This window comes from Streptomyces sp. NBC_01317 (assembly GCF_035961655.1).
In the GTDB taxonomy this organism is placed as follows: domain Bacteria; phylum Actinomycetota; class Actinomycetes; order Streptomycetales; family Streptomycetaceae; genus Streptomyces.
This window is the reverse complement of record NZ_CP108393.1, coordinates 512,713-569,407: the sequence shown is the minus strand read 5'-3', so window position 1 is coordinate 569,407 and position 56,695 is coordinate 512,713. Positions and strand designations below refer to the sequence as shown.

At 71.4% G+C, this 56,695-nt stretch carries 54 protein-coding genes and 1 pseudogene (2 of these 55 running past the window's edge); 16 read left to right on the top strand and 39 right to left on the bottom strand.

The features are described from left to right. Window positions 1-222, bottom strand: the start of a protein-coding gene (locus tag OG349_RS02415; RefSeq protein WP_442806358.1) for a TetR/AcrR family transcriptional regulator. It extends 375 nt beyond the left edge of the window; only the first 222 of its 597 coding nucleotides appear in the window; its start codon is at window positions 220-222; the stop codon falls past the left edge of the window. Between the two features lie 162 nt (window positions 223-384). Here OG349_RS02415 and OG349_RS02410 point away from each other — a divergent pair, with 162 nt between their 5' ends. Beyond that, window positions 385-2,085, top strand: a complete 1,701-nt coding sequence (locus OG349_RS02410; RefSeq protein WP_327232978.1) for an FAD-dependent monooxygenase — start codon at window positions 385-387, stop codon at window positions 2,083-2,085. On the opposite strand, the gene OG349_RS02405 is transcribed toward OG349_RS02410, so the two are convergent. The 10 genes from OG349_RS02405 to OG349_RS02360 form a co-directional block, all read right to left on the bottom strand. Beyond that, entirely contained in the window at window positions 1,989-2,540 is a 552-nt protein-coding gene (locus OG349_RS02405) for a phosphatase PAP2 family protein (RefSeq protein ID WP_327232977.1), read from the bottom strand. The genes OG349_RS02410 and OG349_RS02405 overlap by 97 nt on opposite strands. Window positions 2,541-2,597: 57 nt before the next feature. After that, entirely contained in the window at window positions 2,598-2,963 is a 366-nt protein-coding gene (locus OG349_RS02400) for an ATP-binding protein (protein ID WP_327232976.1), read from the bottom strand. Between the two features lie 220 nt (window positions 2,964-3,183). After that, the gene (locus tag OG349_RS02395; RefSeq protein WP_327232975.1) at window positions 3,184-3,588 is read right to left on the bottom strand and encodes a response regulator; all 405 of its coding nucleotides are present in this window, start codon (window positions 3,586-3,588) and stop codon (window positions 3,184-3,186) included. Beyond that, the gene (locus tag OG349_RS02390; RefSeq protein ID WP_327232974.1) at window positions 3,585-4,775 is read right to left on the bottom strand and encodes a PAS domain-containing sensor histidine kinase; all 1,191 of its coding nucleotides are present in this window, start codon (window positions 4,773-4,775) and stop codon (window positions 3,585-3,587) included. The genes OG349_RS02395 and OG349_RS02390 overlap by 4 nt, the downstream gene beginning before the upstream one ends. Then, window positions 4,772-5,422 (bottom strand): response regulator transcription factor, encoded by a 651-nt coding sequence (locus OG349_RS02385; protein WP_327232973.1) that lies wholly within the window; start codon window positions 5,420-5,422, stop codon window positions 4,772-4,774. Before OG349_RS02385 ends, OG349_RS02390 begins: the two co-directional genes overlap by 4 nt. Before the next feature lie 71 nt (window positions 5,423-5,493). Further along, window positions 5,494-5,856, bottom strand: coding sequence for an STAS domain-containing protein (locus tag OG349_RS02380; protein WP_327232972.1), 363 nt, complete (start codon window positions 5,854-5,856; stop codon window positions 5,494-5,496). A gap of 146 nt (window positions 5,857-6,002) precedes the next feature. Beyond that, window positions 6,003-8,255, bottom strand: a complete 2,253-nt coding sequence (gene tkt / locus OG349_RS02375; protein ID WP_327232971.1) for a transketolase — start codon at window positions 8,253-8,255, stop codon at window positions 6,003-6,005. Between the two features lie 188 nt (window positions 8,256-8,443). After that, complete coding sequence (locus OG349_RS02370; RefSeq protein ID WP_327232970.1) at window positions 8,444-9,937, bottom strand: serine/threonine-protein kinase; 1,494 nt, start codon at window positions 9,935-9,937, stop codon at window positions 8,444-8,446. Window positions 9,938-10,102: 165 nt separating this feature from the next. Then, entirely contained in the window at window positions 10,103-10,531 is a 429-nt protein-coding gene (locus OG349_RS02365) for an ATP-binding protein (protein ID WP_327232969.1), read from the bottom strand. A gap of 114 nt (window positions 10,532-10,645) precedes the next feature. Continuing rightward, a complete protein-coding gene (locus OG349_RS02360) occupies window positions 10,646-11,626 on the bottom strand; it encodes a quinone oxidoreductase family protein (RefSeq protein ID WP_327232968.1) in 981 nt (326 codons plus the stop codon). 98 nt (window positions 11,627-11,724) lie between these two features. Between OG349_RS02360 and OG349_RS02355 the strand changes: the two genes are divergently transcribed. From OG349_RS02355 to OG349_RS02345, 3 genes are all read left to right on the top strand, one after another. After that, complete coding sequence (locus OG349_RS02355; RefSeq protein WP_327232967.1) at window positions 11,725-12,414, top strand: TetR family transcriptional regulator; 690 nt, start codon at window positions 11,725-11,727, stop codon at window positions 12,412-12,414. Between the two features lie 67 nt (window positions 12,415-12,481). Continuing rightward, window positions 12,482-13,315, top strand: coding sequence for an NAD(P)H-binding protein (locus OG349_RS02350; RefSeq protein ID WP_327232966.1), 834 nt, complete (start codon window positions 12,482-12,484; stop codon window positions 13,313-13,315). A 210-nt stretch (window positions 13,316-13,525) separates the two neighbouring features. Then, window positions 13,526-14,683 (top strand): lactonase family protein, encoded by a 1,158-nt coding sequence (locus tag OG349_RS02345; RefSeq protein WP_327232965.1) that lies wholly within the window; start codon window positions 13,526-13,528, stop codon window positions 14,681-14,683. 15 nt (window positions 14,684-14,698) lie between these two features. On the opposite strand, the gene OG349_RS02340 is transcribed toward OG349_RS02345, so the two are convergent. Beyond that, window positions 14,699-16,357 (bottom strand): sensor histidine kinase, encoded by a 1,659-nt coding sequence (locus OG349_RS02340; protein ID WP_327232964.1) that lies wholly within the window; start codon window positions 16,355-16,357, stop codon window positions 14,699-14,701. 129 nt (window positions 16,358-16,486) lie between these two features. Between OG349_RS02340 and OG349_RS02335 the strand changes: the two genes are divergently transcribed. Continuing rightward, on the top strand, window positions 16,487-17,314 hold the full coding sequence (locus OG349_RS02335) for a response regulator (protein ID WP_327232963.1): 828 nt from the start codon (window positions 16,487-16,489) through the stop codon (window positions 17,312-17,314). A gap of 46 nt (window positions 17,315-17,360) precedes the next feature. On the opposite strand, the gene OG349_RS02330 is transcribed toward OG349_RS02335, so the two are convergent. Continuing rightward, window positions 17,361-17,825 (bottom strand): hypothetical protein, encoded by a 465-nt coding sequence (locus OG349_RS02330; RefSeq protein WP_327232962.1) that lies wholly within the window; start codon window positions 17,823-17,825, stop codon window positions 17,361-17,363. Window positions 17,826-17,930: 105 nt separating this feature from the next. Here OG349_RS02330 and OG349_RS02325 point away from each other — a divergent pair, with 105 nt between their 5' ends. Together OG349_RS02325 and OG349_RS02320 are read left to right on the top strand one after the other, a co-directional pair. Continuing rightward, on the top strand, window positions 17,931-18,629 hold the full coding sequence (locus tag OG349_RS02325; protein WP_327232961.1) for a hypothetical protein: 699 nt from the start codon (window positions 17,931-17,933) through the stop codon (window positions 18,627-18,629). Window positions 18,630-18,644: 15 nt separating this feature from the next. Continuing rightward, window positions 18,645-19,385 carry a DUF1775 domain-containing protein gene (locus OG349_RS02320; protein WP_327232960.1) on the top strand — a complete coding sequence of 247 codons (741 nt, stop codon included), beginning with the start codon at window positions 18,645-18,647 and terminating at the stop codon, window positions 19,383-19,385. Window positions 19,386-19,450: 65 nt separating this feature from the next. Here OG349_RS02320 and OG349_RS02315 read toward each other — a convergent pair whose 3' ends face one another. From OG349_RS02315 to OG349_RS02305, 3 genes are all read right to left on the bottom strand, one after another. Beyond that, window positions 19,451-20,725, bottom strand: coding sequence for an MFS transporter (locus OG349_RS02315; protein ID WP_327232959.1), 1,275 nt, complete (start codon window positions 20,723-20,725; stop codon window positions 19,451-19,453). After that, window positions 20,722-21,855 (bottom strand): PLP-dependent cysteine synthase family protein, encoded by a 1,134-nt coding sequence (locus OG349_RS02310; protein ID WP_327232958.1) that lies wholly within the window; start codon window positions 21,853-21,855, stop codon window positions 20,722-20,724. The genes OG349_RS02315 and OG349_RS02310 overlap by 4 nt, the downstream gene beginning before the upstream one ends. A gap of 155 nt (window positions 21,856-22,010) precedes the next feature. Beyond that, on the bottom strand, window positions 22,011-22,412 hold the full coding sequence (locus OG349_RS02305) for a hypothetical protein (RefSeq protein WP_327232957.1): 402 nt from the start codon (window positions 22,410-22,412) through the stop codon (window positions 22,011-22,013). A gap of 196 nt (window positions 22,413-22,608) precedes the next feature. Between OG349_RS02305 and OG349_RS02300 the strand changes: the two genes are divergently transcribed. Further along, window positions 22,609-24,111, top strand: coding sequence for a phosphoesterase (locus OG349_RS02300; protein WP_327232956.1), 1,503 nt, complete (start codon window positions 22,609-22,611; stop codon window positions 24,109-24,111). A 63-nt stretch (window positions 24,112-24,174) separates the two neighbouring features. Here the strand turns inward: OG349_RS02300 and OG349_RS02295 are convergent, their stop codons facing one another. The 10 genes from OG349_RS02295 to OG349_RS02250 all read right to left on the bottom strand — a co-directional run bounded on the left by OG349_RS02295 (window position 24,175) and on the right by OG349_RS02250 (window position 34,814). Beyond that, entirely contained in the window at window positions 24,175-24,483 is a 309-nt protein-coding gene (locus OG349_RS02295) for a hypothetical protein (protein ID WP_327232955.1), read from the bottom strand. Then, complete coding sequence (locus OG349_RS02290; protein ID WP_327232954.1) at window positions 24,480-25,190, bottom strand: NUDIX domain-containing protein; 711 nt, start codon at window positions 25,188-25,190, stop codon at window positions 24,480-24,482. The genes OG349_RS02295 and OG349_RS02290 overlap by 4 nt, the downstream gene beginning before the upstream one ends. A 176-nt stretch (window positions 25,191-25,366) precedes the next feature. Continuing rightward, the gene (locus OG349_RS02285) at window positions 25,367-26,854 is read right to left on the bottom strand and encodes an MFS transporter (RefSeq protein WP_327232953.1); all 1,488 of its coding nucleotides are present in this window, start codon (window positions 26,852-26,854) and stop codon (window positions 25,367-25,369) included. Then, complete coding sequence (locus tag OG349_RS02280; RefSeq protein ID WP_327232952.1) at window positions 26,847-27,293, bottom strand: MarR family winged helix-turn-helix transcriptional regulator; 447 nt, start codon at window positions 27,291-27,293, stop codon at window positions 26,847-26,849. The genes OG349_RS02285 and OG349_RS02280 overlap by 8 nt, the downstream gene beginning before the upstream one ends. A gap of 213 nt (window positions 27,294-27,506) precedes the next feature. Beyond that, entirely contained in the window at window positions 27,507-27,860 is a 354-nt protein-coding gene (locus tag OG349_RS02275) for a PRC-barrel domain containing protein (protein ID WP_327232951.1), read from the bottom strand. A 190-nt stretch (window positions 27,861-28,050) separates the two neighbouring features. Continuing rightward, complete coding sequence (locus OG349_RS02270; protein ID WP_327232950.1) at window positions 28,051-29,040, bottom strand: amidohydrolase family protein; 990 nt, start codon at window positions 29,038-29,040, stop codon at window positions 28,051-28,053. Continuing rightward, window positions 29,037-31,070 carry an acetoacetate--CoA ligase gene (locus OG349_RS02265; protein WP_327232949.1) on the bottom strand — a complete coding sequence of 678 codons (2,034 nt, stop codon included), beginning with the start codon at window positions 31,068-31,070 and terminating at the stop codon, window positions 29,037-29,039. The genes OG349_RS02270 and OG349_RS02265 overlap by 4 nt, the downstream gene beginning before the upstream one ends. Next, entirely contained in the window at window positions 31,067-32,743 is a 1,677-nt protein-coding gene (gene mhpA / locus OG349_RS02260; protein ID WP_327232948.1) for a bifunctional 3-(3-hydroxy-phenyl)propionate/3-hydroxycinnamic acid hydroxylase MhpA, read from the bottom strand. The genes OG349_RS02265 and mhpA overlap by 4 nt, the downstream gene beginning before the upstream one ends. Then, window positions 32,740-33,678, bottom strand: coding sequence for a fumarylacetoacetate hydrolase family protein (locus tag OG349_RS02255; protein WP_327232947.1), 939 nt, complete (start codon window positions 33,676-33,678; stop codon window positions 32,740-32,742). The genes mhpA and OG349_RS02255 overlap by 4 nt, the downstream gene beginning before the upstream one ends. Then, on the bottom strand, window positions 33,675-34,814 hold the full coding sequence (locus OG349_RS02250) for a VOC family protein (protein WP_327232946.1): 1,140 nt from the start codon (window positions 34,812-34,814) through the stop codon (window positions 33,675-33,677). Before OG349_RS02250 ends, OG349_RS02255 begins: the two co-directional genes overlap by 4 nt. Before the next feature lie 201 nt (window positions 34,815-35,015). On the opposite strand from OG349_RS02250, the gene OG349_RS02245 reads away from it, so the two are divergent. Next, entirely contained in the window at window positions 35,016-35,336 is a 321-nt protein-coding gene (locus OG349_RS02245) for a hypothetical protein (protein WP_327238412.1), read from the top strand. 53 nt (window positions 35,337-35,389) lie between these two features. On the opposite strand, the gene OG349_RS34760 is transcribed toward OG349_RS02245, so the two are convergent. The 6 genes and pseudogenes from OG349_RS34760 to OG349_RS02225 form a co-directional block, all read right to left on the bottom strand. Further along, window positions 35,390-35,656, bottom strand: a complete 267-nt coding sequence (locus OG349_RS34760) for a winged helix-turn-helix transcriptional regulator (protein ID WP_442806185.1) — start codon at window positions 35,654-35,656, stop codon at window positions 35,390-35,392. Next, window positions 35,605-35,739: pseudogene (locus OG349_RS34755) on the bottom strand (winged helix-turn-helix transcriptional regulator); the annotation flags it as partial. The gene OG349_RS34760 and the pseudogene OG349_RS34755, both read right to left, overlap by 52 nt. Window positions 35,740-35,921: 182 nt before the next feature. Continuing rightward, the gene (locus tag OG349_RS02240; protein WP_327232945.1) at window positions 35,922-36,767 is read right to left on the bottom strand and encodes an inositol monophosphatase family protein; all 846 of its coding nucleotides are present in this window, start codon (window positions 36,765-36,767) and stop codon (window positions 35,922-35,924) included. Window positions 36,768-36,929: 162 nt separating this feature from the next. After that, window positions 36,930-37,058 (bottom strand): hypothetical protein, encoded by a 129-nt coding sequence (locus OG349_RS02235; RefSeq protein ID WP_327232944.1) that lies wholly within the window; start codon window positions 37,056-37,058, stop codon window positions 36,930-36,932. Window positions 37,059-37,126: 68 nt separating this feature from the next. Further along, window positions 37,127-38,107, bottom strand: coding sequence for an alpha/beta hydrolase (locus tag OG349_RS02230; RefSeq protein ID WP_327232943.1), 981 nt, complete (start codon window positions 38,105-38,107; stop codon window positions 37,127-37,129). Window positions 38,108-38,158: 51 nt separating this feature from the next. Continuing rightward, on the bottom strand, window positions 38,159-38,476 hold the full coding sequence (locus OG349_RS02225) for a putative quinol monooxygenase (RefSeq protein WP_327232942.1): 318 nt from the start codon (window positions 38,474-38,476) through the stop codon (window positions 38,159-38,161). Window positions 38,477-38,629: 153 nt separating this feature from the next. Here OG349_RS02225 and OG349_RS02220 point away from each other — a divergent pair, with 153 nt between their 5' ends. Continuing rightward, window positions 38,630-39,535 (top strand): AraC family transcriptional regulator, encoded by a 906-nt coding sequence (locus OG349_RS02220; RefSeq protein WP_327232941.1) that lies wholly within the window; start codon window positions 38,630-38,632, stop codon window positions 39,533-39,535. Between the two features lie 56 nt (window positions 39,536-39,591). Here OG349_RS02220 and OG349_RS02215 read toward each other — a convergent pair whose 3' ends face one another. The 5 genes from OG349_RS02215 to OG349_RS02195 all read right to left on the bottom strand — a co-directional run bounded on the left by OG349_RS02215 (window position 39,592) and on the right by OG349_RS02195 (window position 45,898). Then, complete coding sequence (locus OG349_RS02215; protein WP_327232940.1) at window positions 39,592-41,016, bottom strand: L-fucose/L-arabinose isomerase family protein; 1,425 nt, start codon at window positions 41,014-41,016, stop codon at window positions 39,592-39,594. Window positions 41,017-41,109: 93 nt separating this feature from the next. Then, a complete protein-coding gene (gene rhaS, locus OG349_RS02210) occupies window positions 41,110-42,201 on the bottom strand; it encodes a rhamnose ABC transporter substrate-binding protein (RefSeq protein WP_327232939.1) in 1,092 nt (363 codons plus the stop codon). Between the two features lie 43 nt (window positions 42,202-42,244). Further along, window positions 42,245-43,333: an ABC transporter permease gene (locus OG349_RS02205; protein WP_327232938.1), complete on the bottom strand. Its 1,089-nt coding sequence runs from the start codon at window positions 43,331-43,333 to the stop codon at window positions 42,245-42,247. After that, window positions 43,317-44,366: an ABC transporter permease gene (locus tag OG349_RS02200; protein ID WP_327232937.1), complete on the bottom strand. Its 1,050-nt coding sequence runs from the start codon at window positions 44,364-44,366 to the stop codon at window positions 43,317-43,319. The genes OG349_RS02205 and OG349_RS02200 overlap by 17 nt, the downstream gene beginning before the upstream one ends. Further along, the gene (locus tag OG349_RS02195) at window positions 44,363-45,898 is read right to left on the bottom strand and encodes a sugar ABC transporter ATP-binding protein (RefSeq protein WP_327232936.1); all 1,536 of its coding nucleotides are present in this window, start codon (window positions 45,896-45,898) and stop codon (window positions 44,363-44,365) included. The genes OG349_RS02200 and OG349_RS02195 overlap by 4 nt, the downstream gene beginning before the upstream one ends. 248 nt (window positions 45,899-46,146) lie before the next feature. Here OG349_RS02195 and rhaI point away from each other — a divergent pair, with 248 nt between their 5' ends. The 4 genes from rhaI to OG349_RS02175 are packed head-to-tail and all read left to right on the top strand — an operon-like array spanning window position 46,147 to window position 52,030. Further along, entirely contained in the window at window positions 46,147-47,316 is a 1,170-nt protein-coding gene (gene rhaI, locus OG349_RS02190; RefSeq protein ID WP_327232935.1) for an L-rhamnose isomerase, read from the top strand. A 58-nt stretch (window positions 47,317-47,374) separates the two neighbouring features. After that, entirely contained in the window at window positions 47,375-49,426 is a 2,052-nt protein-coding gene (locus OG349_RS02185; RefSeq protein ID WP_327238411.1) for a bifunctional aldolase/short-chain dehydrogenase, read from the top strand. A gap of 21 nt (window positions 49,427-49,447) precedes the next feature. Next, on the top strand, window positions 49,448-50,959 hold the full coding sequence (locus tag OG349_RS02180; protein ID WP_327232934.1) for a rhamnulokinase: 1,512 nt from the start codon (window positions 49,448-49,450) through the stop codon (window positions 50,957-50,959). A 48-nt stretch (window positions 50,960-51,007) separates the two neighbouring features. Continuing rightward, window positions 51,008-52,030, top strand: coding sequence for a LacI family DNA-binding transcriptional regulator (locus OG349_RS02175; RefSeq protein ID WP_327232933.1), 1,023 nt, complete (start codon window positions 51,008-51,010; stop codon window positions 52,028-52,030). Window positions 52,031-52,083: 53 nt separating this feature from the next. Here OG349_RS02175 and OG349_RS02170 read toward each other — a convergent pair whose 3' ends face one another. Then, window positions 52,084-54,423, bottom strand: coding sequence for a SpoIIE family protein phosphatase (locus OG349_RS02170; protein WP_327232932.1), 2,340 nt, complete (start codon window positions 54,421-54,423; stop codon window positions 52,084-52,086). Window positions 54,424-54,771: 348 nt separating this feature from the next. Continuing rightward, window positions 54,772-55,419: a nitroreductase family protein gene (locus OG349_RS02165; RefSeq protein ID WP_327232931.1), complete on the bottom strand. Its 648-nt coding sequence runs from the start codon at window positions 55,417-55,419 to the stop codon at window positions 54,772-54,774. 159 nt (window positions 55,420-55,578) lie between these two features. On the opposite strand from OG349_RS02165, the gene OG349_RS02160 reads away from it, so the two are divergent. Beyond that, the gene (locus tag OG349_RS02160) at window positions 55,579-56,073 is read left to right on the top strand and encodes a MarR family winged helix-turn-helix transcriptional regulator (RefSeq protein WP_327232930.1); all 495 of its coding nucleotides are present in this window, start codon (window positions 55,579-55,581) and stop codon (window positions 56,071-56,073) included. 133 nt (window positions 56,074-56,206) lie between these two features. Continuing rightward, window positions 56,207-56,695: the 5' portion of a ferredoxin reductase family protein gene (locus OG349_RS02155; protein ID WP_327238410.1), read on the top strand. Its footprint extends 879 nt past the window's final position; the window shows 489 of its 1,368 coding nt (coding positions 1-489); the start codon lies at window positions 56,207-56,209; the stop codon falls past the right edge of the window.

The window sequence follows — 56,695 nt, the reverse complement described above, 5'->3', positions numbered from 1 at the left end:
CGCGAACACGTTCTCCATCATGGTGCGGCAGGCCTCGCGCCACTCGGTCGCGGCGGGCCCCGGCTCGATGTCGATCATGCCGAACAGCCGGTCGGTCACCTGGGCGACGACCTCCGCCCGATTGTCGAAATGCCGGTACAGCGTCGCCGTACCGGAGCCCAGGCGCTTCGCGAGCGTGCGCATCGACAGGGCCTCGGCGCCCTCCTCGTCGACGATCCGCATCGCCGCGGCGACGATCCGGTCCGGCGGGACCGGGGGGCGGCCCGGAGAGCGCCGCGCGGGGGGCTCGCTCCGTCGCGGTTGCTCAGGTGGTGTCTGCACCCGGGAAGTATGCCTGCGACTTGACACCATGCACATAGTGGCAACAGTGTAGCCATTATGAATGTGAACGACGACCCTGCCGTCGACGTCCTGATCGTCGGAGCCGGCCCGACCGGCACCGCTCTGGCGATCGATCTCGCACGCCGTGGCCACTCCCTCCGCGTCATCGACAAGTCACCGCACGCCTTCGACGGTTCGCGGGCCAAGGGAATTCAGCCGCGTTCCCTCGAAGTACTCGAAGATCTCGGGGCACTTGACGACATCCTGGCGGGCGGCAGCGGCTTTCCGCTGCTGGGTGTTCATCTGGGGCCGGTGACCGTGCCCTGGCGCATGGTGCGCAACGCGCGGGCCGGCGTGGACGTTCCGTACCCGAGCACCTGGCTGATCCCCCAGTTCCGTACCGACCGCGCGCTGCGCGCGCGCCTGGAAAGCCTGGGCCGCCGCGTGGAGTTCGGGACGGAGCTGGTCGAGTTGGTGCAGGGCCCCGGCGCGGTGACGGCCGATGTGGCGGGGCCCGACGGGATCGAGCGGATCGTCGCCCGCTATGTCGTGGGTGCCGACGGCGGTTCCAGCCGGGTCCGCAAGCAATTGGCCGTCGAATTCGCCGGGGCGACGGGCGAGCAGGACCGGATGCTCCTCGTGGACGCCGCCACCTCAGGTTTGTCCCGTGACCGGTGGCACGTCTGGCCCGGGGCCGGCGGCAGATTTGTGGGTGCCTGCCCCCTCCCGTACAGCGACCTGTTCCAGTGGATGATCCGGCCGGCGCAGGACGAGGAACCCCCGGGCACCGAGGCGCGGATCAATGAGCGCGTCCGCTCGCACACCGGGAACCGGCGCATCGCGCTCACCGGCATCCGGTGGACCTCGGTCTTCCGGCCCAACATCCGCCTGGCGGAGAGCTACCGGCGGGGACGCGTCTTCCTCGCCGGAGACGCCGCTCACGTACACACCCCGGCCGGCGCCCAAGGGCTGAACACCGGCCTCCAGGACGCGTACAACCTCGGCTGGAAGCTGTCACAGGTCCTGGCGGGGGCCGACGACGCGCTGTTGGACAGTTACGAGGCCGAGCGGCTGCCCCTCGCGGAGAGTGTGCTGAACCTGTCGACCAAGAAGTACGAGGGCATCGCCAAGCTCGACCCTTCGAGCATCCGCCGGGGCAAGGACGAGCAGCAGCTCGCCCTGACCTACCACGGCGGCCCGCTCGCCGCCCGCGCCCACAGCGACGCGACGAAGAAGCTGCGGGTGGGAGACCGCGCTCCGGACTCCCGTCTGGCGGGTCGTGACGGACGTCCGGTCAGACTCTTCGACCTCTACCAAGGCCCGCACTTCACCGCGCCGGCGTACGGCAGCCGTGCCGGCGAGGCCCTCGACCGCCTCGAATGGCCCGAAGTCGGGGCCCCGTTGACTCGTATCGTCTTCGGTAAAGATGCCGGGCACGCCAAAGACGCCGAGCACGCCCACCACCGCCTGACCGACCCGCGCCGGACGACCCGGCGCGTCTATGGACTGACCGAGGACACCCTGCTCGTCATCCGTCCCGACGGATACATCGGCCACAATCGCTCACGTCTCCGCAGGGGACTTCCTGTCCGGCACCCGAAGGGCCGTCCTGACCATGACGCCCGCCGTATGAGGGAAGAGCAAGGTCACCTGAGCGAAGAGGAAGGTCACCGCCACCGCTCCGTGGCCTGCTGTTTGGCGGTGAGGACCAGGGCCGTCGCCGCCAGGCCGATCACGGTTCCGGCGGCGATGTCCGTCGGATAGTGGGCTCCGCTGTGGACCCGCCCCACCGCCACCGCGAGCGCCGGAGGCGCGCAGACGGCTCCGGCACGCGGCCATACCACGGTGACGGTCGCCGCGAAGGCGATGGCCGCCGCGGTGTGACCCGAGGGGAAGGAGGAACTGGTCGGCCGTTCCTCCACCTCCGCGTTCGGGATCCATTCCTTGGGCGGGCGGCGCCGCTCGACCAGCTGCTTGCCGACCGTGTTGGACAGCGCCTCCGCCAGGCCCATCGCGGCCAGCCCCGCCCCTGCCGCGTTACGGCCCCGCTGCCCGCCCGCCGTCGCCATGACCGCCGCCGCCGCCCACCACAGCGCGGTGTGTTCGGCCGCGTTCTGCGCCGCCGGCAGGACCGTCCGTATCCACGGGTGGTCCCATGCCGCGATCCGCCGGGTCAGCCGGTGGTCGTGCCGCCGCAGCACGGCGAGGATCCTGCTCATGTCCGTGTCCCTCCCCGCGATGAGGTGCCTGTCTGGATCGGTCGCCGCCTTCGCGGGTCAGTGAGGTCCGTCCGTCAGGGCGAGACGGACCTTGATCCTCTTGCCGACGGGTTCGCGCCGGACGTCGAATCCCTCACACAGGGCCAGCACTATTTCGATGCCGTGCTGTCCGATACGCCCCGGCTCGGCCGCCCGCGCGATCGGCAGAGCGGATTCGCTGTCCCATACGGTGATCTCCACGGCGTCGGAAAGGAGCTGGAGGTCCAGCAGGCACGGGCCGGGCGCGTACTTGCGGGCGTTGGTGACCAGTTCGCTCACCACCAGCTGGGTGTCACCGAGCAGCCGCGACGACACCGGGACGCCGTACTCGCCCTGGATCCCGGTCAGGAACTCGCGGGTGAAGCGGCGCGCCTCCGCGATCATTCCCGGCTCCCCGTCGAAGGCGGCACCGCGCCGGGACGCCCGCGTCACAGCTCTGTGGCCGTCTGCGGTGTCGTGAAGCCCTTGAACCCCGTCAACCCCGTGCATGTGATCTCCCCCTGGGCCGGCCGGTCCGTACCGGCGCGTCGCTGTGATCTCCTGGCCCTTTACCCCCATTCGGCCGTGCCAGTCGGCCGCGCGGTCCTCCGGTCCCGGACGGCCTTCAACGAGCGTTGTCGGAGACCCCTCTCGCGCGACGCAGCGCGCCGAGGAACTCACGGTTGGTGACACCTTTGAGGACGTACGCGGCGACTCCGGCGCGCATCATTCCTTCGACCGAGCTCTTGTCGCCGTACGCGGAGAACGCCACGACACGGCTGTCCGGCGAGCACCGCGCGATCTCCCGGGCGACGTTCGGACCGCCGCCGGGGAAGCGGACATCCAGGACGACGACGTCCGGTTCATGACGCAGGGCGAGTTGAATCGCCTGCTCCGCGTCCGACGCCGTGCCCACGACGCGCAGATCGGGCTGGGCGTCCACGACTTCGCACAGGATGTCCAGCAACATGTCGTTGTCGTCGCAGAGGAGCACGCTCAGCGGACCGCCGGCCGGGCGAACCGCTGTCACTGCGGCCCGTCCGCGGGGTCAGCGCGGTGCGTCAGGTCAGCGGGGTCCGCGGGGTCATCAGGGCCGTCAGGCTCCAGCGACTCCGCAGGGGCCGCCGATTCCGCCGCCGCGTCAGCGGCCGGCGGGCTCGGCACCCAGAACTCCACCGTCGTCCCGACCCCCGGTTCGCTGCCCATCGACCACCACCCCCCGGCCGTCTCCGCCCTCTCCCGCATCTCGATGATCCCGAAATGATCGCGACCGGCGTTCCCCGCCATGGGCTTCCCGTTGCCGTCGTCGGCGACGCTGGTCAGGATGCCCCCGCCGGACGACTCGACCCGGACGGCGATGGTCTTCGCGTGCGCGTGCTTGTACACGTTCAGCAGCGCCTCCTGGGCGATACGGAAGATGGTGACGGCCGTCTCGGGCCCGGGTTCCCGGTCGAGCCGGTGCTCGAACGAGGGCGTCATCTTCCAGGAGTCCGTCACTTCGGCCAGGTGGTTGGAGAGCGCTTCGACCAGCCCGCTGCGGTCGATCCCCGGCGGATGCAGACGGAAGGTCAGGTTACGGAGCCGGCTGATGGCGCCCCGTACCGACCGGTCGAGACGTTCCAGCTCCGGGACGTACGCCTCCGGTATCCGCTCCGTCAGCAACTGGAGCCGCATGCCCACGGCGACCATGGCCTGGACGGAGTCGTCGTGCACGTCCCAGGCGATGCGGCGGCGTTCCGTCTCCTGGGCCTGGACGAGGTGGTCGAACAACCGCCGCCGTTCGCTGAGCGCGTTCTGCGCGGCCCGCCGTTCCGACATGTCGCGGGTCACTTTGCCGAAACCGGCCAGCCTGCCCTTGTCGTCCCACAACGCGGTGATGACCACGTTCGCCCAGAACCGGGAGCCGTCCTTACGGATGCGCCAGCCCTCGTCCTCGAGTCTGCCGTCGGCGACGGCGGTCTCCAGCTCCCACTGCGGCTTGCCCGCCACCTTGTCCTCGGTCGGGTAGAAGACCGAGAAGTGGTTCCCCACGATCTCCGCGGCGGAGTATCCCTTGATCCGTTCCGCCCCCGCGTTCCAGCTGATCACATAGCCCTGGGGATCGAGCATGAAGATGCCATAGTCGAGCACCCCTTGTACGAGCAGCGTGAACGCCGCGTCCGCCAGCGGAGCCGCCTGCTTCCGGGGCAGTTCCTGCGGCGGGGGGAACGGGGTCACGTGAGGAGCCCTTCGCGGCGCGCGATCGTGACGGCCTCCAGCTGGGACCGCGCCCCCAGCTTCTCCAGAACGCGCTGGACGTGATTGCGTCCCGTGTTGAGAGCGACCCCCAGCCGGGTGCTGATGTCCGAGGTCGTGCACCCCTCGCCCAGCAGGTCGAGGGTCTCCCGCTCGCGCGGGGTCAGGGTGGCGCCGAGCACGGGCGTCCTGCCGCTCAACCGCTCCAGTACGGTGCCCAGCAGCTCCTGGCTGAACACCACCTCGCCGGACGCCACGCGCCGTACCGCGTCCTCCAGCTCGCCCAGGCCGCTGCTCTTCAGCATCAGACCGGCCCCGCCCGCCGCCGCCACCCGCGCTGCCACCGACGCGCTGCCCTCGCCCGTCAGGACGAGGACCCGTACGCCCGGAACGAGCGCCTCCAGACCGGCGATGGCGGAGATGCCGTCGCCGTCCGGCAGCCGCCGGTCCAGCAGGACGACATCCGGTTGGTGCCTCTCGGCATCGGCCAGCGCCGCCGCCAGCGACGCCGAACGCCCCACGATCTCCAGACCGGGGGAGCGCTCCAGGGCCAGCCCTATCGCCTCGGCCACCATGTCGTGGTCCTCCACCAACAGGACACGGACCGGTCGGCCGGACGCTGCGAGCATGGGCGTGTCCTTGCTGGTGGAGGTTCGTACGATCGGGGCAGTGGGGGCCGCGCCCCGGCGCCCGGCGGTTCTCATTCGCTGCGGGCCAGGACCGAGTCCGCCCGCACGCGCCCCTCGGCCAGGATGTCGCCGGCCCCGACCAGGGAGATCAGGCGCGCCAACTGCGCGCCGATGCCCGCCACGACCAGATCCGCGCCGGCCAGCAGGACACACAGCCGCGTTTCCAGCAGGACGCTGAGCCCGGAGCAGTCGCAGAAACCGACCCCGCTCAGATCGAGGCGCAGACTCGTCGGCCGCTCCGCCATGCAGGCCGCCACCGCTTCCCGTACCTGAGGAGCGGTGGTGTGATCGAGCTCGCCGGCGAGAGTGACCCGCGCGTCGCCCGCTCGCGTGGCGGCATGCGAAGCCACGAAGGCCGTCACCTGTCGCATCATGACCTCTGCTTAGTGCGTGGACACCAGTTGTCGACTAGTGAATCTGCACTAGATGGGGAAGTCAACCACATGCCGACTCCCGCCCTGAGCCAATGCCCGGCGGCTCAGGGCGGGAGAGGGTACCGATCGCGGCGCGGGCGTCCGGATCAGGACGCCAGGTCGCCGGTGCTTCCCCCGGACGGCGCGGCGGTCCGCTGATGTCCACCGGGGTACGGCGGGGCCGCCGCGTCCCGGATGCTGGCGTGCGCGGCGGCGGCGACCGCCTCGGGGGTGATGCCGAACTCGCTGTACAGGCGCTCGTAGTCGGCCGACGCCCCGTAGTGCTCCAGGCTGACGATATGACCGGCGTCGCCGACCACCTCGCGCCAGCCCTGCCCCACCGCGGCCTCGACACTCACGCGGGCCCGGACGGCCGGCGGCAGCACCTCGTCCTGGTACGCGACGGGCTGGGCGTCGAACCACTCCCGGCACGGCATGGACACGACCCGTACGGACAGCCCTTCCCGGTGCAGTCGAGTGCGCGCGTCCAGAGCGATCTGCACCTCGGATCCGGTCGCGACCAGGATGACGTCGGGTACGTCCCCTGACCCGTCCGCCAGGACATAGCCGCCGCGGGCCGCGCCCTCGGCCGGGGCGTACGGGCCGCTCTCCCCGACCGCCGGCGCGTCGCCGTCCGACGCCCTGTCGACGACGGGGAGGTTCTGGCGGGTCAGGACGAGCCCGGCGGGCCGGTCCGAGTGCTCCAGGATCGTCCGCCAGCACACGGTGGTCTCGTTGGCGTCCCCGGGCCGTACGACGTCCAGACCGGGGATGGCCCGCAGCGCGGCCAGATGCTCGACCGGCTGGTGGGTGGGACCGTCCTCGCCGAGTCCGATGGAGTCATGGGTCCACACGTAGGTGGCGGGCAGCTGCATCAGCGCCGCGAGCCGGACCGCCGGCCGCATGTAGTCACTGAACGTCAGGAACGTACCGCCGTACGGCCTGGTCAGGCTCTGGAGCGCGATGCCGTTGAGGATCGAGCCCATGGCGTGCTCGCGGATGCCGAAGTGCAGCGTCCGCCCGTAGGGGCCGCCGGGGAACTCCTCGGTCTGCCGCTCGGAGGGCACGAACGACGGCTCCCCCTCCATCGTGGTGTTGTTGCTGCCCGCCAGGTCGGCCGAACCGCCCCACAGTTCGGGCAGCACCGGTGCGAGCGCGGTGAGGATCTCCCCGGACGCCTTGCGGGTGGCCATGCCCTTGGCGTCGGCGGGGAACTCGGGCAGCGCCCGCTTCCAGCCGTCGGGCAGCCGCTGGGCCCGGAGCCGGTCCAGCAGCGCGGCGCGCTCCGGGTTGGCCTCGCGCCACGCGTCGTAGCCGGACTGCCAGGCGGCGTGCTCCTCCCGGCCCCGCTCGCCGGCCGCCCGGGTCCTGGCCAGTACGTCGTCCTCGACGGCGAACGTACGGTCGGGGTCGAAGCCGAGGAGGGACTTGGTCGCCGCGACCTCCTCGTCGCCGAGCGCGGAGCCGTGCGCCTTGCCGGTGTTGCGCTTGGTGGGCGCGGGCCAGCCGATGATCGTACGCAGCAGGATGAACGAGGGCCGGGAGGTCTCCGCCTTGGCGGCCTTCACGGCGGCCAGCAGCGCGTCGACGTCCTCGACGTAGTCACCCGTACGGGTCCAGTCCACCGTTTGTACGTGCCAGCCGTAGGCCTCGTAGCGCGCGGCCGTGTCCTCGCTGAAGGAGATGTCGGTGTCGTCCTCGATGGAGATGTGGTTCGAGTCGTAGACGACGACCAGGTTGCCCAGCTCCTGGTGGCCGGCGAGGGACGCGGCCTCGGAGGTGACGCCCTCCATCATGTCGCCGTCGGACGCGATCACGTAGACGTGATGGTCGAACGGGCTGCTGCCGGGGGCCGCGTCCGGGTCCAGCAGACCCCGTTCCCGCCGGGCCGCCATGGCCATCCCGACCGCGCTCGCGAAGCCCTGGCCCAGGGGGCCCGTGGTGATCTCGACACCCCGGGTGTGCCGGTACTCCGGGTGGCCGGGCGTCGCGGATCCCCACGTCCGCAGCCGGCGCAGATCCTCCAGTTCGAGCCCGTAACCGGCCAGGTACAGCTGGATGTAGAGGGTCAGGCTCGAATGCCCGCACGACAGGACGAAGCGGTCCCGGCCCAGCCACTGGTCGTCGGCCGGGTCGTGCCGCATCACGTTCTGGAACAGCAGGTACGCGAGGGGCGCCAGGCTCATCGCGGTGCCGGGGTGGCCGTTGCCGACCTTCTGGACCGCGTCGGCCGCCAGCACCCGTACGGTGTCCACGGCCCGCACGTCCACGGTGTCCCACCCCGCCCGCTCGGCCACGGGCAGGGCCAGTTCAGGGGCGCGGCCCGCCGGGCCGTGGGACTGGGATCGCTCATTCGCCATGCCGTGCTCTCCTTGAATGCAGCTCCGTGCGAAATGGACACCGGGGCTTCGGCCCAGTTCCTTGATGCGGTTGCACCCCGGCGCCGCGCGCATGCCGGGGAACCACTCCTGCTCCTCTTCCTCGCCATGATGGCGGACATTTCCTTCTGTAACGGTCATTTTGACGATGAATCGCTTGTCAACCGTGTCTATGGCTGTGCGGTGTCCGGTGTGGTCCCGGGATCCGGCCGGTCGCTCGCGGTGGCTGTCGCCGTGGGCGGCGCCGTGGCGCTGGGCGGGGGAGTGCCGGACGGGGTGGGCCCCGGCGACGACGGACGCGCGGTGGCGGGAGGGGGGTCCGACGGGCGGACGGTCGCGTTCCCGGCCGTCTTCTGTGCCGTCTTCTCCTCGCGCGGGGTCTTCTCCGCCGGTACGGAGGGGGCGGCCGACCGGTCGGGTGCCGCGCCGCCGGGCGCTCCGGCCGGTGCCTTCGCCGGCGAGGAGACCGCCGCGTCGTCCCTGGCCGGGCCCGTCGCGGGCCGGGCCTTCGGCGACTCGCCGGCAGCGCCCGTGTCCTCGGCCGCGGATGTACGGGGCGTGGATACGGGACCCTCGTGCCGGCCGCCGGACGACGACGTGGCGGCCACGCCCACCACGATCGCGGAGAGCGCGGTGACGGCCGCGCCGAGGAGCACCGAACGGCGGGGCTGTCCCGCGTGGCCGGGTCGCCGGCGCCGGTCGGGCCGTGTCCGCGCGTCCCCGCCGGGCGCTCCGGGCACCCCAGGCGCCTCGGAGGTCCCTGCCGGCACTCCGGGCATGCCGGAGAGAAGAGTGGTGTGAGGGGGCGGGACGTCCTGGGGGAGAGCCAGCGGCGTCCGTACGGTCCGCCGCCCGACCGGTATCCAGTCCTCCGGCGCCGAGAGGAAGCTGATGGCCTCCTCGGCGGTGGGCCGCCGCGCGGGGTCCTTCGTCAGCAGCCTCAGGACAAATTCGTCCAGCTCGCCCGGCAGTTCGGGACCACGGTGGCTCGGCGGGTCGGGGATCGCCTCGACGTGCCGGTAGACCATGACCGCCGGGGTGTCCGCGCGGAAGGGCGGACGGGCGGTGAGCAACTCGTACAGCACACATCCCAGTCCGTACATGTCCGCCGCCGGCCCGGCGGGACGCCCCAGGGCACGCTCCGGTGCCAGATAGGCGCTGGTGCCGATGACCTGGCCGTTCATCGTCAGCTCCGTGGTGGAGTGATCGGCGAAGCGGGCTATGCCGAAGTCGCCGATCTTGACGGTGCCGTCGGGCGCCAGCAGCAGATTCGCCGGTTTGACGTCCCGGTGGACCACTCCTTCGTGGTGCGCGGCGGCCAGACCGGCGGCGACCTGGCTCCCGATCCGGGCCGCCGTCGTGGGAGGAGTCGGCCCGTTGACGCGCAACTCCTCCGCCAGGCTGTGCCCCTCGACCAGTTCCATCACCAGGTATCCCCGGTCGGCCTCGGTGCCGCTGTCGTACACCGTCACCACGTTGGGATGGCTCAGCCGCGCCGCGGTCCGCCCCTCCAGCTCGAAGCGGGCGAGCGCGGCGGCGTCGGCGTCCCGCTGTCTGAGCAGCTTGACCGCCACGGGGCGGCCCAGCACCTCGTCCCGCGCTCGCCAGACCTCGCCCATCCCGCCGCGGCCGAGCTGATCGCTCGTCCGGTACCGCCCGGCCACCAACACAGGGAATGCCTCTTCTCGCTTCTCCGACACCTCGTGCTCGGCCGCCTGGTCCGGCGGCTTTGTTCCGTGGGCCCCTTGTCGGGGTCAGCGGGCCCTTCGCCGGGGGCGGTTCAGCCGGCCCGCGACGGCCGTGTCAGCTCTCGCGGCCACGTTGCACGGTCATGCCTCATGCCGTACGGGCCGGTCAGGGGGGTAGAAACAGGCGATGACGGTCTTCCCGTCGGGCCGGGTCCGCGTCTCGTAGCTGTCGGCCAGGGCGTGCACGATGGCGAGGCCGCGTCCCGAGGGCTCGGAATCACCGGCCTTGCGGACCACGGGCTGCCCGGCCCCGGAATCGTGCACGCTGACGTGCAGACAGTGGCTGTCCCAGGTCAGGATCAGTTGTGCGGTGCTCCGGGCGTGGATGTGGGCGTTGGTGATCAGCTCCGAGACGGTGAGCAGCACCGAGTCCACGGTGTCCGGTGCCTCGGTGGCCCATCCGAGCGCCTCCAGGTGTTTCCGTGCCCAGTTGCGCCCGGCCCGTACTCCGCCCGACACGGGAAAGGACTGGGCCCACCCCACCGCTCTCAACGACATGTCGTCCGGCATGTGCGACCTCCCTTCGTCGTCGGGCATCGACTACCCCGCGAGACGAAGGTCACCGCTCTCCGCGCAACCGGAATCCCGGGCGTGGGCCGGATCGCCGGTGAGCGGAGCGGTCGCTCACGGTGTCAGGACGATGCGGCCGTCGACCGACCGGCTCTCCATCCGCTCGTGCGCGGTCGCGGCGTCGGCCAGCGGGAGGACGTCCACCTCGGTGTGGGCCAGGCCGTCCGCGACCGCCCTCAGCGCGGCCTCGGCCGCGGGCCGCAGCTCCTCCGGATGCGTCGGAATGTACGTGCCCGCCGAGAATCCGGACACGGTGAGACCCCCCAGCCAGAGCCGGTTGCTGTCGAGGAGATGGCCCCAGTCGCCGCTCGCGTTGCCGACCAGCAGGAGGCGGCCGGACGGCGCCAGCAGATCGAGGCTCCGGGCACGGACCGCACCGCCCACGGGGTCGATGACGACGTCGAAGAGCCGGCCGTCGAGAGCCTCGGGCAGCTCGGCGGAGTCGACGATCGTGTCGTACGGCAGCCTGGTCGTGGCGGCCACCCCGAGCTTGCTCGTACGGACCGAACCGACCACCCGTGAGGCGCCGAGCTGTCGTGCGACCCCGGGGAAAGCGGAGGCGAAACCGCCCAGGGCGCCGTGGACGAGGACGCTCTCCCCCGGGGCCAGGCGGGCGACGCCGGTCAGCGCGAGGTGGGCCATCGCCGCGTTGGGGACGGCTGCGACGGCGAGGGCGGGATCGATGTCGTACCCCTCGGTGGACACGACAAAAGCCTGGTCGCTGACGAGCACCGACGCATAACCTCCCGTGCCGGTGGCGGAGAGGGTCACCACCTTCTCGCCCACCGCGAGTCCGGTCACCGCGTCGCCGAGCGCACGGACGGTGCCCGCGACCTCCAGGCCGGGGACGAACGGCGGCCGGGGCAGGCCCTCCTGGTCCTTGAACAGCCCCTGGCGGAAGAAGGCGTCGATGAGCCCGACGGCCGCGTGGGTGACGTCGATCGCCACCTGCCCGGGACCCGGCCGAGGATCGGGCAGCTCGACGGTTTCCAGCACCGCGGGGTCGCCGAATCGTGTGACGTGAACGGCTTTCATGGTTGTCCCTCTTCCGCCATAACGCTCTTGGTGATGCGTTAAGTCGAACGTAACACAGGGCCCGGATTAGCGCACCCGGCGAGCGTTATAGTTCCCGTATGCACCGCAGAGCCCGATCGACCGAGGACAAGACACGCCGCTCCGAAGACCTGCTCGCGGCGGCCGAGGCGCTCGCCCTGGAGCTGGGCGGCGTCCGGCACCTCACGCTGGCGCCGGTCACCGAACGCGCGGGCCTGCACCGCACAGGGGTGCGGCGCTACTACGCCAGCAAGGAGGAGCTGCTCCTCGAACTGGCCGAGCGCGGGTGGGGCCGGTGGCGCGACGCGATCAAGGACGCGGTCGGCGACCGGACCGACCTGGGGCCCCCGCAGATCGCGACGGTGCTCACCGAGACCCTCGCGTCGCTGCCGGTCTTCTGCGACCTGCTGACCCACGTCCCGTTGTCGCTCGAAGGCGACGTCGACATCGAACGGGCCCGCCGCTACAAGACCAACTCCTTCGCGGCGTACGACGAGATCGCGAGCGCGCTGGATCGCGCGGGCAGCATGACCCTCCAGCAGATCGATGGCCTGCTGGCCACGGCACTCACCCTGGCGGCCGGCTTCTGGCAGGTGTCCCACCCGACTCCGACCCTCGCGGCCCTGTACGAACAGGAACCACGCTGGGCCCACGTCGCCCTCGACTTCACCCCGAAGCTCCGCCACCTGCTCGAAGCGACGGCGACCGGCCTCGCCCGTACGCCGGAGCCGGCGGAGCGGGCGGTAGAGGGGCCGGGGTCCTCTTCTTGACCTGAAGTCCGGTTGGGTTTCTAGCGTGTCCGTCGGTCGATTGTCCGACGACGGGAGAAACACGCAGATGATCCTCGTGACCGGAGCCACCGGAAACATAGGCAGCGCGCTGCTGAAGGAACTGCGCGCACGCGGTGCCGGGCCCCTGAGAGGCCTCACCCGTGACGCCGTGCGGGCCACGTTCCCCGAAGGGGTCGAGGCCATGGCGGGCGACCTCGCCGAGCCGGCGTCGTTGAAGTCCGCGCTGGGCGGGGCGCGTTCGCTGTTTCTGCTGTCGGGCGCGGGCCCGGAGGCCGGCATCCTCGCAGCCGCCCGGCACGCGGGTGTGGAGCACGTCGTCCTGGTGTCGTCGATCACCGTCGAGACCCACCCGCACCTCGGCCCCGCCCGCGAGAACCTGGCCGTGGAGCGGCTGCTCAAGGAAAGCGGCATGGCCTGGACGGTCCTGCGTCCGACACAGTTCGCCTCGAACGCCTTGATGTGGGCGGATGCCATCCGTGCGTACGAGACGGTCCGCGCGCCGTACGCGGACGTCGCGCTGCCCACCGTCCACCCCGCGGACATCGCCTCGGTGGCACGGGTGGCGCTGACCGAGCCCGGCCACCGGGAGCGTGCGTACGCCTTGACCGGTCCGGAGCCGGTGAGCGCCCGGCAGCAGGTCGAGTCCATCGCGGCAGCGCTGGGGCGGGAGGTCCCCTTCGTGGAGATCAGCCGTGAGCAGGCCTACGCCCGGACGGTCGCCGTTTTCGGGGCCGAGGCCGCTGACGCGGTGCTCGACGTCACGGGCGGTGACGTCAACGACGTGCTGCTGACGGTGCGTAACACGGTTTCCCGTGTCACAGGAACCCCGGCCCGGCCGTTCCGGCAGTGGGCCGCCGAGAACGTCACGGCCTTCCGGTGAGCCGTCGACGCGCCGGCCGGCCGGGACCGCCGGCGTGCGACCGTTCGCCGCTGTCTGATCATCCTATTGAGGTACCCGGGGGGCGGGGTGCCTCGATCCCGGCCGCCCCCGCCTGAGGATGACGGCGGAACGACGCTCTCTGCCGGCCGCGTGCGTGCCTTTCCGCAGGGGTGAGGAGCCGCCCGGCCGGCCGGACTCAGGAGAAGGCAGATGCCGACCACCACCCGCAGATTCGCCAGGACCCTCAAGGCCGCCGTGACCGTGGTCCTCTCGACCGCCGCGTTCGCCGTGCCCGCGACCGCGACGCCCGCCCTGTCCGCTCCGTCCGCCCCTGACCACGGGAGGGCGGTGTTCGTCCAGAACGACCGTGTCGCGGGAAACCAGGTGATCGCGTACCGCCGCCACGACGACGGGTCGCTGCACGGGCGTACGGTCTACGGTACGGGCGGGAAGGGCGGTGTCCTGGCGGGCTCCGTCGTCGACCACCTCGCCTCGCAGGGCTCGCTGACGTACGACCCCGGCCACAAGCTGCTGTACGCGGTCAACGCCGGCAGCAATACGGTCACCGTGTTCTCCGTCCAGGGCGACCGGCTCCACCGTGAGCAGGTCATCACCTCCGGCGGGGTGTTCCCGGTCAGCGTCGCCGCGCACCAGGACCGGGTGTACGTACTCAACGGGCGCGAGGGCGGCTCGATCCAGGGCTACCGGCTGGCGGACGGACGGCTGCACCCGGTCGCGGCCTGGCACCGGGAGCTGGATCTGGACACCGCCACCGCACCCGAGTTCACCCACACCCCGGGCCAGGTGGCGTTCACCCCTGACGGATCGCGGCTGGTCGTCACCACCAAGCTGGGCGGCAACAGCATCGAGGTCTTCCCCCTCGATCCGTCGGGCGCCCCGTCCGCCGAGCCCGTCGTGAACAGCAAGGAAGGCTCCCAGCCGTTCGGGCTGACCTTCGACGCCCACCACCGTCTCGTCGTCGCCGACGGGGCGGAGAACAGCGTGCTGACCTTCCGTCTGCGGGAGGACGGCGACGCCGTCCTCGTCGACGACACCCCGACCGGCCAGCAGGCGAGCTGCTGGGTCGTCCGCGCCGGTGACCATTTCTACGTCTCCAACGCGGGCAGCGACACCGTCTCGCGCTTCCGCCGGACCCGCCACGCCGGCCTCGAACCCCTGGGGAACACCCCCACCGACGCCGGCACGGTCGACGCGTCCGTCACCCCCGACGGCCGCTACCTCTACGTACAGACCGGCGGCGCGGGCGTCGTGGACGCCTTCCGTATCGGCCGGGACGGCGCGCTCACCAAGATCGGCAGCACCGAGGTGCCCGACGGAGTCGGCGGCGAAGGCATCGTCGCGCTCTGATACGCCCCCGGGGTGTCAGCCGACGGGACCGAGCTGCCCGGACGGAGCTGCCTGGTCGACCGCCGCCCCGCCGCCCCGGGCCGGCGGCGGCAGGACGCCCTGGCCCTGGGCGGGGCGGGGCGCTCCCGCGTCCATGGTGTCCGCGAGGGTGAACACGATCCGCGTGCCGGGGCTGTGCGTGTGGTCGATGCCGATGCTCCCGCCGTGGTACTCCACGATCTTGCGGCACAAGGCCAGGCCGATGCCGTTCCCGGAGTACTGCTCGCGCGTGTGGAGACGCTGGAACACCACAAAGACGCGCTCGGCGAACTCGGGCGCGATGCCGATGCCGTTGTCCGTGATGGCGAACTCCCATCCCGCGTCCACCCGCCGGGCCCCGAGGTGGATGACCGGCGGACGGTCGGCCGACCGGAACTTGACGGCGTTGCCGATCAGGTTCTGGAGGAGCATCCCGAGCTGGGTCTTCTCCCCTTGCAGGACCGGCAGGGGGTCGTGCGTGACCACCGAGCCCGATTCCTCGATGGCCAGACCGAGAGAATCGACGGTCCGGTCGAAGAGTTCGTCCAGGTCGACGTCCACGTGCTCGGTCAGCAGGCGGCCGATGCGGGAGAAGCCCAGCAGATCGCTGATGAGCCCCTGCATCCGGTTGGCCCCGTCCACCGCGAACGCGATGTACTGCCGCCCCCGGTCGTCCAGGTTCTCCGCGTAGCGGCGCTCCAGGAGCTGGCAGAAACTCGCCACCTTCCGTAGGGGTTCCTGGAGGTCGTGCGAGGCGACGTACGCGAACTGCTCCAGTTCGGAGTTGGAACGCCGCAGCTCCTCGGCCTGCGTCGCGAGACTGGCCTGCGCGGTCTCGCTGAAGGACAGCTCCGCGGCGAGCCTGGTCCGCATGGATTCGACATCCGCCGCCAGCAGCCGCAGGTCCGCCGGGCCCGATCCCGCCACCGAGTGGGCGAAGTCCCCGCCCGCCACCTTCCGCACGTCGAGCGAGAGCCGGTCGAGGTGAGAGGTGACCCCCCGGCGCAGTCCGACGAAGACCAGACCCGCGAGCGCCAGGATGACCAGGGCCATCGCCGTGAAGGTCCAGTTGCGGAACGTCCTCGCGCCCTGGAGATCGGCGCGTGCCTCGGCCCGCGCCACCTGGAGATGGTTCTGCTGTGCCGACATCGCCGTACGCAGGGAATCGAAGAGCCGTCGTCCCTCCTCGGCGCGTTCCCGGGCCAGCGGTACGGGGGCGGAGGACTCGGCGACCGGCCTCGCGATCCGCGCCTGCCACTGCCGGGCCCGGCCGTCCACCTCGGCGAGATCGCGCGCGGCGACCTTGTCCTCGCCGGTGAGGAGGCGGAGCTGCCGTACGGATGATTTCTGACGTGCCAGACCGTCCCGGTACGGAGCAAGGAAGTCGGCCTGTCCGGTGATTCCGTACCCCCGTATCCCGGTCTCCTGGTTGATCAGGGCGCTTTCCAGCTGTACGGAGGCGATCAGAGCCGGACTGGAACGGTCGACCAGCCGGTTGTTGATGGCGGTGGAGCGCGCGAAGACCCAGGCACCGCAGAGCGAGAGCCCGAGCAGCACCACCAGGGCCAGCGAGGTGCCGGTGACCAGCCAGCGCCGTGTGGTCCATCCCGACACCGCACGGCCCACGGTGGCGTGGCCCTTGCCCGTAATCTTCATGTCCACGCTTTCCTCACAGTCACCCCCGGCGGCTGACGACGGCGCGGTCAGCGTACCGTTGCCTGACAACAACTGTTGTCGAGGGCGGCGCCTGGTTAAGGTTCTCCCATGGTCCCCCACGTTGCCCCCGTGTCCGACGACCATGTGTTGACCAGCCTCGCCGAAGAGGCGGTCATGGCGTTGGCACACCAGCTGGCGACACAGGCCCGGGGGACCCCGGAAGGACGGGCCCCGCAAGGAGAGGGAGACAGCGACCTGACGCCGACGGCGACCCATGAACCCGGCCACGACGCGTCGACGGAGCTGGACCGGCTGCGCGCCCTCTCGTATCTGAGCCGGGCCGTGGAGCGGTGCGCGCGCGAACAGGCAGCCGTGGCGGCGCAGGCCGGTGCGAACTATCCGCAGCTCGGCGACGCGTGGGGCATCACCCGGCAGGGCGCCCGCCGACGCTGGCCCGGACTCCTCTTCACCGCCCAGCCCCCCTCACGCCCCCTTCCCTCCACCCAGCACAGGAGCTCAGCCGTGAACCCTTTCTCGATCGACCGCCCCTACAGCGTGCTCCTCGTCGAGGACGACCTCGCCGACGCGCTGCTCATCGAGGAGGCCCTTGTCGCGCGCGGCATGGCTCGTACGATCGCTCAGGTCACCGACGGCATCGCGGCCCTGGAGCACCTGCGCGACCCGGACAAGGAGCGGCCCGACCTGATCGTCCTCGACCTGAACATGCCGCGGATGAACGGCAGGGAACTCCTCGCGGTCCTCAAGGACGACCCGGCCCTGGGCGCCATCCCGGTGGTGGTCCTCACCACGTCCGCCGCGCCCGACGACATCGAGGGCGCGTACCGCCAGCACGCCAACGCGTACGTCGCCAAGCCGGTCAACCTGGACGAGTTCATCACCGCGGTCCAGGGCATCGACTCCTTCTTCCTGGACACGGCGACCCTGCCGCGCTCGTAGATTGCGGTCCCGGCGCGCCCGTCGCGCCTGAAGCAGCGCAGAGGGCTCAGGGGGCGGGGCTCGGGGACGTGACGAGTGGGGCGTTCATGTCGCGCAGCTTCTGGAGGTTTCCGCCGACCTTGGTACGGAGCTGTGCGAGCAGCTCCGGTTTGCCGCCGATGGCCCAGCGGGGTCCGACGAGGTAGGTGCCGCCGTACATGGCGGCCGCCTCCAGCCATGTTTGCTTGAACTTCTCGGCGGGGAAGGTCGTCACGGTCCAGCTGCCCCGCGCTGTGACGCAGACGCCTTCCCGGAGTTCGTCCGCGTCGGTACGGATAGCGGCCTCGCAGCCGGTCAGCGCCGCGATCTTCTCGATGTTCGCGGGGGCGGCCGGCACCTTGCTCGTCCGCGGCGCGCTGGGCCGTGCGCCCTTCTCGTCGGCCGAGCAGGCGGTGGTCATGGCCAGCGAGGTGAGAGCGAGTACGGCCAGGAGCAGGGTGCTGCGGGCGGTATGCGGACGGTGGGCGGTCACCGGGCGTCCCTTCACAAGAGCGGCGGAGTCGTGGCGCGTAAAGGGATACGGATGCCGCCGGGCGCGTGTTCAGCGGCTCGGGCGGCCGTGGATGATGAGCGCGTCATGAACTCGCCGAGTGGACCTGCGTCCGGTCGGCCGCCACGGCTCGGGCCGGACGGCCGATGGGTCAGAGCTGCCGTATTCACGCTGATCAGCGCCGTGCTGGCCGCCGTCGGGCACCATCTGGCGTCGGAGGAACCGGTCCCCTGGTCGCGGCTGGCCACCGTCGCGCTCGTGATGGGGACGGTGTCCGCCGCCGGGACGGGCAGGGCCCGTTCGTGGGGGACCGTGACCATGGCCACATGCGGGGCGCAGTTCGTTCTGCATACGGCGCTGTCCGCGTCCGCCGCGTCCGCCGCGTCGGCCCACGATCACACGCGGGCGCATCCGGGCGCGAGCATGGGCTACGAGGCGCACTACGGACCGATGGTGATGACGCTGGCGCACGGCACGGCGGCTGTCGCCGTGGCGCTGCTGATGTATCGCGCGGACAGGGCGTTGAGCGGGCTGCCCCGTACGGTCGGGCGCTGGGCGAGGACGGGGTTCGCGCTCGTCGCGGCGGCGTTGGGGCGATGGCTCGTTCCCGTGCGGGTGACGGCGTCCGTACGCCGGCATCCCCGGGATGCCGCGGTGCGGCCGGCCACGGAGACGATGCTGTCGCACGTGGTCGAGCGGAGGGGCCCTCCACCGGGCCGGGCAGGAGACGCACTTCCCCTGACCCTGGCGGGCCGCCCGTACGCGGGACGAGTCCGCCCGTACTGAGAGATGCCGATCTTCGTGAACACATCATCCACCGGTCGTGTCCTGCGCCGGTACGCGGTGGCGGTCGCCGCTGCCGCCGTCGTCGTGGCGGCCGGGGCGGGCCCCGCCGCCGCGCATGCCGAGGTCACCGCTTCCGACGCGCGGGCCCTGGCCGAGAACGTCACGCTGAGCTTCACCTCCGAGGCCGAGAGCGGCGACGCCGGAATCAAGAAGCTGAGGGTTGTCCTGCCGGAGGGCATCGCGCCGGACGCGGTGGCACTCAAGGACGCCCCCAAGGGGTGGAAGCTGACCGCCACCGCCGACGGGTACACCGTCGGCGGCGCCGCACTCGGGGTCGGCACGGACGCGGAACACAGCGTGACGGTGCGTCAGTTGCCGGACGCCAAGTCGCTGGCGTTCAAGACCGTCGAGACATACGGGAACGGCGAGATCTCCCGCTGGATCGAGGTGCCGAGCGGCGGCAAGAAGGTGGAGAACCCGGCGCCCGTACTGGAGTTGAAGGCCGCGGCACCCGGAGCCACCCCCCTTGCCCCGAGCCCGAGCCCCAGTCCGACGCCGGAACCGAGCGTCACTTCTTCCTCCCCGGCCCCGGCTCAGTCCACTCCCGCAGCCGCGTCGACCGAACCCGCCGAGGCGGCCGTCTCGGACGACTCCGACAGCAACACCACGGTGATCATCGCGATCGTCGCGGTGGTGGTCGTCCTGGTCGCCGGCGCGGGAGTGTGGTGGTCACGACGCGGCCGTAACCAGGCCTAGAAGCACGGGTGTTGGTACGCGACGGGCTGTCGCGTACCAACACCCCCTTTACGCGCAGGCCGTCGTTACACCCGTACCGGCACCTCCGCCGGCACGCCGAGGTTTCCCCTGCGGGACAGAGCCGCCACCGCGGTCGCGCATCCCGCCCCGAGAAGAGCCAGCACCAGCCAGGGCAGAGCCGCCGTGCCGGCGGCGCGTCCCGCGTCGAGGACGGCGCCCGTGGCCAGATTGCCCGCGGTGATGCCCACGCCGCAGACCGTGTTGTAGAGGCCGTAGTGGGTGGCGACCCACCGGCCGCCGGACAGGGCGACGATGGTGTCCATCTCGAACGGGTACAAAACCGCCGTCGCCACCGACAGCAGGCCCGCGCACGCCAGGAGCGGCACCATGGCGAGCGCGGCGCTCCAACTGCCGTGTGCCGGAGCCGCGTTCGCCGTGAACGCCGGGGGCAGGAACGCCGTCGCCATGAGGGTCAGCCCGGCGACCAGACACCGATGAGGCGTCCACGTACGCCTGCACCAGGCGGTGATACGCATCTGTCCGGTGAGCGCGACCAGGCCGGACACGACGAACAGCGCACTGGTCGCCGCGGTGCCGTACGGGCCGTCGCCCACCAGCCGCGTCGTCTCCAGGGGCAGCGCGAGGTAGATCTGGAAGGACAGGACGTACGAGCCGGTCATCGCGGCGGCGAACAGCCAGAAGGGGCGGTTGCGCAGGACCGTACCCGCCTGTTCCCGCCATGTGGCGTCGGGCGCGCCCGCCGCCCCCTTCCGCGCGGGCAGCCGCCGCAGTTGCAGCAGGGTCAGCAGGGCGAACAGCACCGCCGCGACCCCACAGGTGACGGGGAACGACACGGCGGTCAGGGCCAGTCCGACGACGGGACCGAGCAGGATTCCGGTCTGGTAGAAGACGTTGAAGAGCGCGAACGCCTCCACCCGTCGCTCCCCGGCCTCGGCGGCGAGGCAGGCGCGCACGGCGGGGTTGAACAAGGCGCCCGCCAGACCGGTGGCGGCCGAGGCCGCCAGGAGGCCGGGCAAGGTGTCGACCACGGCGAGCGCGGCGAAGCCGACCGTACGCAGCGCACACCCCGCGATGATCAGCGGGCGGTGGCCGAGCCGGTCGGCGAGCATGCCGCCGAGGAGGAACATGCCCTGCTGGGAGAGGTTGCGCATGCCCAGGACCAGACCGACCGCCCAGGCGCCCAGAGCGAGCGTGGTGGACAGGTGGACGGCCAGATAGGGCATGAGCATGTAGAAGCCGAGGTTGATGGTGAGCTGGTTGACCAGCAGCAGTCGCACGGTGGCGTCGAAGGAACGCGTCTGCTTCCAGGGAGAGTTCACAGCTGAACCTCCGTCACATCCGTGCTCGCGCCCGGGTCCTCGTCGGTGGGGGCGGACAGCGGATCGGTGACCGTGGTGCAGCGCGTCCATCGCGACACCTCGGCCGCGCCGGAGCTGACCAGCGTCTCCGGGCCGGTGGGTTCCTCCGTGAGGAGGAGCCCGTGGGCGCGGCAGTAGTCGTCGTTGAAGACGGTGTCGAAGTAGCGGTGCGGCCCGTCCGGGAAGACCGCGGCGATACGGGTCCCCTCCGGCTGCGTACGGGCCAGCCAGCCGGCCACGAGCGCGACCGCGCCCACGCTCCAGCCACCGGTGGCGAACTGCCGCGCGGCCAGGCGCCGGGCGCACCAGACCGCCTCGGCCGGGGCGACCCAGTGGACCTCGCTGAAGGCGCCGTAGTCGACGTTACGGGGGTAGATGGACGAGCCGAGCCCGCGCATCAGCCGGGTCCTGGCCGGCTGGCCGAAGATCGTGGACCCGATGGTGTCGACCCCGACCAGCCGCAGCGCGGGCATGCGCGCACGCAGGCCACGGGCGACCCCGGCGGAGTGGCCGCCGGTGCCGACCGCGCACACGAGCACGTCGATGTGGCGCAGCTGGCCGGCGAGTTCGTCGGCGAGTCCGCCGTACGCGGCCACGTTGTCGGGGTTGTGGTACTGGTCCGGGCACCACGCGCCGGGGTACGCGGCCAGGAGCGCGGCGACCTTCCGGCGACGCGCCTCCTGCCATCCGCCGTCGGGATGCGGCCGGTCGACGACGTACAGAGTGGCACCGTGGGCGGTGAGCATCCGCTCCATGATCGGTTCCATGCCCGGGTCGGTGACCAGGTGCACCGGATGCCCGAGGAGGACCCCGGCCAGCGCCAGGCCGAGGCCGAGCGTCCCGGAGGTCGACTCCACGATCGGGGCACCGGGGAGCAGATCTCCGCGCTCCCTGGACCGGTTGACCATGTACAGGGCGGCGCGGTCCTTGATGCCGCCGGGGTTGAATCCTTCGAGCTTCGCCCAGAACCCGTTGGGGGCGGTCGCGAAGGGCTCGTCGACCCACAGCACCGGCGTGTTGCCGACGGCGCCCTCGACACTGAGCGCGTTCAGGGGCAGGGGCAGAGGCAGGGGCAGGGACAGTTCAGTCATCGTACGGATGTCTTTCGTGCGGGCCGGGGCACACCGCGGTGGCTCACCTGTTGCCGGAGGAGCGCACCGGGGGACCCGGAGAAGGAGCGATCGGGGCGGTCGGACCACGCGCCGGGCGGCGGGAGGCCGCCGTACGACAGAGCGGTCCGGCCCGGTCACGTCCTCGACACGCACACCCGGCCGAGCACGTCACGTCCTGCGCCGGCGGGGGGCCCGCGCCGTGAGGTGCCGCCGCAGAGGGGTGTCTTTGCCTTGGGCCGCCGCCCGCCGACCGCCGACGGGAGCGCCGGAAGGGGCTGGTACTGGTCCAGCTGGGTGGCGAGATGCTGCTCCACCACCGGCGCGCAGGACGGATCCGGGTCGGCACACCCTGACGTGAAGTCAGAGGCGGACACCGAGAGAGATGTACGGCCGGCGGGCGCGTCGAGCAGCCGGTGATGCCCGCCGCTGTCGCACGCACCCAGCAGCAGGGCAGTCAGAGCCGCCAGCACCAGGGCGACCACCCAGCTGCCGTACTCACGGAAATGTCCCGACCGACTTCGCACAGTGACGCTCACGTTACCTTGTGTCGCCGACCGTGCGGGCGGCAGGCGTGCCCGTGGCCTTCCCCGGGGGTAAAGCGCAGTTCAACGGCGCGCCAAGCGCGGACCGGGATGTGTTGTTCTCGATCGTCGTGAGCGCTGTTCATGTTCCGTTCGGTTTGCCACCCGAGACTCCTCGTTGCCCCCCAGCGGTTGAACGAGAGGCTTCATCGTGAAGAACAAGAACAGCGAAGACCCGGAGTACTCGGCGATCTCGCGGCGCCGGTTGGTCAAGTACGCGGGTGTCGGGGCGACGCTGGCGGCGGCCGGCCCGCTGGCGGTGGCCGGCCCGGCCGCGGCCCACGACGATGACGACCGCGACCAGGGGAAGCACGGCGACTCGCGCGGCCGGACGTGGCGCGCCGGCGACCACCACGTGCACTCGGAGTACAGCGGCTCGTTCGACACGTCGACCAATCCGCCGAAGTTCATCAAGGGCGGCGACGCCGTCTACCCGATCGTGACCAACGCGATCATGGCGAAGCACTTCGGTCTCAGCTGGGTGATGTGCACCGACCACGGCGGCCCGACGCACTCGAAGGTGAACCTGGAGCAGGCGTACCCCGACCTTCTCCGCTCCCGCACGCTGGTACCCGGCGTTCTCCAGTTCTGGGGCATGGAGTTCGACGCTCCCGCGCTGGACCACCACACGCTGATGATCCCTCACCACGCCGACGAGGCGAAGCAGCTCTTCGAGCTGGAGAGCCGCTTCGCGAAGAACGACCCCTTCCCCGCCGACCCGAGCCGCGACACCGAGGCCAAGATGGTCGAGTTCCTGAAGGCCGCGAAGGGCATGCCGCGCAAGCCGCTGGTGATCGCCCACCACGCCTCGCGGTCGGCCACGGGCCTCGGCGTCTACGGCCAGGACACGCCGCGCGAGTTCCGTAACGGCAACAACGCCGCGCCGGACATCTACGTCGGCTTCGAGGGCGCCCCCGGCCACCAGGCGGGCCCGCTCAACGGCGGCGCGCGCGGCGGCTACAGCAACTACCCCACCCACGGCGGCTTCGACCAGATGACGGCGCGCGTCGGCGGACTCTGGGACGCGCTGCTCGGCGAGGGCCGGCGCTGGTGGATCACCGCGACCTCCGACTCGCACGTCCACTGGACCCGCGGCGGCTCCGACTTCTGGCCGGGCGAGTACAGCAAGACGCACGTGCTGGCGCGGCAGGACTACGCCGACATCATGGACGGCCTGCGCAACGGGCGGATCTGGGTGGGCACCGGGGACCTGATCACCAGCCTCGACCTCAGCGCGAGCAACCGCGGCAGCGAGGCCTCCGTGGGGGAGACGCTCACGGTGAGCCGTCGCAACCGTACCGACGTCGAGATCGAGATCAGGTTCCGGCCCCTGGAGGGCAAGAACGCCAACGGCGACCGCCCGGAGGTACGGCGCGTCGACCTGATCACGGGCCGGATCACGGGCCCGAGCGCCAGCCTCGACACCGACACCAACCCGACCACCAAGGTGGTGGCCCGGTTCGGCCCGCGCGACTGGCGCCGGGAGGGCAAGGAGTACGTCGTCCGCCACACGCTGCGCGATGTGGAGGGCGACCTCTACGCCCGCGTACGCGGCACGAGCACCGACGAGGCCGAGCCGCTCGCGGACGGCAAGGAGAGCCCGTGGGACGACCTCTGGTTCTACTCGAACCCGGTCTTCGTGAAGGTGCGCTAGTCGTCTGACCTTTGACCGCACTCCAGATTGGGCCCGCCGCGCTGTGCCGGCGGGCCCAACCCGTCAGGTGGCCGGCCGCCTCGGACCGCCCGGCGACGGCACGAGGCTGAGGCGGGAGTAGTACTCGGTGCCGAGAACCCGGTCCCGCGCCTTCTCCCCGGCCCGCGACAGAAGCCCGGGCAGGGATCGTTCCCTCGCCGCCTCACTGCGATGCGCCAGGATCGCGCGCCACTTCCGGTCGGCCCACGCCGTCACGTCGACGGTCGCGGTGACGTACGCGTCCGGAACGCTGAGCACGGCCTTGCCGACCCCGGCCAGGAGCGGCCCCAGGTCACCGACCGCACGCCCCCGCCTCCGGACCCCGCTGCTCATTCGTCCCCCCAGCCCCAGTTGTCGACGTAGGCGGCGGTGCCCGTACGGCGCGCCTCAGCCAGGGCGCTCAGACGCGCGAAGTCCCGGCGGGGCATCAGCGCCTCCCACGCGGCCAGGGGCAGGACGCGGACCTCGTCGTGCTCCTCCGGCTGTACGGCGATGCCACGGATCTGCGCCGCGGTGAGCCGGCCGCCGTCGAAGACGCAGCCGATCGTGCTGTACGGCCACTCGGCGCCGGGCAGCCCGTACACCGTCGCCAGGAGCCGGGGCGGCCCGGCCGGCGTGATGCCCGTTTCCTCCTCGCACTCACGAACGGCGGTCTGCCACGGGCGCTCACCCGGGTCCATCGTGCCGCCGACCAGCTGCCAGGGGTGCGCGGGGGAGTAGACGGAGTGCAACTGGAGAGGCCGGTCGTCCTCGTCGGTGAAGTAGAAACACGCGAAGGCGGTCGCCTTGAGAACCGTCTCGGCGTACTGCTCGGGCGGCAGCCAGCCGGGGCGCCCTTCCCCGCCCTCCCGCGGGCTCGGAGCGGTCGGCCTTTCGAGACGCGTCATCCGCATCAGCGCGGGCCCGTCGGCATCGGAGGGCCCGGCCACCCGAACGGCCGGCGGCCCGGGCGCGCCCGGAGGGTCGACCGTGGGGGCGTGCAGTGGGGCGGTGCGTGGACCTGGAACGGTGTGGTTGGGTGTCTCGTTGGGCTCGGTCATGCCGCCGGCGTGTCCTCCGTCTGGGCGTCGGTGTGGCACTGGTGCTCTAGAAACGCGCCGGATCCGGTGCCGTCACGGGCCCGTCGTGGGCATTTTGTGGACGTCAGTTCCCATACGGAGGAGGGAGCGTGCGGGCTCTGGGCCGTTGCCGCTCAAACTCGTTCGATGAGGTTCATTCACTCCTTCGGGGAGTGCGCCGCAGCGCCGTCCGGAGTGCGTCCCAGCGCGCGGTCGGAGACGGTCAGGAGGAGGTAGAGGACCGCCGCGCCGAGCATGATCCAGGCGAGGTGGTGCATGCCGCCGGTGTCCGCGCGCTGCCCGAAGGAGGCGGCTGTGGTGGAGGAGGCGACCATCGAACCGACGTACGCGAAGGTACGCAACAGGCCGGCCGAGGAGGCGGTGCGCTCCGGATCGGCCTGGAAGTAGACGGAGTTCTGGAGGGCCAGGTTGTTCAGCCCCTGGGGGAGGCCGAAGATCAGGGCCACGAGTATCAGCATCCACACGGGGCTCGCCCCGGTGAGCGTCAGCATCACCAGGCAGGCGACCACCTGCCCGAGCCCGCCGGCGAGCAGCTTGCCGCGCACGCCCTCGCGCCGTCCCGAGACGATCGAGACACCGATGGCCACCAGGAACATGGGGATCTGTACCAGCCCCGCGTGGAACGGCGGGAGCCCGAAGCCCTCCTCCGTCCACTGCGTGAACCCGTAGAGGAACGAGTAGGAGACGACGTACGCGACCAGCGCGCGCCCGTACGTGATCAGCAGGGGCGTGTTGCCGCCCAGCACCCGCAGATCGATGAACGGGGTGGAAGCGCGCAGCTCCCGGGCGCCGAACGCGGCGCTCGCGGCGGCGGCGATCGCCAGCAGGTACCAGTCGCGCAGGTGCAGGTTCATCAGGAACAGCAGCAACGAGACGAGCATCGCGGCGAACAGCGCCATGCCGGGCAGGTCGAGCCGCGTGGCGAGGCGCCCGGCTCGACCCGGGGGCCCTGTGGTGCCGGCCGCCGGGGATCCTTCGGTGCCGGCCGCCGTACCGGCTTCGGGGGAGCCTCCCGTTCCGGCTTCCTTGGGCAGCCGGAGCAGTCCCAGCAGTACGGCCGCGACGGCCAGCGGCACGTTCAGCGCGAAAGTGGCGCGCCAGCCGCCCAGCCCCACCAGCAGGCCGCCCAGCAGAGGGCCGATCACGGCGATGGTCTGGTTGGCGACGGCCAGGGCGGTCAGTACCCCGCCCGGACTGTCCTGCCCGGTGCGCCGGGCCTCGCTGCGCAGCAGCGCCATCGCGGCGGGATACCCGGCGCAGGTGCCGAAGCCGAGCAGGACCCGCGAGGCGATCAGCACCCCCAGGTCCGGCGCCAGGGTGCCGACCACACCGGCGACCCCGACCAGGCTCGTACTGACGAGGAAGAGCCTGCGCGGCCCGAAGATGTCGATGAGCCGGCCCACGACGGGCTGTCCGAGGGCGGTGGCCAGGTAGAGGGCCGAGACCAGCCACGCCGTCTGCGCGGGCGGCGCGCCCAGGGCGTCGCCGATGGGTATGAGGGTGACGGCGATGATCGTCGAGTTGATCGGGTTGAGGACCGACCCCAGCATCATCGGCGGCAGCAGCCGCCGGTCGAAGCCCGCCGACGCCGTCCTGCCGCGCCCCGCCGTTTTCTGGTCAGTCATGGGTCAGTCGCTCCAGTACGGCCATGGCGGCGATCACCGCCCGCCGCTCCTCCTCCGTACACCTCCCCTGCAACTCCGTGGCGAGCCACTCCTGCCGGGCCTGCCGCCCCTCCTCCACCCGCCGGTGCCCCTCCGTGGTCAGCGCGATGAGCAGCCGGCGCCCGTCGTCGGGGTCGGGCCGCCGTACCACCAGTCCCAGAGTGGCCAGGGACGCGACCGTCGAGGTCATCGACTGGTGGCGTACGCCCTCGGCCGCGGCGAGCTCGCTGGCCGTGACGCCCTGCTGGCCGGACAGGCGGCTCAGGACGGACGCCTGCCCGAAGGTGATGTCCTCGGCCTCGGCGGCGTTGAGGATGCGGCGCCGCAGGCGGCTGATGACCGTACGGACCTCTCGCGAGGCCTGAACCGCCGAGGGGGACAGGCGTGGGCTCTCATTCATGTAGTCTACACTAGAACATGCAGGTTGGGTTGTACAGTCTTGCCTGTGCAGTTCATCCGTGTGGTCTTGACTGCGCGGAAGCGCACTTCGTGCGACCTTGCCGGCCGCCATTACGCCCGACTGAATTCTTGAACGAATTCTTTGCCGTGAACGCCGACGGGGGCCGACCGGAGCGTATTCGCTCCGGTCGGCCCCCGTCGGGAGCTGTTGTGGTCAGATGCGGCGGTGCTTTCCGTAGTGCCCGCCCACCTGCTCGTGGTAATCGGAATCACCGAGGTGCTTGTCCTTGTCGAACTCGGGGGCGTCCTTGATCTCCGCCTTCGTCCGGTCGACGTAGATGGTCTCCTCCGCGGTGTCGACCCGCGTGACGGTGCTGGCCGGCAGCAGGACGTGCTTGCCGAAGATCCAGACACCGGTGTCGACCACCAGGTACGACGAGCCGACCTCGTCGGAGTGCTTGTCGACCTTGCCGATGCTTCCGTCGCTCGCCTCGACCTTGTAACCGGTCAGGGTGTTCCCCGCGGTGTGACCGGCCGTCGGCTGGTATCCCCACATGTTGTCGCTCATAATAGGCTCCTTATTCGACGGCATATACCTTGCAAGAGGGTCATCGTGTTCGTTGACCGCCCCTCAGAAAGGCGAGTGCCCGGGCCTGTCGATCCCACACCTGGGAACGCCTCGAAAAGGAGGAGGTTTTTATGGGGGAAAGGCGGGCAGAATGCGGCCGGCATTGCCCCGTGTCAGGCCCTCGCTCGCGTCAGGCCCCCGAGGAAGCCAAGCGGGGGAAGAGCGTGGCCGCCGTCTCCCGCTGCATCAGGGCCTGCTGCTCCGGCGTGAGGACGTCGCTGCCGGCGAGGGTGGCCGCCAGGCCCTCCGCCACCCAGTCGGGAGTGAAGGGGTAGTCACTGCCGTAGAGGAGACGGTCGGCGTCCGCCAGGGTGAGCAGGGAGGGGAGCAACCGGGGGAGAGCGAAGCCCGCGAGGTCGTAGTAGAACCCCCTCAGGGCTCCGAGGACGTCGGCCGACTCGGCTCCGGCCCCCAGGGCGAAGACGGAGAGACGGTCCGCGACCGAGGGCAGTACGGCGCCGGCGTGCGGGACGATGAACCGGATGCCGGGGAAACGGTCCCGTACGCCGCGCAGGATCAGGTTGGTCACGGCGCGCGTGGTCTCGAACGGGAACTCCAGCATCGGCCGGGGCCATCCCAGGCCGGTCGCCTCGGCGTGCGGCGGTGACGTCGGGTGCAGGAGGACCACGGCCGCCCGCCGGTCCAGTTCGGCCATCAGCGGCTCGTACACGGGATCGCCGAGATGGCGTCCCGCGTAGTGGGTTTGCAGGACGACACCGTCGGCGTCCAGGGTGTCGAAGGCGTGATGTGTCTCCCGTAGCGCGTCGGAGATGTCCGGCAGCGGCAGGGAAGCCAGCAGTCCGAATCTGCCCGGGTACGTACGGACGACAACCGCCCCTTCCTCGTTGACGGTTCTCGCCAGCTCGCGGGTCCCGGTGGGGTCGCCGAAGTCGACTCCTGGTGAGGAGACCGACAGGACGGCCGCCGCGATGCCGGTGCTGTCCATCATGGCGAGCGCCGACTCGGGGCTCCAGTCCGGGATGGCGGGCATCCCGTCGGGCTGTCCGTGACCGGCCGTCTCCATCGCCGCCCTCAGCCGCGGGGTGATGAAGTGTGCGTGCACGTCGACAGCGCCGTTCAGTGGCGGAGGGGTGGGCGCGGCGCCAGGTGTCGGTGTCACCGGCCGTCACCTGCTCCGGCGCTTCGGGCACGCGCGCGGTCGGCCCCCAACCGCGCGTAGAAGGCGATGAGTCCGGGGTTGTCCACGGCCGCCGGGTTGACCACGTCCCCGGCGGAAGCGCCCTGGAGCAGGCGTTTCACCGGCACTTCGAGTTTCTTGCCGGTACGGGTGTGCGGGACCCCCGGGACGTCGAGGATCTCGTCGGGGACGTGACGGGGCGATGCGCTGGTACGGATGGCGTCCCGCAGGCGGTCGCGCAGGGCGTCGTCGAGGACGGCACCCTCCGCGAGGACCACGAACAGCGGCATCCAGTACCCGCCGTCCGGCTCCTCCGCGCCGATCACCAGGGACTCCGCGATCTCGGGCAGTCGTTCGACCGCGTCGTGGATGTCGGCGCTGCCGAGCCGTACACCGTTGCGGTTCAGGGTGGAATCGGAGCGGCCGTGGACGACGACCGAGCCGCGGGAGGTGAGGGTGATCCAGTCGCCGTGCCGCCAGACGCCGGGATAGGTGGAGAAGTACGCGTCCTGGTAGCGGGCGCCGTCGGGGTCGTTCCAGAAGTACAGCGGCATGGACGGCATCGGGCGGGTCACCACCAGTTCACCCACCTGGTCCACGACCGGGTCCCCGTCGGGGGAGTAGGCCGCAAGAGCGACACCGAGGTGGGGCGCGGACAGTTCGCCGGCCCAGACCGGTGTCGTGGCGGCGCTCCCCGCGAAGCCCGACACCACGTCGGTTCCGCCGCTGGTGGAGGCGAGTTGGACCCTCTTGCCGACATGCTCACCGACCCACGGGTAGGCGGAGGCCGGCAGGGTGGATCCGGTGCAGCCGACGGCACGGATCGCGGACAGGTCGTGCACCGACGGGTCGATGCCGAACTTGGCCATGCCGAGCAGGTATTGGGGGCTGGTGCCGAACACGGTGACGCGGTGGCGGGCGGCGAGGTCCCACAGGACGTCCGGGCGGGCGAAGGGCGCGGGACTACCGTCGTACGTACAGGCGGTCGCGCCGGTCAGCAGCGTCGAGACCACGAGGTTCCACATCATCCAGTGGGTGGTCGTGTACCACAGGAGACGGTCGGCCGGTCCCAGGTCGGAGTGCAGGCCCAGGGTCTTGAGGTGTTCGAGCAGGACGCCGCCGTGACCGTGGACGATTCCCTTGGGAAGCCCCGTCGTTCCTGAGGAGAACACCACCCACAAGGGGTGGTCGAAGGGCACCGGCGCGCAGACCAGTTCCTCGGTGCGGGTGACCACGTCGTCCCACCGCAGCGTGGGGAAGGAACGCCGGTCGTCGGACCACCCCGGACCCACATGGTCGACCAGCACCACGGCGTTGAGCGTGGGCAGGTGGCGGGCAAGCTCCAGGGCCGCGTCGCGGCGGTCGTGGACCGTACCGTTGAAGAGGTAGCCGTCCGCCGCGAAGAGCACGGTGGGCCGGAGCTGGGCGAAACGATCGGCGGCGGCCTCGGGGGCGTAGTCCTGACCGCAGACCGACCACACGGCCCCGAGGCTCGCGGTGGCCAGGAACGCGACCACGGCGTGAGGGGTGTGGGGCAGATAGCCCGCCACCGTGTCCCCGGGGCCGACACCGAGGTCCCGCAAGGTGGCGGCGATCGCGGCGACCTGGGCGCGGAGTTCACCGCCCAGGACTTCGTACCCCGAGCCGGTCTCGTCCAGCGCGAGGATCGCGGGCTCGTCGTCTCTCACGTGACGGAGCGCGTGGTGCGCGTAGTTCAGGGTCGCGCCGGGGAACCAGCGCGCGCCGGGCATCAACTCCTCGGCCAGCACGGTCTCGTAGGGGGTCGAGGAGTCGACGGCGAAGTACTCCCACACCGCGCCCCAGAACTCCTCGAGTTCGGTGACGGACCAGCGGTACAGCACGTCGTAGTCGGTGGGGTCGCCCGCCTGGTCGAGGCCCGGGTGGCGGGCGGCGGCCCAGCGGCCGAAGTCGGCGATGCGGGTGACCGCGGTGTCCGCCGGGTCCGGGGTCCAGAAGGGCTCCGGCGGTGGGGGAGTGACAGGGTTCGTCATGCTGTCGTCTTCCTGATCAGGGGGCGGCGGGTGGTGCAGAACAGGGGTGCCCAGTTGTGGGAGTGGGCGAAACGGTCGCCACCGGTCGGAACGGTGTCCAGGACCACCCGGTCGGGGCGGACCAGCGCCGCGTCCGCCCCGCCGCCGCGCAGCCAGGCGGCGAGGACCCCCGCTTCGTCACCGGTGTCCTGGACGTGGACGACCCGGGCGCCCATCCCCCGCGCGACGGCTTGTACGGCGGGCGGCAACGGCGCGGCGGTCAGGACGACACAGGAGGTTCCGAGGACGTCGTCCAGGCGGGCGCGCCGGCCTTCGTACCGGACCCACGGCTGGGGGCAGTGGGTGCCCGCCAGCTCGCGCCGGCGGCCGGGCATCCGCGTACGCCGGTGTATCAGCGGCCCTGTGGTGAGGGCCGGGCTGAGGTCGCGGCCCGCGGCCTTGGTCAGGCCGGGGATACGGCAGGCCGCGCCGACCAGGGCACGGCGTGCGGCGGCCGCCGCGTCCTGCCCTCCCGTCATGGCCCAGCCCGTGGCGACGGCGAGGCGGATCACGTGTTTCGCGTGTGGTCTGCGTTCGAGCTGGTAGGTGTCCAGCAGGGTGTCGTCCGCGCCCTCGTTGAGCACCCGCGCCAGTTTCCAGGCGAGGTTGTGAGCGTCACGCAGACCGGCGCAGAGGCCCTGGCCTACAAACGGAGGCGTCAGGTGTGCGGCGTCGCCGAGAACGAAGAGACGGCCCCGGCGCCAGCGGTCCGCGATCCGGGCCCGGAACGTGTAGCGCGCCTGTCGGCGGATCTCGAAGTCGTCGGCCGTGGCGAGGTCGATCCAGGGGGCGACCAGCCGCCGGAGCCGTTCCCGGCCATGCTGGCCGTCCAGACCCTCGTCCCTGTCCAGGCGGAACTCCCACCGGTAGCGGTCCTCGCCGATCCGCATGAAGGTGGCGGGCCGGCGCGGATCGCAGACCTGGTCCACGCCACCCCAGGTACGTACGGACGCGCTGGTGCGCACGTCGATCGCCGTCCACTCCTCCTCGAAGCGCAGATCCTCCCAGCGCGCACCCATGGCCTGACGGGTGAGACTGTTCGCACCGTCGCAACCGAGGACGGCTCTCGCCCGCAAGAAGTGCACCTCTCCGTCGCCCTCGACCGCCCGGTACGACACCTGGGCGGGACCGTCGCTCTCCTGCGTCACGTCGAGCACCTCCACCCCCTGGCGCAGCTCGCATGCGGCGCGGCGGGCGAGGGCGTCACGCAACAGGCCCTCCAGCTCCGGCTGGTCGAACATGCTGGTCTCCGGGAATCCGTGCGACCCCTCTGCGGTACGGGGGAACTCCGCGATCACCCGATGGCGGGCGTCCAGGAGCCTGAGCCCGTCGGCCGGGCGGGCGATCGAGGCGAACTCGGCTTCCACGCCCGCGGCTTGGAGGATACGGCGGACCTCGTCGTCCGTGGCGACGGCACGCGGCAGGGGGTAGACGGCGGTGTGACGCTCCAGGAGAACGCTGCGGACTCCGTGGCGGGCGAGCAGGAGGGCGGCGGTCACGCCCACGGGCCCGGCGCCGACGATCACCACGGGGACCTCCTCCGTGACCACGGGGACCACGGGGACCTCGCCCGTCACGTCATCCGTCACATCAGCCGTCGCTTCGGCCGCCGTGCGCGGCTTGTTGACGGTCATCGCGCGTCGACAACCGAGGTGCGCTGCTCCCCGAGGTCGAGCCTGCCGTCCGGCGTCGCGATGGTCGCCGTGATCAGGTCCCCCTCGTTCAGATAGCGCGGATTGCCGGCCTGGCTCTTGAAGAAGGCCTTCCACTTCATGGCGGGCGGCAGCAGCGCACCGATCTTCTCGACCGCCTTCGGCGGGGCCTTGAGGGCCGTGCCCCCGGGCGTGCCGGTCAGCAGCAGGTCCCCCGGAGCCAGGGTCTGGAAGCGCGCCAGCAGGGTCAGCGCCTCGGCGGGACGGACGATCATGTCGGCCAGAGTGCGGTCCTGGCGCAGATCGCCGTTGACCGACAACCGCAGCCGCAGGTCGAGGAGATGGGCGAAATCGTCCGGGTCGAGCAGGGTCAGGTACGGGCCGGTCGGGGTGAACGTCGGATACGACTTGCTCTCGTAGAACTGTGTTTTGCTCAGCTGCACATCACGCGCGCTGACGTCGTTGGTGAGGACAACTCCCGCGACGTACGAGGGCAGATCCTCCTCGCCCACGACGGCGCCGATCGGCAGCCGCGCCCCCATGACCAGGCCGAGCTCGATCTCGTAGTCCAGCAGCCTCACGTGAGGGGGCCGTACGACACTGTCGTGGGGGCCGCTGACGGAGCCCGACGCCTTGCGGAAGAAGGCGGGCGGGATGTCGCCGGTGAAGCCCGAATCACGCGCGTGGCTGCGGTAGTTGACCATCTGGGCGACCACCCGGCAGGGCACGGTGACCGGCGGCAGCACCGCCAGGTCGCCGAGAGGCGTGCCCGCCTCGGAAGAGACGACGGCCTCGGTGACGGCGGGGCGGTCCGCGATCAGCTCGGCGGTGGTGACGGCCCGGGTGGCGACGGGTACGGCGCGGTCGCCTCGTACCACCCACCAACCCTCGGCGGTGCGCAGGACGTTGGTGCTCATGAGTTCATCGCTTTCAGCAGACCCGTCAGACGGGCGGGATCGATTTCGGTGTCGCCGCGCAGGGCGGCGAAGATGTCGCGCAGCCGGGCCGGGGACGGGGTGGCTCCGAGGAAGTCCCGGGTGGCGGGCGGCCCCCACTGGGCCAGCCCGCTCGCCGACATCGGCGCCCACCCCGGCTCGACGTCGCGGGAGAACAGATCGCCGTCGGCGAAGTGTTCGAGCATGAAGTGGTCGGGATCGCGCCAGTAGTCGAAGAGCTGGCTGCCCTGGACGTGCCGCCCGATGCCCCAGCTGCGCCGGTACCCGCGCTCGGCCAGGTACTCGCCCCCGGCCGCGATCGTGTCCAGGTCGGTGACCTGGTAGGCGGAGTGCACATACCCCGTACCGGGACCGAGGTGCATGGCCAGTGTGTGGTGGTCGGCCGGTTCGCTTCCCCGGTCGCAGCGGACGAACGCCATCGTCGGACCCCGCTCGCGCTGTCCGTCGAGGAAGAGGAAGTCGCTGACGATCATGCCGAGGGTGTCGAGGTACCAGGTCAGGGCCCGCGCGAACACGCGCGTCTCCAGGACCACGTGCCCCAGGCGCTGGATGCGCGACGGCTCGCGTGGCGGGCGCTGGGTGGCGTTGACGCGGCGGTGATCCGTACCGAAGTTGAGGGTGAGCGCCCGCCGGCCGGGCAGGCCCGCCAGCGTTTCGGCGGAGTACGCCACCCGGACCGGGAAGCCGGAGGGGTCGAGCAGGTCGACACACTGCCCGCCGGTCGGCGCGTCGGAGTCACGTACGGCGGAGCCGGTGACGCGGGCGAGCCGGTCCAGGTCCGCGCGTTCCGCGGCGCGGAACACCGGGCCGATGAAGCGCGAGGCGCGCCCGCGCCGGATCACCATGCAGGGAGAGCCGGCGAAGGTGCCGCGCAGCCACAAGGCCTGTTCCGTACGGGCCGCGATCGCGAACCCGAAGTCCCGGGCGAAGACCTCGGCACGGTCCAGATCGGGCTTCTGGAATTCCAGCCAGGCCAGGTCGGCGACCTTGATCACGGGGTTGCGGGCCCGCCCCTGGTGCTCGCCGCGCAGTGCGCCCTCCTCGCTGTGGAGGTCCTGGTGGGCGGTTCTGCGACCGTGGGTGAGAGTTCTGAACATCGCGACCTCCGAGCAGCATTGCCTTGATGATGAAACTATCAACTTTGAAGATTTCCACGTCAAGGGGTGCGGATGGCGAATGTGATCGATCGATCAGAAGTGTGCTGGGGTGTCGTGCAGGTTTGGTGAGTCCAGGGGCGCCGCCATAGGGTCACCGGCATGTCTCTACGTTTTCGTATGCGTCAAGCACTGCCGGAAGCGATGCGCGCCCGCGACAAGGCCGCGGTGAGCGCGCTGCGCGCGACACTCGGCGCGCTGGACAACGCCGAGGCGGTGCCGGTGGACGAGGCTCACCTCCGAGGTGTCGCCCTGGAGGAGTCCCCGTCCGGCGCCGGCGCCACCGAGGCGGCGCGGCAGGAGCTGAGCGAGCGCGGTGTGGTGGAGATCGTGCGTGCGGAGGTGGCCGAACGACTGGAGGCGGCAACGCAGTTGACCGCGCCCGCACACGCCGACCGGGCGGCGCGGCTCAGGGCCGAGGCCGCGGTGCTGCTCCGTTTCCTCGACGGTCCCGACACGGCGTAGGCGGCGGTGTCGCATCGCGGTCGGCGCGGAGCCGGACGTACCGCCGGTGCGGCTCAGCGGAGGTGTGACAGTGGGGTGGCGTGACGCTCTCCCCACTGCCGCAGGCTGGCGAGAACCGGTGCGATGTCGTGGCGCGCGGCGGTGAGGAGGTACTCGTCGCGGGGCGGATGCTGCGAGTACTGACGGCGCTCGACGAGCCCCGCCTCCTCCAGCTTGCGCAGACGCAGCGTGAGGGTTTCACGGGGGGCGCGGTGTTGATCTGGATGTCCTTGAAGCGGCGGACACCGAAACCCAGCTCGCGCAGGACCAGCAGGGTCCACCGCTCGCCGACGATCTCCAGCGCGTCCGCGACGGAGCAGACCCGGGGTGCCCCCAGGTTGGTTGGTTCGCCGTCCCGACTCACTCTTCGAGAGTAACGCGGCGAGACTCTCGCGCCGGCGGTCGATCAGCGCCGCGGCCTGCCGGGTCACCTCGGCGTACTCGTTCGCCGGGATCTCCGGGTCGCCCCTTGTCGAACTGACCGAGCAACAGACCCAGCCGAGCGGTCCGTACGTCCCCGGTCTCCACACCCGACTCCCCTCGCGGCTAACGGCCCACCTCACGGGACCGCAACCGATTTCCACGCCCGGTGGCGGATTGTGCGTCGTGGATCATCGACATCAGCAGCCCATGGGTCTCGTCGTCCGCGGCGGCCACCAGCCCCCGGCCCTCGCCCATCGGGGCGCCGTCGATCCCGCTCACGACACAGCCGGCCGCCCGGCACAACGCGATGCCCGCGGCGAAGTGCACGTTCCGGGAGAGGTCGCCTTCATCGGTGACGTACGCGGCACGCTTGCCGGCGGCGACCCAGGCCAGTGCCAGGGTCGTGGATACGACGCGCGGCCGGAAACGTACGGCGAACTCAGGGTCGGCCAGGAGATCCACGGCCCGGAATCCCGGCGCACTCGGAAACGGCGGATCCAGGTTGACGTCCACCAGCCGGGTGGCGGGCGTGGGCGTCAGCGGTACGTCGCCGGCCCCGTCGTGCCGTACCCAGGCGGTCTCCCCGTCGGTGAAGAAAACCTCACCGCTGAACGGGTCGGCCACCGCCGCCGCCCCCTCGCGCAGCGCCACGTTGACGGCCACGAGCATATTGCCGACGGCGTAGTTGAGCGTGCCGCACAGGGGGTCCACCAGCCACTGGCGCTCAGCGTCGGCGACGCCCCGTTGCCCGCCCTCCTCGCCGAGCACCGCGTCGTCCGGCCGCGCGGCCCGGATGACGTCGAGGATCGCCTCCTCGGCCTTCACATCGGCGGTGGTGGCGAAGTCCCCGTCGCCTTTGTCGATGCGGGCCAGCCGCCGGCCGTACAGGTCGCGGACCACGTCCGCGCCGGCACGTGCGCCCGCTATCGCGACATCGACATCGCCGGAACGTACATACGAATTGATCACGCCGTGCAGCTTATCGAGGCGAAGCCACCCATCCGGCGAACCCTTCCGGTCGGAGCATGGCCGCAGGACAGGATCGGTGAGCCGCCCGTACGTGGCGGCTCAGCGGACGCGTTCGCCGCACTCCGGCAGCATCCTCGGACCTACCGCGACCTGGCTGCCTCGTCAGCCCTTGTCCGCCAAGGAGAGGATGTCGACGGCCCGTTGGAGGGACCGGTCGACCCCGGTATCGCCGTACATGGTGTCGACGATCGCGGGGTCGACGCCCGTCCGCTCGTGCGCGCTCTTGTTCAAGGCCGCCGATGTCCAGCCGGCTCGGGACAACCCCGACGCAAGCGAATCCACCCCTCCGCTGCGCGGCCCTACGCCCCACGCCTCAGGACGCGGGCCAGCCAGTCGGTGCGCGAGCCGCGGGCCGCCGTCGAGACCTGGGCGTCGGGGTACAGCGCGTCGAATCCGTGGAAGCCACCCGCCCAGACGTGGAGTTCCGCCTGGCCGCCCGCCGCCCAGATCCGGGTGGCGTAGTCGACGTCCTCGTCGCGGAAGACCTCGGCCGAGCCCACGTCGATGTAGGTGGTCGGCAGGCCCGACAGGTCGTCGGCGCGCGCGGGGGAGACGTAACCCGGCACGTCCTCGTCGGGGAGGCCGGCGAGAACGGACCGCCATCCGAACGCGTTCATCTCGCGCGTCCAGACGCCGGGCCCGCCCGCGTACTGCCGGCTGGACGTGGTGGCGTTGCGGTGGTCGAGCATCGGGTAGACCAGCATCTGGGCGGCGATCGCCGGGCCGCCCCGGTCGCGGGCCATCAGCGTGAGCCCGGCGGCGAGACCCCCGCCGGCACTGGCGCCCGCGACGACGATCCTGGCGGGGTCCACACCCAGCTCGTCGGCGTGCTGGGCGATCCAGAGCAGACCCTGGTAACAGTCGTCGACGAGAGTCGTGCCGGTGGCCTCCGGCGCCAGCCGGTAGTCCACGGAGACAACAACCGCGCCGAACAGGTCGAGCCACTCCAGCGGGATGTCGAGCTGGGAGAAGCGGTCTCCCATGACCATCCCGCCGCCGTGCACCCAGTAGACACACGGCGCCCCGGCGGAGGGACCGGTCGCCGTGGAGTCGTTCGCGCTCGCGGGGCTGAAAACCGACAGGGGAATCCGTGCGCCGTCCCCGCCGGGCACGGTGACCTCGCGTCGTTCCACCGCCAGGCCCTCCAGGAGGGTGTCGACCGGCGTCGGCGGGAACTGGCGCAGCCGCGCCAGCAGTTCCGGGGTGAGCTCGGACATGAGCGGCATGTCGGCCATCAGCGTGCGCAGTTCGGGGTCGATGCCGGGACGGGCGAGCGTCATGGTGGGTTCCTTGGCGAAGAGTGGGGAGAGGGGGAGAGGGGGACGGCGGGCTCAGAAAGCGGCTTTGCCGCGTACCGGTACGTAGTCCGTGTACGCGGACTCCTCGGCCAGCATTCCCGCGATCCGCGCGACGATGGCCTGCGCGGCCTCGCCGGCGAAGATCCGGTGGTGGTCCTCCTCGCTGGTCCACCCCTCGGTGACGTGCACGACGTCGGGGTCGGACGCCGAACGGGAGACGAGGTAGACGACGCAGTACTCGCTCGCGCCGGGGTTGCCCTCGTCCAGGCCGGTCAGCAGTACGTCGACCAGCTCGTCGCTCATTCCGGGTCTGGCGGTCAGGGTGGCGGTGAATCCGTAGGCGGCGATCACGGGGGCCTTCTTTCACGGAGAGGAGGAGCGGGGAGGTTCGTGTCTCCATTGAATCGCCCTGACCTGCGCAAACGATAGAGGGATCCTCCCAGGCACTTGCACGATCCTCTCCTCCGCCGGATCCGGTGACCGGCGGTGTGCTGCAATGGAGGCATGTACCTCGACCAGCTCCGTACCCTGCTGCTCCGGCACGCGCGGCCCGACTGGACCACGCCCGTCGACGGCGTACTCATCTCGAAGATCGAGCGGTCGGACCCGCCGGCGCTGTCGATGTCCGGCACTGTCCTGGCGGTCATCGCGCAGGGCGAGAAACGCCTCGCGCTGGGCGAGCGGGTCTACGACTACCGGGCCGGGCAGTACCTCGTCACCTCGGTCGACCTGCCGGTCACCGGTCACTTCGTCGGCGCGAGCCCCGAGCACCCGGCCGTGGGCTTCGGGCTCACGCTGGAGCCGGCCGCCGTCGCCGAGTTGCTGTTGCGGGCGGGGCCGGGGGACATCCCCCGGAGCGGCGGGAGCGCGCTGCCCGCCATCGCCGTCAGCGACGCTCCGGATCAGCTGCTCGACGCCGTCGTCCGGCTGGTGCGCCTGATCGACGAGCCCCGCGACCGGGCGGTGCTCGCGCCGCTCGTCAAACGCGAGATCCTGTGGCGGCTGATCACCGGCGAGCAGGGCGGTATCGTCCGGCAACTCGGCCTGGCCGACAGCAGCCTCAGCCATGTCGCGCGGGCGGTGCGGTGGATCCGGGAGCACTACGCGCAGCCGTTCCGCGTCGAGGACGTGGCGCGGATGGCCGGGATGAGCGTCTCCGCCTTCTACCGCAACTTCCAGGTGGTGACCGCGATGAGCCCCATCCAGTTCCAGAAACAGATCCGGCTCCAGGAGGCCCGCATCCTGCTGGCCACCCACCCCGGCGATGTCACCGGGGTCGGCCAGCGCGTGGGATACGACAACTCCTCGCAGTTCAGCCGGGAATACCGGCGCCAGTTCGGCGCCCCGCCCAGCCAGGACGCCGCCCGCCTGCGCCGATCGGCCCGTACCGCCACGGCCGTACTGCCCTGACGGGCTGTCGTCGGAATCGGGTTGTCATCGGAATCGGACCCCCGGCTCCGGCGGCGTCAGACGGTGACCTCCACCAGCTCCAGTCCCGTCAGCCCGGCCAGACACCGCAGGTCCGGGAGCAGTTGGCCGGTCGCCAGGGCCCAGTGGTGACCGACACCGCTCGCGCTCCACGTGTCGGTCCACTCGCCCGGATCGCAACCGAAGTCGACCCGGGAAGTGGTGTTGCCGATCTCCAGCAGCGGTCCTGGCACCACCTCGCCCTCGGCCGCGACCAGCCGGTAGCGGCCGTCCCGCGTCTGCCCGAGACCCACGAGGGTGACCGGCCCGTGCCGTACGTCGAATTCCACCGAGACGCCCCAGCCGCGCTTCCCGTGGTACACCCCCAACCCGCGCAGCAGCGGCTTGTGCTCGCTGATCGCCAGATGCCCCGGGCCGTCGTGGCCCATCTCGACCACCCCCGCGGTGAAGTCGAGCGCCTGGAGTTCGGTGAACGAGCCCCCCGCGCCCAGCCGGTCGGCGATCAACATGGCGAGCGAGGTGCGGAGTTCGTACTCACCGCACGCCGGGACACCGCGCGCCGTCAGCAGCGACGAACCGAGGATCATGCCCGCGCCGAGCCGTTCGTGGACCTCGGCGTCCAGGCCGCGGTGGTAGTACGCGAGCGAGTCGAGGTCGAAGTCCGCGACCAGCCGGTCCAGTCCGACGGCCACCTTCGCGGCCCAGCGCAGATCCTCCTCGACCACCGAGTCGGCCAGCTCGAACACCGCGCGGGTCTCGTCCAGCTTCGCCGCCAGCTCGCGGTCGCCGACCTGCTCCACCCGCACCCGCAGGTCGTCGAACTCCAGGACCTCCATATGGCCCCCGAGGTTGCCGGTGACCATCGTGAGGTCGGTGGAGACGTCGTACATCCCCGGGTACAGATGGCCCATCAGACCGTGCCGCCCGTCGCGCAGGACGGACCGTACCCCCGCGGCCCGGATCCACCGGCCGATGCGTTGCCACGCCCGTTCGTCCTCCAGATACCCGGAGACCGAGCGGAACGGCACACCGACCCGTTCGAAGGCGTTGGCCATCTCCGGGAGGGGGCAGGCACCGCAGTACGCCAGCCACTGACCGGTGTCGAAGGAGGCGTGGTCCATGGACGGCGTGGGCTGGAGGTTGATGAGCAGCACGGGCGCGTCGGCGCGCCGGGCGACGGGGACGAGCATGCTCGCCGTCATATAGGTCGTGAGGAAGCCGACGATCAGGTCGCAGCCGGCCGCGCGCAGTTTCTCCGCGGCCTCCGCGCCGTCCTGGGCGTCGGAGATGAAGCCGACATCGATGACCTCGGCGTCGAACTCCCGCATGCGCTCGGTGACCCGGGCGGCGGAGCGGCGGAGCTGGGGGAGGAGGTCGGGGAACTGCGGCCAGTACGCGCCGAGCCCTCCCGCGACCAGCCCGATCCGGGGTGTGCGGGATACGGCGGGGGTACGGACGGTCATGACGGCTCCTTCGGCGTGACGGACCGGAAGGTCGACGATGGCAGGGACCACGCACCGCACCGCCGGTACGACACGCCGTCGCGCCCCCGCCTCTCAGAAGTCGAACGTGTCGATGTTGTTCTTGTCGAAGACCGTCGGCTCGCCGAGGATGACCTCGCCGTCCTTGCCCACGGTGTACTCGCCGAGCCTGCCCGCCGTGAACCGCTCCCCCTCCGCGCCGGTGATCTGCCCGGAGGCCAGCGCCGCGGCCGCGTACGAGCCGAGGTAGCCCAGCTCCTCCGGGTTCCACAGCGAGAACTGCGCGACCGTGCCGTCCTTGACGTACGTGCGCATCTGGTTCGGGGTGCCCAGACCGTTGAGAACCACCTTGCCCTTGTACGAGGAGTCGCTCAGGTAGCGCGCGGCCGCCGCGATGCCGACCGTGGTCGGCGAGATGATGCCCTTGAGGTCCGGGTAGGCCTGGAGCAGACCCTGCGTCTGCTGGAAGGACTTCTGGTCGTCGTCGTCCCCGTAGGCGACCTTGACCAGCTTCATGTCCCGGTACTCCGGCAGCTTCAACTCCTCCTTCATGAAGCTGATCCAGGTGTTTTGGTTCGTGGCGTTCTGGGTCGCGGAGAGGATGGCGATCTTCCCCCGGTGGTCCAGCTGCTTGCCCAGGTTCCGCACCAGGCCGCGGCCGATCTGCTCGGAACTGGCCTGGTTGATGAAGAGCTGCCGGCAGTCCTTCGCGGTGTCGGAGTCGTACGCCACGACCTTGATGCCCTTGGCCATGGCCTGCCGGAGCGGGCCGCACACCGCGTTGGGGTCGTTGGCCGCGATCAGGATCGCGTCCTGGCGCTGCTGGATGAGCGTGTTGATGTACGACACCTGGGAGGACGCGCTGGCGTCCGAGGGGCCGACCTCCTTGCCGGTCCCGCCGTACTCCTCCGCCGCCGCGATCCCGGCCTCGTCGACGATCTTCTCGTACGGGTTGTTGACCTGCTTGGGCAGGAAGGCCAGCTTGAGGCCCTTCTTGAGGGGCGCGTCCGGGTCGGCCTTCGCGGTGGCGGCGCCTCCCGCGTTGCTGTTGTCCTTCGCCGCGCTGTCCTTGGTGGTGCCGGAACAGGCGGTGAGGGCCACGGCGAGCGTGCAGGCCGCCGCGGCGGTGGCGGCCGCGCGGCGTCGGGCGGCGGTACGGAGCATCATGGCGGGAGGGGCCCTTTCGGAGGGTTCGGCGAAACCGGTGGGGTCAGGACGCGGAAGAGGGGGAGGACGCTTCGGACTCCGGCGGTACGGTCCCCGCGCCGGCCGTACGCCGGTGCCGGCGCTCGACCGCGGCGGCCACCACCCGCGGGGTGAGGACGGACCCGACGAGCAGCAGGCCGGTCACGATGACCTGGACCTCGTTCGCCACGTCGTTGAGCGTGAGCAGGTTCCTGAGGACGCCGATGAGCAGCACCCCGGCGACCGCCCCGAAGAGCGTGCCCCGGCCGCCGTCGAAGTCGATCCCGCCGAGCAGCACCGAGGCGATCACGAGCATCTCGAACCCCAGCCCGTTGTCGGCGCGCGCACTGCCGTACCGCAGGGTGAAGACGATGCCGGCGAAGGCCGCGAACAGCCCGGTGACCACAAAGAGGATCAGCTTGAAGCGCTTCACGCGGATCCCCGCGAAGTACGCCGCCTCCTCCTGCGCGCCGATCGCGAACAGGGAGCGGCCGAAGGCGGTGGAGTGCAGCACCACGCCCGTGACGACGGCCAGGACGAGGAACAGCGCGATCGGGTACGTGACGAAGGTGCCCGGGATCGTCGTGGTGTCCACGGCCCAACTCGCGTACGTGTGCGGGAAGCCGGTCACGGCGTCGCTGCCCAGCACGACGGAGGCGAGGCCCCGGTAGAGGGCGAGCGTCCCGATCGTCACGGCGAGCGAGGGCAGTCCCACGCGGGTGACGAGCCAGCCGTTGAGGAGCCCGCCCGCGATTCCCGTCAGCAGCACGACGGGCACGATCATCTCGAAGGCCCACCCGGCGTTCCACAGCGCCCCGGTCAGCGCGCTGCCCAGACCGAGCATGGAGGCCACGGACAGATCGACCTGGCCCGCCACCACGAGGAGGGTCATCGGCAGGGCGATCAGGGCCACTTCGGCGATGTCGTTGAACGCGAAGGCGAGATTGCCGCCGGACGCGAAGCCGTCCGTGCCGGCCAGGCCGACGACGAACACCGCCACCAGCAGCACACCGACCGCCGTGTCCCACCGCGGGCCGGCGGCCCTGACCCACGCGCCGGCGGGTTCACGTGCGGAGGAGCCGGGGGCGGTGCCGGTCTCAGGCGCCATGGCCATGGCGGGCGCTCCTCTTCCTCAGTGCGGCGGTCATCCGCAGGTTCACGATCCGGTCCACACTGATCGCGGCGAGCAGCAGCGCGCCGGTGATGGCCCCCTGCCAGAACGCGTCGACCTTCAGCACGACCAGGGCGCTCCCGATGGTGGTGAGGAGCAGCGCGCCGAGCGCGGCGCCCCACACCGTGCCGACCCCGCCGGTGATGGCGACCCCGCCGACGACGGCCGCGCTGACCACGGTCAGCTCCCACCCGTGCGCGTCGTCCGCGACAACCGTGCCGAAGCGGGCCAGCCAGAGGGCGCCGGCGAAGCCCGCCACCGCCCCGGAGAAGGCGTACGCGGCGAGGATCCGCCGCCGGACCGGCACCCCCGCGAGGCGGGCGGCCTCGGGGCTGGAGCCGATGGCGTACAGCTCCCGGCCCGAGCGGTAGCTCCGCAGGAAGTACGCCGTGCCCGCGAGCAGCACCACGGTGATCAGCGGCAGGTACGGCACGCCGAGGACGCTGCCGCTGCCCAGGTCGAGGACCGGCCGCGGCACGTCGGTGGCGCTGATCTGGTCGCCCTGCGCCCACCAGTAGTCGAGCCCCTGGATGATGTAGAGCATTCCGAGCGTCACCACGAGCGCGGGGACCCGGCCGAAGCTGACGAGCGCGCCGCTGACCAGTCCGCAGACCATGCCGATGGCGCTCCCCAGCAGCATGACCACCAGCACACCGTGGTCGGTGCCGGAGACGAACGTGCCGCACGCGAAGGCGGAGAGCCCCACGACGGAGCCGACCGACAGGTCGATGTTGCGGGTGAGGACCACCACCGACTGGCCGACGGCGAGCAGGACCAGGATCGAGGCGTTGAGGAGGAGGTCCTTGACCCCCTGGCTGTCGAGGAAGCGCGGGTTGGCGAGCCACGTACCGAGGATCAGCAGGGCCAGGGCCCCGGCGATGCTGATCTCCCTGGCCCGGAAGACAGCGTCGGCCAAGGAGCGGGCGGAGCTGTCCGCCGGGCGGGTCGTGGTGGGTCCGCCGGTCAGGGTGGTCATGCCGCCGCCTTCCAGGCGCGCCCGGTCGCCGCCGCCATCACCCGTTCCTCGGTGGCCTCCGCGCGGGGGATCTCGGCGGCGAGCCGCCCCTCGTGCAGGACGAGCACCCGGTCGGCCATGCCCAAGACCTCGGGGAGGTCGGACGAGATCATCAGGACCGCGAGCCCTTCGCCCGCGAGGGAGGAGAGCAGCCGGTGCACCTCGGCCTTCGTACCGACGTCGATGCCCCGGGTCGGCTCGTCCACGATCAGTACCGAAGGGCGTGTGGCGAGCCATTTGGCGAGCACGACCTTCTGCTGGTTGCCGCCGGACAGGACGGCGGCGGAGTCCGTGAGCCGGTGGTACGTGAGCTGGAGGCGTACGGCCCAGTCGGTGGCCCGGCCGCGTTCGAGGGCCCGGCGCACCAGGCCTCCCCTGCCGAGGTCGCCGAGTCCGGTGAGGCCGATGTTGCGTTCGACGGACATCTCCATGACCAGTCCGCGCTGCCGCCGGTCCTCGGGGACGAGGGCCAGTCCGGCGTCCATGGCGGCGGTCGGTGATCCGGGCCTGAGGGCGACGCCGTTGACCTCGACCCGGCCCGCGTCGGCCCGGTCCACCCCGAAGACGGCTTGGGCCACCTCGCTGCGTCCCGCGCCGGCCAGGCCGGCCAGGGCCACGATCTCGCCGCGCCGGACGTCGAACGAGATGTCCCGGAACACCCCCTCCCGCGTGAGCCGGCGCACCGACAGGGCGACCTCGCCCACCTCTGCCGCCCGCTCGGGATAGAGGTCACCCAGATCCCGGCCGACCATGCTCCTGACCAGGTCCTCCTCGCTGAGGCCGGCGAGCGGCGCCGAGGAGATCCGGCGGCCGTCGCGCAGGATGGTGACCCGCCCGCACAGCTCGAACATCTCCTCCAGCCGGTGCGAGACGAACAGCACCGCGGCCCCGTCGCGCAGCAGGGTCCGTACGACCGCGAACAGGCGCGCGGTTTCGGTGCCGGTGAGGGCCGCCGTGGGCTCGTCCATGACGAGCACCCGCGCGTCGAAGGAGAGCGCCTTGGCGATCTCCACGATCTGCTGGTCGGCGAGGGACAGCCCGCGGGCCGGCCGGCCGGGGTCGAGGTCCACGTCGAGCCGCCGCATCAGGGCTGCCGTCGACTCCCGTACGGCCTTGCGGTCGATCCGGGACAGCGACCGCTTCGGCTGACGGCCCATGAAGATGTTCTCGGCGATCGACAGGTCCGGGAACAGCGTGGGTTCCTGGTAGATGACGGCGATCCCGGCGTCCCGGGCGTCGGCGGGACCGCGGAACGTCACCGGCTCGCCGTCGAGGAGCACCGTGCCGTGGTGGGGGCGGTGCACCCCGGTGAGTGTCTTGATGAGGGTGGACTTGCCCGCGCCGTTCTCACCGGCGAGCGCGTGCGCCTCACCGGCGTACAGCTGCAAGGACACGTCCTGCAAGGCCCGTACGGCACCGAAGGACGTGCTGACATCCCTGAGCGCCAGCACGGGGACGGGGCCGGGGACGGGGCCCTTGGCGGGCTCGTTCATGAGGGCTCCTCAGCGGTGGGGACCGGGTGCGCGCCACCCTCCATGAAAGGTTTCAACGAGGTTGCTGGGAAGCTAGACGGCGCGGGGGAGCGGCGTCAATGGGCGTGCGTACGGCAATTTCCACGCCTCCTGACGGGTCGTCGCCCCGCGTGGGCAACCCGCCGCGCGGAGGGTTGACACACCGTCACCCCTCCCATAGCTTCGCCGCGATGAAACGATTCATGTCCGCACCACGGGAGCGCTGAGAGATGACGGGTCGATCCGCCGTGTCCGCCGCGAAGGCGGCGTTGAAGTCGCAGGCCGTCGAGACGCCGTCCTGGGCTTTCGGGAACTCCGGCACGCGGTTCAAGGTGTTCGCGCAGAAGGGGGTGCCGCGTACGCCGCGGGAGAAGCTCGCGGACGCCGCCCGGGTGCACGCGCACACGGGCGTGGCCCCGACGGTGGCGCTGCACATCCCGTGGGACCGGGTGGACGACTACGTGGCGCTCGGCGCGCACGCGCGGGACCTGGGCGTCCGGATCGGCGTGATCAACTCGAACGTCTTCCAGGACGACGACTACAAGCTGGGATCCGTCACCCACCCGGACCCGGCGGTGCGCCGCAAGGCGCTGGCGCACCTGCTGGAGTGCGTGGACGTCATGGACGCCACCGGCTCGCGCGACCTCAAGCTCTGGTTCTCCGACGGCACCAACTACCCGGGCCAGGACGACATCTCGGCGCGCCAAGGGCGCCTCGCCGAGGCCCTGGCGGCGGTGTACGAACGGCTCGGCGGCCACCAGCGGATGCTGCTGGAGTACAAGCTGTTCGAGCCCTCCTTCTACACGATGGACGTCCCCGACTGGGGCACCGCGTACGCCCACTGCCTGCGGCTGGGGCCCCGGGCGCAGGTGGTGGTCGACACCGGTCACCACGCGCCGGGCACCAACATCGAGTTCATCGTCGCCGTCCTCCTGCGGGAGAAGAAGCTCGGCGGCTTCGACTTCAACTCCCGCTTCTACGCGGACGACGACCTGATGGCCGGGGCGGCCGACCCCTTCCAGCTGTTCCGGATCATGTACGAGGTCATCCGCGGCGGCGGATTCACCCCGGACACGGCGTTCATGCTCGACCAGTGCCACAACATCGAGGAGAAGATCCCGGCGGTCATCCGCTCGGTGATGAACGTTCAGGAAGCCACCGCCAAGGCGCTGTTGGTGGACGCGGAGGCCCTGGCGGCGGCCCAGCGCGCCGGTGACGTCCTGGCCGCGAACGCCGTGGTCATGGACGCCTTCAACACCGACGTACGGCCGCTGGTGGCCGAGGTACGCGCGGAACTGGGCGCGGACGCCGACCCGGTGGCCGCCTACCACGCGTCCGGGTACGGAGAGAAGATCGTCGCCGAGCGGGTCGGCGGCACGGCGGCCGGCTGGGGCGCCTGACCACCCCGGCCGCACCCGACCCCCGTACACCGCAGTGGCCCACCCACAGAGGGACATGATGACCGACCAGCCTCAACTTCACCCCGTGGCAGCCGAGTTGATCGCCCGCTCGCACCGGCTCGGTGCGGACCCCAGGAACACCAACTACGCGGGCGGCAACACCTCGGCCAAGGGCTCCGCCCCCGATCCCGTGACGGGCGACGCCGTCGAGCTGATGTGGGTCAAGGGGTCCGGCGGCGACCTGGGCACCCTCACCGCCGGGGGACTCGCCGCGCTGCGGGTCGACCGCCTGCGCCAACTGGCCGGCGCCTACCCGGGGGTGGAGCGCGAGGACGAGATGGTCGCCGCCTTCGACCACTGCCTGTACGGCAAGGGCGGGGCCGCCCCGTCCATCGACACCGCGATACACGGACTGGTCGGCGCCGCACACGTGGACCACCTCCACCCGGACTCCGGGATCGCCCTCGCCTGCGCGGCCGACGGCGAGAAGCTGACCGCAGCGTGTTTCGGCGACACCGTCGTCTGGGTCCCCTGGCGGCGCCCCGGCTTCCAGCTCGGCCTCGACATCGCCGCGGTCAAGGAGGCCAACCCGCAGGCGATCGGCTGCATCCTCGGCGGCCACGGCATCACGGCCTGGGGCGACACCTCGGAGGAGTGCGAGAACAACTCCCTCCACCTCATCCGTACCGCCGAGGCCTTCCTCGACGCGCAGGGCACGCCCGAGCCCTTCGGACCCCTACAGGAGGGATACGGGCCGCTGCATGAGGAGGCGCGGCGCGCGCGGGCGGCGGAACTCGCCCCGTACCTGCGCGGACTGGCCTCCACCGACCGGCCGCAGGTCGCCCACTACACGGCCACGGACACCGTCCTCGAATTCCTCGCCCGCGCCGGACACCCTCGGCTCGCGGCCCTGGGCACCTCCTGCCCGGACCACTTCCTGCGGACCAAGATCCGCCCGCTCGTCCTCGACCTCCCCGCCGCGACACCGCTGGAACAGGTCAAGGAGCGGCTGACCACCCTGCACACCGCCTACCGCGAGGAGTACCGGGCGTACTACGAACGGCACGCCACCCCGGACTCGCCGCCCCTGCGCGGCGCCGACCCGGCGATCGTCCTGGTGCCCGGCGTCGGCATGTTCTCCTTCGGGAAGGACAAGCAGACCGCCCGGGTCGCCGGGGAGTTCTACGTCAACGCCATCAACGTGATGCGCGGCGCCGAGTCCGTGTCCTCGTACACGCCCATCGAGGAGTCCGAGAAGTTCCGCATCGAATACTGGGAGTTGGAGGAGGCCAAGCTGCGCCGGATGCCCCCGCCGAAGCCGCTGGCCACCCGGGTCGCCCTGGTCACCGGCGCGGGGTCGGGGATCGGCCGGGCCATCGCCCACCGGCTGGTCGCGGAAGGGGCCTGTGTGGTGGTCGCCGACATCGACGCGGAGGGCGCCGTCACGGTCGCGGAGGAGTTGGGCGGCGCCGACAAGGCCGTCGCCGTCACGGTCGACGTCACCGACGAGGAGCAGATCAAGGCGGCCTTCGCCGCCGCCGCGCTCGCCTTCGGCGGAGTGGACCTGGTCGTCAACAACGCCGGCATCTCCCTCTCCAAACCACTGCTGGAGACCACCGCCGGGGACTGGGACATCCAGCACACCGTCATGGCCCGCGGCTCCTTCCTCGTCTCCCGCGAGGCAGCGCGGATGATGACGGACCAGGGTCTCGGCGGTGACATCGTCTACATCACCTCCAAGAACGCGGTGTTCGCGGGACCCAACAACATCGCCTACTCCGCGACCAAGGCCGACCAGGCCCACCAGGTCCGGCTGCTCGCCGCCGAACTGGGCGGTCTTGGCATCCGCGTCAACGGCGTCAACCCCGACGGGGTCGTGCGCGGTTCCGGCATCTTCGCGGGCGGCTGGGGCGCCCAACGCGCCGCGGTCTACGGCGTGGAGGAGGACAAGCTCGGCGAGTTCTACGCCCAGCGCACACTGCTCAAACGCGAAGTCCTGCCCGAGCACGTGGCCAACGCGGTCTTCGCCCTGACCGGCGGCGACCTGAGCCACACCACGGGGCTGCACATCCCGGTCGACGCCGGGGTCGCGGCGGCCTTCCTGCGCTGACGTACCAGGAGAGGCCGGCCCGTGCCCGTACCCGAACCGCCCACCTTCGCGGCCGTCGACCTCGGCGCCTCCAGCGGCCGGGTCATGGCCGCCCAGGTCTCCGACCACGGCGCGGGCACCCTGCGCCTCCAGGAGACCCACCGCTTCCCCAACCGCCCGGTGCGGACGGGGAACACACTGCACTGGGACATCCTGTCCCTGTACGGCGGTGTGCTGGACGGGCTCCGGTCCGTCGGCGCGCGGACACCGGGCCCGCTCGCGAGTGTCGGCATCGACTCGTGGGCCGTCGACTACGGGCTCCTCGACGCTTCGGGCGCGCTGCTCGGCAATCCCGTCCACTACCGCGACTCCCGTACGGAAGGTGAGGCGGCGAAGCTCGCGGCCGTACTCCCGCCCCGTGACCTGTACGGAGCCACCGGCCTCCAACACCTGCCGTTCAACACCCTCTACCAACTCACCGCCGCCCGTGGCAGTTCCGCACTCGAAGCCGCGCACCGGCTGCTCCTGATCCCCGACCTCATCGCCTACTGGCTCACCGGCCTGGCCGGCACCGAACTCACCAACGCCTCCACCACCCAGCTCGTCGACCCCCGCACCCGGGACTGGTCCCGCCGGGTCGCCGACGCGGCCGGGATCGACCTGACGCTCTTCGCCCCCCTGCGCGAACCCGGAGACCCGGCCGGGGAGTTGCTGCCCCACGTCCTGGCCGAGACCGGTCTGGCGGGGCCCGTGCCGGTGACCGCCGTCGGCTCGCACGACACGGCCTCCGCCGTCGTCGCCGTCCCCGCGTCCGGCGAACGATTCGCCTATCTCGCCACCGGCACCTGGTCGCTCGCGGGCCTGGAACTGCGCGCCCCGGTGCTCACCGAGGAGAGCCGGCAGGCCAACTTCACCAACGAGTTGGGCGTCGACGGTACGGTGCGCCACCTCCGCAACATCATGGGGTTGTGGCTGCTCCAGGAGTGTCTCCGTACGTGGGAGGCGCGGGGAATGCCGCAACGGTTGGACCGGCTCCTGGGCGAGGCGGCCGACGTGCCCGGCCTGCGCACGCTCGTGGACGCCGGCGACCCGGCCTTCCTCGCCCCCGGTGACATGCCCCGCCGTATCGCCGACGCCTGCCGCCGCGCGGGCGCGCCGGCGCCCCTGACCCCGGCCGAGACCACCCGCTGTGTGCTCGACTCCCTGGCCTACGCCCACCGGCGCGCCCTCGACGACGCCCAGCGGCTCTCGGGCCGTACGGTGGACACGGCGCACCTCGTCGGCGGCGGTGCGCACAACACACTGCTGTGCCAACTCACCGCGGACGCCTGCGGACTGCCCGTCGTCGCGGGCCCGGCGGAGGCCGCCGCCCTCGGCAACGTACTCGTACAGGCCCGTGCCGCCGGTGCCGTACGGGGCGACCTCACCGACCTGCGCGCCCTGCTGCGCGGCACCCTGGATCTGCGCCGGTACGAGCCGTCCGGCGACCGGGCGGACTGGGAGCACGCCGCACGGCGCTTCCTCGCCACGGCGCCGCACATCCCCTCGACATAGGATGCGAGGCCCCGCCGAGGTTCCGACGAGACACCCAGGACAGGACACGTGGCCCAGACCGTAGGTATCAAGGACGTGGCCCGGCGGGCCGGAGTCTCGGTCGGTACGGTGTCGAACGTCCTCAACCGCCCCGAGAAGGTGTCGGAGCCGACGCGTGTACGGGTACGGGCCGTCATCGACGAACTCGGCTTCGTCCGCAGCGAGTCCGCCCGGCAGCTCAGGGTCGGCACCAGCCGGATACTGGCGATTCTGGTGCTCGACATGACCAACCCCTTCTTCGTCGCCATGGCCAGGGGCGCGGAGCGCGCCGCGCGCGAGGCGGGGCTCGGGGTGATGCTCTGCAACAGCGCGGGCAGCGCCTCCGAGGAGGCGGAGTACCTGTCGCTCTTCGCCGAGCAGCGGGTGCGCGGGGTGCTGTTGACACCGGCCGACGCCACCGGGCGCAACGTGCGTGAGTTCGCCCGCCAGAACATCCCCTTCGTGCACGTCGACCGTGCCGTGCCCACGGCGGACGGCTGTTCCGTCTCGGTCGACGACGTGACCGGCGGGGCGCTCGCCGTCCGCCACCTGCTGGCGGCGGGACACCGCTCGGTGACGTACGTCAGCGGACCCATGGACCTCCCGCAGTGCCGGGACCGCCGCACCGGCGCCCTGGCCGCCCTGCGCGAGGCGGGCCTCCCCGACGACGCCCTGGGCCATCTGGAGACGGCCCGGCTCGACGTGGCGTCGGGGATCGACGCGGGGGCGCGGCTGCTGGGGCTCGCCGTGCGGCAGACCGCCGTGTTCTGCGCCAACGACCTGCTGGCGCTGGGGGTGCTCCAGGCGATGTACGGGGCCGGTGTGAACGTCCCCGGTGACATCTCGATCGTGGGATACGACGACATCGAGTTCGCGGCGGCGGCCGTGGTCCCGCTCACCTCCGTACGGCAGCCGGCCGAGCGGATGGGCCGTACGGCGGCGGAGATGCTGCTGGACGAGACCGAACCGGACCGGGAGCACCACACACACCGGTCCGTGGTGCTCCAGCCGGAACTGGTGGTACGCGGCTCGACGCAACCGCTCGGCCGCTGACGGTCCTGAGAGCGGTGGCGTGAGGCCGTCCGGCGGACGGGTGGGTGACCCGGTCAGTCGGGCGGCAGGGTCTGCTCCGCCCAGATGGTCTTGCCGCCACCCGTCTGCCGGCTGCCCCAGCGCCGCGTCAGCTGCGCGACGAGCAGCAGCCCGCGCCCACCCTCGTCGTAGGCGTGGGCGCGCCGCAGGTGGGGCGAGGTGGAACTGGCGTCGGACACCTCGCAGATGAGGGCGTGGTCCCGGATGAGGCGGAGCCGGATGGGGGGGTCGCCGTAGCGGATGGCGTTGGTGACCAGTTCGCTGACGACCAGTTCGGTGATGAAGGAGACCGCCGTCAGGTCCCACGCGGCCAGCTGGTCCGTCGCGGCCTGGCGGGCGGTGGCCACGCTGGCGGGGTCGGCGGGGATCTCCCAGGTGGCGACCCGTTCGGTGCCGAGTACCTGGGTCCTGGCGAGGAGCAGGACCACGTCGTCGCCGGGCTGCTCGGGCAGGACCTCGCGCAGGACCGTGTCGCAGAGGGTGTCGAGGTCGGCGGCGGGGGCCGACAGCGCCGCGCTCAGCTGGGCGGTCGCGTCGTCGAGGTCACGGTCGGGGCCCTCGATGAGCCCGTTCGTGTACAGGGCGAGGACCGAGTCCTCGGGGAGGAGGAGCTCGGTCGACTCGAAGGGCAGGCCGCCGATGCCGAGGGGCGGCCCCGTCGCGACCTGGACGAGGCGGCCGGCGCGGCCGGGCCGTACGAGAACGGGTGGTGGATGCCCGGCCGAGGCCAGGGTCAGACGGCGGGCGACGGGGTCGTAGACGGCGTACAGGCACGTCGCGCCGAGTTCGGCGATCTCGGCGCTGTGTTCGTCGGCGGCCAGGTGGGTGACGAGGTCGTCGAGGTGGGTGAGCAGTTCGTCCGGCGGCAGATCGACGTCCGCGAGGGTCCGTACGGCGGTGCGCAGGCGTCCCATGGTGGCCGAGGACTGGATGCCGTGGCCCACGACGTCACCGACGACGAGGGCGACGCGGCTGCCGGAGAGCGGGATGACGTCGAACCAGTCGCCGCCGATGCCGGCCGCCGACCGGGAGGGGAGATAGCGGTGCGCGACCGTGACCGCCGCCTGACCGCCGGAGGCCTTGGGGAGCAGGCTCTGCTGGAGGGTCAGCGCGGTCGAGCGCTCGCGGGTGTAGCGGCGGGCGTTGTCCACACACACCGCCGCCCGGCTCGCCAGCTCCTCCGCCAGGTCCATGTCGTCGGCGGTGTACGCGTCCGGGTGGGCGAGGCGGGAGAAGATCGCGACGCCCAGCGTCGTGCCACGGGCCCGCAGGGGCACGACCAGGAGGGAGCGGATCCTGTCGCGGAGGGCGCGCCCGGCCGGATGACGCCGGTTGTTGTACTCCATCCACCGTACGAAGCCCGGATCCCCCGCGTTCACCAGCATCCCCCGTCCCTCCGCGAGCGCCCTGGCCGTCGGGGAGAAGGACGGATGGACGCTTGTCGCACCCAGTTTGAGGCCCGGCGGGGGCGCCTCCTTCAGACGGGAGGTGTACGCGGCACGGCGCAGTGGGACGCCTTCTGCCGTCGGGGCCGACGGTTCGCCCGGCCCCAGCACCCAGTCGAGCAGGTCGACGCTGGCGAAGTCCGCGAAGCGGGGCACCACCAGCGCGGTCAGCTCCTCGGCGGTGCGGACCACGTCCAGGGTGGTGCCGATCCGGGTCGCCGCCTCGTTCAGCAGGGCCAGCCGACGGCGCAGTCCGCGCTGCTCGGTGCGGTCGAACGCCACCATGGCCACCGCCGACACGTCACCGGCCGGGTCCAGGACCGGCCACAAGTCGATGCTCCAGGCGCGGTCCAGGCCGTCGGACGGCGCGGGGGCGTCGACATCGTAACGGAGGGAGACTCCGGTACGAGTGACCTTGACGAGGTTGTCCCGCAGCGCCCTGCCGCCCCCGTCGACCGGCACGGCGTCCGAGGAGAGGCGCCCCAGCACCTCGCTCTCGGGGACGCCCAGCATCTCGCAGGCCTTGCCGTTCGCCAGGAGGAACCGCTGGTCCATGTCGAACACACACATCGCGACCGAAGCCTGCTGGAAGGCGCGCGCGGCCGGCGAGGACTCGGGGGCGCCGGTCGGCGTGGCCCCGACAAGGTATCCCAGCGGCTCCCCGGCGGCGTCCGTCACGGGGGACGCGGTGAGGGCCAGCCGCAGAGGGTGACCGTCCCGGTGGCGGAGCACGACCTGGCCGGCCAGCGCGGCCACCGCGGCGGCCGGGGCGTCCTCGGCGAGCAGTTCCCGGGCGGGGCGTCCCACGGCCTCCTCGGCGGTGTGGCCCGTGAGCAGCCGCGCTCCCTCGCTCCACCCGGTCAAGGTGCCCTGGGGATCGATGATCGCAGCGGCGCCGGCATGGTCCATACGCCCAGGGTGCTGCTTCGACGTCCCGCCATCAACTCCGGAACCGCCGGTGGCGGGCCTTCTCGGTGTCCCGTGTCCGCCGTTCTGTATCCAGCGGCCCGTGCGGCCGTGGCACGGCGCACTCGATTCGTACGCTAATATTGATCATGTGCTCGCGGCCGGAAATCCGGTGGCAGGGCCTCGCGTTGGTGGTCCAAGGAAAGACGCCCCGCTTCCTGCGGGGAAATGCAGGTGCAAGGCCTGCCCAGCGCTCCATGGGAAAGCCCCGGACTCGTTCTCCGAGTCCGGGGCTTTCCGCTGTCCGGAGTGGGGGACGCGGACGCCGAGCCCGGGCTGCGCCCCTTCCCGCTACCACCCTTCCCAGTGGAGGACTTCCTCGCGAGGGATCCGGCGGGCGGGCCTGAAGTCCGTGCCGACGGTGAAGGCGAGCGGCAGGAACGCGGCGAGCATGACCTCGTCGTACGGCACACCCAGGACGCCGGCCAGCTCGCGTTCGAGGGGGCCCTGGGCCGTGGTCCACACCGTCCCCAGCCCGCGGGCGCGGGCGGCGAGCATGAAACTCCACACCGCAGGCAGGATCGACCCCCAGGTCATGGACTGATCGAGCGCGGAGGCCCCGTCCGTACGCCCCTCGACGGCGGGGATGACAAAGGCGGGCACGCGGTCGATGTTCTCGTACAGGTGCCGGAAGCCGTCGGAGATACGTTCCATGGAGCCCGGGTGGGCGTACATGCGCCGCATGTCCCGCTCGGTGGGTCCCTGACCGCCCCCGGTCGTCACCACCCGGCGGTAGACGTCGGCCACCGCCCCCCTGAGGGCCGGCTCGGTGACGACGAGGAAGTGCCAGCGCTGCCGGTTGCGCCCGGTCGGCGCCTGCGTGGCCAGGTCCACGCACTCCTCGATCAGGGCGCGGGGGACAGGGCGGGTCAGGTCGAGGCGTTTGCGTACCGCCCGGGTCGTGGACAGCAGCTCGTCCGGGGTCAGGGGCAGGGTCACGGTGCTGTCCTCGGGGTCATGGGGCTCTCCTGGCGGGTGGGCATACGCAGATAGTCTGCGGACAGATTATTGGCGAGCGTACGATGAGCTTCTGTTTGCGGTCAAACAATCTTGGCGAAGATGATTCTGGTACGGTCGTGGCGAGACGAAGGAGGCCCCATGACGGCCAGGATCCCCACGAGCCGGCGCGGCGCGGCCTACTTCCCGCAGCTCGCGGCGGAACGTCTCGACATCGCGCTGTGCCGGGCGTCGGCGGCCGTCGCGCGGGCCGCGGACACCCGCGCGGCCGAGCTGGGAACCGGGGTCGGTCAGCACCTGGTGCTGAAGATGCTCGCGGCCGTCGGCCCCAGCTCGCAGCGGCTCCTCGGTGAGGAGCTGCGCATCGACCGCTCCGTGATGGTCGGCATCTGCGACAGCCTGGAGCGCGCCGGGCACGTACGCCGTGAACCGGCCCCCGGCGACCGGCGCGCCTACGCCGTCACCCTCACCGACTCGGGCCGGGCGCTCCTCGCCCGGGCCGAGGAGGCGACCCCCGCGTTCCTGGACGAGGCGTTCGACGGCCTCACCGCCGCGGAGCGCGACCAACTGTCCTCCCTCCTCGGAAAGTTGCTGGACGCCGGGGCGCGCCGCCCGGGTGGGGACGTACGGCCGTAAATCCGTACAGGTGGTCCGGGAGGAACCACCGAAGTGCGAAGTCCCCGCTCCGGGCCGCTCTCCGATTGAACTCGCCGCCGCCGAAATCCGTATGGGCTGGCACGTGGGCGAATCGAGGAGCATTCCCTTGGCGATGATGCACAACGGCCGGGCCGCGCGACGGCAGACCATGCGCGCGATACGCCCTCAACGGTCGGGCGCGCGAACCCTGTTGGTGGCGTGCTGGGCCGGCGCCGTGGCCGTCATGGCGCTGTGGTGGCAGAACACCCCGGTCGTCCATGTGGACATGGCCGAGTGGCTGATCGGAGGGGGCCGCCTCACCGGACTCCTCGGCGGCTACACGATCGCGATCGTCATCCTGCTGATGGCCCGGGTCCCCGCGCTGGAACGGCGGGTGGGCTCCGACCGCGTGACCCGCTGGCACGCGATGAGCGGCCGGTACGCGGTCAGCCTGGTCCTCGCCCACCTCCTGCTGACCATCGGCGGATACTCCGTCCAGGCCAACACCGGCTTCGTGGAACAGACCGTCATCCTCGTCGTCGACTTCCCGCGCATGATCGAGGCGACCATCGGCACCGCGATCCTCCTGCTGATCGGCTTCGTCTCGGCGCGGGCTGTACGG

Bases quoted from the DNA above. Each gene is read 5' to 3' on its own strand.
- OG349_RS02220 (WP_327232941.1), top strand. From the start codon at position 38,630: ATGTACCTCGACCAGCTCCGTACCCTGCTGCTCCGGCACGCGCGGCCC.
- OG349_RS02265 (WP_327232949.1), bottom strand. From the start codon at position 31,070: ATGACGAACCCTGTCACTCCCCCACCGCCGGAGCCCTTCTGGACCCCG.
- OG349_RS02325 (WP_327232961.1), top strand. From the start codon at position 17,931: ATGAACTCGCCGAGTGGACCTGCGTCCGGTCGGCCGCCACGGCTCGGG.
- rhaS (WP_327232939.1), bottom strand. From the start codon at position 42,201: ATGATGCTCCGTACCGCCGCCCGACGCCGCGCGGCCGCCACCGCCGCG.
- OG349_RS02230 (WP_327232943.1), bottom strand. From the start codon at position 38,107: ATGACGCTCGCCCGTCCCGGCATCGACCCCGAACTGCGCACGCTGATG.
- OG349_RS02405 (WP_327232977.1), bottom strand. From the start codon at position 2,540: ATGAGCAGGATCCTCGCCGTGCTGCGGCGGCACGACCACCGGCTGACC.
- OG349_RS02355 (WP_327232967.1), top strand. From the start codon at position 11,725: ATGCACCGCAGAGCCCGATCGACCGAGGACAAGACACGCCGCTCCGAA.
- OG349_RS02285 (WP_327232953.1), bottom strand. From the start codon at position 26,854: ATGACTGACCAGAAAACGGCGGGGCGCGGCAGGACGGCGTCGGCGGGC.
- OG349_RS02170 (WP_327232932.1), bottom strand. From the start codon at position 54,423: ATGGACCATGCCGGCGCCGCTGCGATCATCGATCCCCAGGGCACCTTG.
- OG349_RS02255 (WP_327232947.1), bottom strand. From the start codon at position 33,678: ATGAGCACCAACGTCCTGCGCACCGCCGAGGGTTGGTGGGTGGTACGA.
- mhpA (WP_327232948.1), bottom strand. From the start codon at position 32,743: ATGACCGTCAACAAGCCGCGCACGGCGGCCGAAGCGACGGCTGATGTG.
- OG349_RS02160 (WP_327232930.1), top strand. From the start codon at position 55,579: ATGACGGCCAGGATCCCCACGAGCCGGCGCGGCGCGGCCTACTTCCCG.
- OG349_RS02245 (WP_327238412.1), top strand. From the start codon at position 35,016: ATGCGCGCCCGCGACAAGGCCGCGGTGAGCGCGCTGCGCGCGACACTC.
- OG349_RS02215 (WP_327232940.1), bottom strand. From the start codon at position 41,016: ATGACCGTCCGTACCCCCGCCGTATCCCGCACACCCCGGATCGGGCTG.
- OG349_RS02205 (WP_327232938.1), bottom strand. From the start codon at position 43,333: ATGGCCATGGCGCCTGAGACCGGCACCGCCCCCGGCTCCTCCGCACGT.
- OG349_RS02350 (WP_327232966.1), top strand. From the start codon at position 12,482: ATGATCCTCGTGACCGGAGCCACCGGAAACATAGGCAGCGCGCTGCTG.
- rhaI (WP_327232935.1), top strand. From the start codon at position 46,147: ATGACGGGTCGATCCGCCGTGTCCGCCGCGAAGGCGGCGTTGAAGTCG.
- tkt (WP_327232971.1), bottom strand. From the start codon at position 8,255: ATGGCGAATGAGCGATCCCAGTCCCACGGCCCGGCGGGCCGCGCCCCT.
- OG349_RS02385 (WP_327232973.1), bottom strand. From the start codon at position 5,422: ATGCTCGCAGCGTCCGGCCGACCGGTCCGTGTCCTGTTGGTGGAGGAC.
- OG349_RS02310 (WP_327232958.1), bottom strand. From the start codon at position 21,855: ATGACTGAACTGTCCCTGCCCCTGCCTCTGCCCCTGCCCCTGAACGCG.
- OG349_RS02250 (WP_327232946.1), bottom strand. From the start codon at position 34,814: ATGTTCAGAACTCTCACCCACGGTCGCAGAACCGCCCACCAGGACCTC.
- OG349_RS02275 (WP_327232951.1), bottom strand. From the start codon at position 27,860: ATGAGCGACAACATGTGGGGATACCAGCCGACGGCCGGTCACACCGCG.
- OG349_RS02195 (WP_327232936.1), bottom strand. From the start codon at position 45,898: ATGAACGAGCCCGCCAAGGGCCCCGTCCCCGGCCCCGTCCCCGTGCTG.
- OG349_RS02295 (WP_327232955.1), bottom strand. From the start codon at position 24,483: ATGAGCAGCGGGGTCCGGAGGCGGGGGCGTGCGGTCGGTGACCTGGGG.
- OG349_RS02360 (WP_327232968.1), bottom strand. From the start codon at position 11,626: ATGAAAGCCGTTCACGTCACACGATTCGGCGACCCCGCGGTGCTGGAA.
- OG349_RS02200 (WP_327232937.1), bottom strand. From the start codon at position 44,366: ATGACCACCCTGACCGGCGGACCCACCACGACCCGCCCGGCGGACAGC.
- OG349_RS02340 (WP_327232964.1), bottom strand. From the start codon at position 16,357: ATGAAGATTACGGGCAAGGGCCACGCCACCGTGGGCCGTGCGGTGTCG.
- OG349_RS02280 (WP_327232952.1), bottom strand. From the start codon at position 27,293: ATGAATGAGAGCCCACGCCTGTCCCCCTCGGCGGTTCAGGCCTCGCGA.
- OG349_RS02290 (WP_327232954.1), bottom strand. From the start codon at position 25,190: ATGACCGAGCCCAACGAGACACCCAACCACACCGTTCCAGGTCCACGC.
- OG349_RS02345 (WP_327232965.1), top strand. From the start codon at position 13,526: ATGCCGACCACCACCCGCAGATTCGCCAGGACCCTCAAGGCCGCCGTG.
- OG349_RS02380 (WP_327232972.1), bottom strand. From the start codon at position 5,856: ATGATGCGACAGGTGACGGCCTTCGTGGCTTCGCATGCCGCCACGCGA.
- OG349_RS02365 (WP_327232969.1), bottom strand. From the start codon at position 10,531: ATGCCGGACGACATGTCGTTGAGAGCGGTGGGGTGGGCCCAGTCCTTT.
- OG349_RS02185 (WP_327238411.1), top strand. From the start codon at position 47,375: ATGACCGACCAGCCTCAACTTCACCCCGTGGCAGCCGAGTTGATCGCC.
- OG349_RS02400 (WP_327232976.1), bottom strand. From the start codon at position 2,963: ATGATCGCGGAGGCGCGCCGCTTCACCCGCGAGTTCCTGACCGGGATC.